Source organism: Chthonobacter rhizosphaerae, from assembly GCF_013839525.1.
Taxonomy (GTDB): domain Bacteria; phylum Pseudomonadota; class Alphaproteobacteria; order Rhizobiales; family Pleomorphomonadaceae; genus Chthonobacter; species Chthonobacter rhizosphaerae.
Window position 1 is genome coordinate 396,698 of record NZ_JACDIS010000002.1, and the last position, 54,803, is coordinate 451,500.

A 54,803-nucleotide genomic window follows, 5' to 3' on the forward strand; every position below is an offset into this window, starting at 1 on the left:
GCTTGTGGAGGAGCCGCTTGGCCTCGTCGTGGGTGACGCCCTCCTTGACCGTGATGAGGCCTTCCCGCGTCATCAGCTCGTAGACCCGCTGGTTCGGGTCCGACGCGAAGCGCACGTCGCGGTTGGTCAGGATGCCGACGAGGCGGCCGGTGACCCGGCCGCCCTCCCCGGCGTTCTGCACCACCGGGATGCCGGAGATGTTGTGGGCCTTCATCAGGTCGAGCGCGTCGCGCAGGGTCGCCTCGGGGCCGATGACCACGGGGTTCACCACCATGCCGCTCTCGAACTTCTTCACCTGGCGGACCTGCTCGGCCTGAACGTCCGGGTCGAGGTTGCGGTGGATGACGCCGATACCGCCGGCCTGGGCCATGGCGATCGCCAGGCGGGCCTCGGTCACCGTGTCCATGGCGGAGGAGAGAATCGGGATGTTGAGCTCGATGCCGCGGGTGAGACGCGTCTTCACGTCCGTCTCGGACGGCATCACCTCGGAATGGCCGGGAGTGAGGAGCACGTCGTCGAAGGTGAGCGCGAGCTGCCCGCCGTGGACGGGATCGAGGAAGACGGTCATGGCCAACTCCGGTGTGCGGGCGGTATCGCGGGAAAACGATGAGCCGATCCGGACCGATCGTGGAGGGTTCCACGGGCGGCCTGACCGGTTCGATACCTTTTCAAGTTGGCGGCGGTCTTTAACACGGGTGTGGCGGAAGGGGAAGCGCGGGGAACGCGGACCTCCCCGGCCTGTTTCGCCGCCCGGCAACCGCCAGCCGCTCAGAAGTGCTCCGCGCGCATCACCATGACGTCGGAGACGGTCACGATGCCGATCTGCCGCGTGACCAGGCTGAACACGGGCTGGAGGATGGCGTCGAGCCGCTCCTCGCCGGTGACGACGACGACCATGACCATGCGGCCGGCGTCGGTGGCGAGGCCCTCGCGCGTCCAGGAGCCGCCGCGCCCGCGACCGCCGAGGACCGGCACCACCGTGTAGCCGGTGGCGTCGAGCCGGTCCAGGAGGTCGGTCAGGCGGTGGAGGACGGGGGCCTCGACGATGATCTCAATGCGCTTCTTCGGGTGCATCTGCATGGGAGGTCAGCCCGCGACGGCCCCGGCGATCCAGACGTAGAGCGGGATGCCGAGAGTGAGGTTGAACGGGAATGTCACGCCGAGGGAGAGCGTGAGGTAAAGTGCCGGATTGGCCTCGGGGAGCGCAAGGCGCATCGCCGCCGGCACGGCGATGTAGGACGCCGATGCCGCAAGCGTGATGAGGAGCGCCGCGCCGCCGACCGACAGGTCGAGCATCAGGCAGAAGAGCGCCGCGAGGCTGGCCGAGATGAGCGGGAAATAGATGCCGAACGCGAGCGCCGGCGGGGTCAGCACCTTGCCGCTCTGGCGAAGCCCCCGCCCCGCGACGAGGCCCATGTCGAGGAGGAAGAGGCAAAGGATGCCGCGGAACGGGTCGATCACGAAGGGCGCGATCATCGCCATGCCGCGCTCGCCGCTGATCCAGCCGATCAGGAAGGACCCCACCAGCATCACCACCGAGCCGTTGAAGGCGACCTCGCGCAGGAGCGCCGGAAGGCTCTCGCCGCTCTCGGCCTTCACGCCGTCGGCCTTCGATCCGCGCCGGGCGAGAAGGAGCGCCGACACGATGGCCGGGGTCTCCATCACGGCCGCGATGGCGATGAGATAGCCCTCGAACGTGAGACCGAGACCGCGCACCACCTCGGTGGCCGCCACGAAGGTGACGATGGAGATCGAGCCGTAGTGCGCCGAGACGGCCGCCGCATCCACGGCGGACAGGCGCGTGGTGGCGCGCAGGAGCGCGTAGCCGATCACCGGGATGGCGAAGGAGAGCACGATGGACGCCGCGATGGTGAGCAGCATGGTGGCGTCGATGCCGGATTTCGCCACCTCCACCCCGCCCTTGAAGCCGATGGAGAGCATCAGGTAGAGCGCCAGCGTCTTGGCGACCGCTTCCGGGATGGTGAGGTCGGATCGCATCAGCGCCGCGAACGCGCCGAGCGCGAAGAACAGCACCATGGGCGAGGTGAGATTCTGAAGCGCGAGTTCTGCCCCCGACATGACCTGTCGTTCCCCCCGTGTCGAATGCCGCACGCGAGCATCGCTTTGGCGCCCGGCACATGCCGGCAAGATGTCGGCTTCGGCAAGGGTGCGGCGCCACAGAAAAAGTGACGCAGTGCAAAACAGGATTTCAGGAGACGGCGTGATCCGGGGTGGCCGGGAGTCGCCCGGATGCGCGGGACACGTGCCGGGCCAGGGGGACCGGTCGGTGACGACGCGGTCCCGGCCGTCCGAGGGGCAGATGAAAGGCGGGGCGGCGGCTTCTCTGCCGCGCGCCCCTCGTGATCGTCGAATGCCCGATCGAGCGGGCCGGGCGGAGGGTCCGTTATTCCGCGGCGATCATCCGCGCGCCGTCGCGGCCGTCCTCGACCTCCACGGCGGTGTCGGCGCCGCCGCCGATGACGACCGTGCGATTCGGGATGGCCTCGAACACCGACTCACCCACGCCGTACATGTTGGCGAGCGTGGCGTTCGGTACGCCGGACAGCATTTCGGAGAGTTCGATGGTCTGCGGCTCCTCGTGGGACAGCACGACCAGGAAGCACAGCTTCTCCGGGCCCGTGTTCTCGATCCAATGGAGAAAGCCCTGCGGGACGAAGGAGATGTCGCCGGGAGAGAGGTCCAGGTAATGCGTCTCGCCATCCGGCCCGACGATGCCGACGCGGCCCTGGCCGCTGATGCAGTAGTCCAGCTGGTGGGCGTTCGGATGGGTGTGCGGCTCGCGCACGGCGCCCGGAGCGAGATCCAGCCCCTGGACCGCAAGGCCCTTCAGAACCGGGAAATTCTTGGCATTGGCCCGAAAGAAATCGCCGGCCGCGAACTTCTTGAACACGTTTTCCCGGAAGTGATGCATGTTAGACACGACAAAACCCTCCACGAACCTTAGTTTTTGGAGCTGGGTACGTTTGCGATCAATCTATCTGGGGAAAAACCGGCGCCGGAAGTTCTTCAGTCTAACCGCATAAAACCAGACGGCGAGAGGTCGGATGCCGTCCTCTACATCGTCTGGCTAGATGTACTAAAAAACACATCCTATTCGCGATCAAATGAATTCAGTTGAACTCAAAGGTAAACGTCGCTTAAGTATTGCCATGAGCCGACCGCCGGATTTCCTCGACACGCAGCTCCTCGCGACCCTGGTCGCCATCGCCGACACCGGCTCGTTCGCCGGAGCGGCGCGACGCATCGGGCGGACGGAATCGGCCGTCAGCATGCAGATGAAGCGGCTGGAGGACCTGGTGGGCGGTCCGCCGCTCTTCCTCAGCGACGGCCGCCGCCGGATCCTGACGGAGCGCGGCGAGGTGCTGCTGGCCCAGGCGCGCAAGCTGATGGACGTGCACGAGGAGACGCTGCTCGTGATGCAGCTCGCCGCGATGACCGGCACGGTCCGTCTCGGCGCCCCGGAGGACTACGTGGGCACGCTGCTGCCGCGGGCCCTCGACCGCTTCGCGCGGCTGCACCCGAACGTGGAGGTTGCCGTCACCTGCGAGCCGAGCGGATCGCTCGCCCGCATGATCCAGGATCGCAAGATCGACCTCGCCCTGGTGACGCGCGGGCCGGGGATGGACGACGCGGAATATCTCTGCAGCGAGCCGACGGTGTGGGCGGCCTCCCCGCTCCACGACGTCCACCGGGAGCCGACGGTGCCGCTCGCGCTGTTCCAGCCCGGCTGCAGCGGCCGCGCGGCCGTCCTGGAGGCGTGGGCCAGCTGCAAGCGGCCGTATCGCATCGCCTATTCCAGCCCGAGCGTCGCCGGACTGGTGACGGTGGTGCGCACGGGGCTGGCGATCGCCGCCCTCGCCCGCTGCTCCGTGCCGCCGGACCTGCGCATCCTCGGCAGCGAATCGGGCCTGCCGGCGCTGCCGGAGCTGCCGATCGCTCTCCTGCGGTCGACCGCGAGCCGCGACTCGCGATCGGTGAACGCGCTCGCCCGGGAGATCCGGGCCTCGCTCTCCACCGGCCTGGAGGTGGTCCGCCGGAAGGCGAAGACCGCGTGACGGCAGCCTGACGGCATGCCGCGAACCGGGGTCGGCCGAGGCCGGGCCCGGACCCTTCCCCTTTGCGCCCCCGGCCGGGATCCTGTATCGAACCGCCGCGTGCAGAAGGGGAGCCCGCGATGAACCGGCTGATCACCCTGGCTTATGGAAGCCTCGTCGTCGGCATCGTGGTGCTCGGCCTCAAGTATGCCGCCTATGCGGTGACCGGCAGCATCGCGCTCTATTCCGACGCCCTGGAGAGCATCATCAACGTGGCGGCGGCCGTGGCGGCGCTCGTCGCCGTTCGTCTCAGCGCGATTCCGCCCGACGCGAACCACCCCTATGGCCACCACAAGGTGGAATACCTGTCGGCGGTGCTGGAGGGCGTGCTGATCGTGGTGGCGGCGCTCGCCATCGTGCGGGAGGCCTATCTCGGCTACCTGTCGCCGCGCACCCTGGAGGATCCGGGCCTCGGTCTGGCGATCAACGGTGTGGCGAGCGTCATCAACGCGGCGTGGAGCACCGTGCTGATCCGCCAGGGCCGGCGTTTCCGGTCACCGGCGCTCGTGGCGGACGGCCGGCATCTTGCGACGGACGTCATGTCCTCCGTGGGCGTGCTGGCGGGCGTCGGCATCGCGACCGTGACCGGGTGGGCGATCCTCGACCCGATCCTGGCTGTTCTGGTGGCCGTGAACATCCTCTGGTCCGGCTGGGTGCTGGTCAGCCACTCCATCGGCGGCCTGATGGACGCCGCCGCGCCGCCCGAGGAGCTGGAGAAGATCCGCGTGGTCATCTCCAAGAACGCGGACGGGGCGATCGAGGCCCACGACGTGCGCACCCGCCATGCCGGGCCGGTGACGTTCGTGGACTTCCACCTGGTGGTGGACGGGTCGAAGACGGTCTCCGAGGCCCACGACATCTGCGACCGGATCGAGAACGCCCTTCGCGACAGCATCAAGGGCGCCGTGGTGACCATTCACGTGGAGCCGGAGGCGAAGGCCAAGCACACGGGCATCGTGGTGCTCTGACCGTCGCCCCGCCCTCGCCTGCCGGCAGCCCGGTCAGCCGGCGTCGGGCTCGAAGTTCATCGCGACGCCGTTGATGCAGTAGCGCAGGCCCGTCGGCGGCGGACCGTCCGGGAAGACGTGGCCGAGGTGGCTGCCGCAGCGGGCGCAGTGCACCTCCGTGCGGACCATGCCGTGGCTGCGGTCCGTGGACGTTTCCACCGAGCCGGGGACCGGCGTGTCGAAGCTCGGCCAGCCGGTGCCGCTTTCGAACTTGCGGCCGGCGACGAACAGCGGCTGGTCGCAGCCCGCGCAGGTGAAGGTGCCGGGACGCTTCTCGTGGAGGAGCGCGCAGCTGCCCGGGCGCTCGGTGCCGTGCTGGCGCATGATCCGGTACTGCTCGGGCGTCAGGAGCGCCCGCCACTGGGCGTCCGTGCGGGTGACCGGGTAGGTCTTGGCGTCCATGGGCGTGCTCCTTGCCTCGTTCGTCGTCGGCCTGTGTCGTCGTCGGCCTGTGTCGTAGGGCGCCGCCCGACCTCAACGGCGACGGGCGGACAGCCTGGCCGTCCGCCCGTCAGATAGCGTCTGGAACCCGGTTGCGGAAGGGTCAGGAGGACCCGACCGCCTTGACGCCCCATTCGTCCTGCGCCTGGGCGCGTGTGCGGTTGAGGATCACCTTGTCGCCCTCCACGCGGTCGACCACGTCGAGGTGGAGGTAGTGGTGCTCGCCGCCGGCGTCCGGGTCGGTGCGGGTCAGCTTTATGCGCTGGCCGTCGAGGGAATCGACCGTGCCCACGTGCCCGCCATCGGAGCCGACCACTTCCAGGTGCTCGCGGATGACCGAAGGATCGCTGATCGCCATGGGTGCCTGTCCTCTCGTGCTGCGGCGGTCCGTGGCCGGACCGCCGGTATCGGTTGGACAAGCAACGCGACGCGCCCGCCGGTGTTCCGGGCGCCGATCAGGGCTCCAGCGTGACCTTGATGGACGACTTGCCGGACGCGACCATGTCGATGCCCTTCTGGAAGTCGGCGAGCGGCAGGCGATGGGTGACGATGTCGTCGATCGGCAGCAGCCCCTGGTCGAGCATCCGAATGGCGACCGGATAGGTGTGCGGGCTGAGGTGGGCGCCGTGGATGTTGAGCTCCTTGGTGTCGCCGATGATGGTCCAATCCACCGTCACCGGCTCGCGCATGACGGAGAACTCCACGAAGGTGCCGAGCTTGCGGATCATGGCGAGCCCGTCGATCACGGCCTGCGGGTGGCCGGTCGCCTCGATGTAGACGTCGCAGCCATATCCGTCGGTCAGGCGGCGGACCTCGTCCACGACGTTCACCTTGGTGGGGTTGAGGCCGATGTCGGCGCCGCAGCGCTTGGCCATCTCCAGGCGATCGTCGTTGAGATCAACCGCGATGAGGAGAGCCGGGCCCTTCATCCTGGCGGCCGCGAACATGCCGAGGCCGAGCGGTCCGGCGCCGGCGATCACCACCACGTCCTGGAACTCGATGTTGCCGCGCTGGACCGCGTGGATCGAGCAGGCGAGCGGCTCGATGAAGACCGCGTGATGGGCCGGCAGGCTCTTCGGGACCTTGTGGTTGAGGGCGCCGGCCGGGAAGCACATGAACTCGGCCATGGCGCCCGGAGTGCGCTGGCGGAAGCCGTAGATGTCGTGCTGCTGGCACATCCAGTACTTGCCGGTGCGGCAGAAGCGGCAGTGCCAGCACGGCACGATCTGCTCGGACGCGGCGAGGTCGCCGATCTCCAGGCCGTACTTCTCCGCCGCGCCCTCGCCGAGGGCCACCACCTCGCCGACGAACTCGTGGCCCGGCGTGATCGGAGGCTCGCAATAGCCCTTGCGGGTGGCGTCGCCCCAGAAGAGCGGCGCGCCGAGGTAGCACTTCAGGTCGCTGGCGCAGATGCCGGCGGACTTCACCTTGACGAGCACCTCGCCGGGGCCGACCGCGGGCACCGGCAGCTCCTCGAGCCGGTAGTCCTCCGGGCCGTGGCAGACGACCGAAGCCATGGTCTTCGGCAGCTCGATGGCATTCTTCAGCATGTGGGCAGTCTCCCTCTCCGGGGTCCTGGAGCGTGGACGCCGGCCGGCCCTCAGCGGGCCGACGCGACGACCACCGTGACCCCTTCGTCTTCCAGCATCCGGGCGTCCTGGTCGGAGAGCCCGTCGTCGGTGATGAGCGTGCCGATCCGGCCGAGGCCGAACACCACGTGGCGCGGCCGGATCGAGAACTTGCGGCTGTCGGCGAGGACGACGACCTTGTCGGTGCGCGGGATCAGCATTTCGACGCTGCGAACCAGCAGCGGGTGCGATTCCATCACGCCGTCCGGGCCGATGCCCTGGGCGCCGACGAAGAACTTGGACGCGTAGACCGTCAGAAGGTCCTCGTCGCGCATCTGCAGGATGCCGGGCTCCCGGTGCAGTTCGCCGCCGGCGACCGTGAGGTGGCAGGTGCCGGTCTCCGCGAGAGCGGCGGCGAGCGGCATGGAGTTGGTGAAGATCTTCACCGCCCGGCGCGCCAGGAGCACGCCGAACAGGTAGCAGGTGGTGCCGCCGTGGACGATGAGGCTGTCTCCGTCGCGGCAGAGGCGCTCCGCCTCGGCGGCGATCGCCTTCTTGGCGTCGACCGCCAGCATGCGGTTCTCGTCGAAGGGGCGAGCGGACAGGCGCTCGCGGGCAGCCGCCGGCTCGACGGACGCGATGCCGCCGAACACCTTCCGCACCTCGCCGGCCTCGTTGAGCTTGTCGATGTCGCGCCGGACCGTGGCCGGGGACGCGTTGGTGAGCGAGACGAGATCCCGCACGGTGACGAAGGGCTGCGCCTTCAGCACCTTGCGGATCAGGTCCTGCCTTTCGGTCTCGCCGACGACGCTCGCCATGGCCACTGCCCCGTTCTCCTCGCCGACGAGGCTAGCAGCGCCATGAGGACGCGCAATCATACATGCGTGCCGATTTCCATACTTTCTCGTCCCTTACGGCCAAGAAAGTACAGGTCTGTACAAGATTGATCGTAGTCACTCACGCCGGAGCCCCCTACCCTTGCGGCATAACAACTCGCCTCGAAGCGGGACCATCCGGGACGGAAAGCTCATGTCGCAGACCGCGAGGGACTACGACTTCGTCATCGCCGGGGGCGGCTCCTCGGCCTGCGTGGCGGCCATGCGCCTGGTGCGCGATTTCGGCGCGCGGGTGCTGATGATCGAGCGCGGCCCGGCGCGGACGGCCCCGGTGATGCGCATGCCAGCCGGCTATCTGCGCTATCTCGCCCGCGAGGACTTCCTGGAGATGCACAGGACCGTGCCGCAGGAGCGGCTCTGCGGCCGGGCGCCGATCGTGCCCCAGGCGAAGGTGCTGGGCGGCGGCAGCGCCGTGAACGCCATGGTCTACATGCGCGGCCAGAAGGAGGATTACGACGGCTGGGACGCCATGCTCGGCGGCGGCTCCGGCTGGTCCTACGCGGACGTGCTCCCGCACTTCCGTGCGGTGGAGCGGAACTCCAAGTTCAACAACGCCTACCACGGGATCGACGGCCAGCTGCTCGTGTCCGACCCCGGCCGGCTCTGCGACACGACCGAGGACTACATCCTGACGGCGCAGGGCCTCGGCCACCCCTACAATCCGGACTTCAACGGCGCGTCCCAGGCTGGCGTCGGCGTGATGCAGCACACCATGGGCCGGGTGAAGAACCGGATGGTGCGCAGCGACGCGGTCACGGCCTTCCTGCGCGAGGTCTGGAAGAACCCGCTCCTCACCGTCGTGACCGACGCGCTGGTCACGAAGGTGCTGATCGAGCGTGGCCGCGCGGTCGGCGTGGAATACCGCAGCGCCGGCCAGCTGATCACGGCGCGCGCCACCCGCGAGGTGCTGGTCGCGACCGGCACCTACAACACGGCGAAGCTGCTGATGCTCTCCGGCCTCGGCCCGGCCGACCACCTGAAGCATCACGGCGTGCCTGTGGTGGCGGACCTGCCGGGCGTCGGCGAGAACCTGATGGACCACCACGAGGTGCCGACCATCGCGACGACGCGCGGCCGGAGCGGCTATTTCGGCGAGGATCGCGGCTGGCCGATGATCCGCAACGGGCTGCAGTACATCCTGTTCGGCACCGGGCCGGTGACGACCACCGGCATCGAGAGCTGCCTGTTCTACGATCCCGATGGCGGCGAGCGGCCGACGATCCAGCTCTACTGCGCGCCGATCGTCTACCTGGACCGGGACGTGTCGTCGGCCGAGCCGACGTGGGGCGTGACGCTGACCTCGTGCCTGTTGCGCCCGAAGGCGCGCGGCAGCGTGCGTCTCCGGTCCGCCGACCCGGCGGACAAGCCGGTGGTGGACAGCAACTTCTTCGGCCATCCGGACGACCTGCGCCTGACGATCGCGTCCATCCGCCACGCGCGGCGCCTGCTGGCGACCCGACCGATGTCGGACAAGATCGCGACCGAACTCCTGCCCGGCCCGGACATGACCGACGACGAGGCCCTGGCGGCCTATTGCGGAAAGACCGTGAAGACCAACTATCACCCGAGCGGAACGGCGCGCATGGGCCGCGACGACGACCCGACGGCGGTGCTGGACGCGCGCCTCAAGGTGCGCGGCGTGGACGGTCTCCGGGTGATCGACTGCGCCGCCATCCCGGCCATTCCGTCCGCCAACACAAACGCGGCGGCGATCATGCTGGGCCACCGGGCGGCGGAGTTCGCAGCGGCCGGGCGGGTGAGCGAACCCGGCCGGGCGGCGCAGCGGCTGAGCGCCTGAGAGAAATGCGAAAAGGGTCCAGACCTGGGATTTCAATCGATTGAGTTCCGGTGGAGGTCGGGCAAGATCCCACCAGGGACCGGACAAGCCGGCAAAGATCGGCTCGAACGGATGGGAGGTCCACATGGGTATCGTCCGCAGGCTCGTGCCGCATCACGAGGTGATCGTCTGCCGGCCATCGGAATCGTTCCGATGGAATGTCCACGACTATCCGCACCACCTGGCGAAATGGCACCACCACCCCGAATATGAGCTGCACCTGATCCAGTCCTCCAGCGGCACCATGATGGTGGGCGACCACGTTGGCCCGTTTTCGGCCGGCTGCCTGGTGCTGACCGGCCCGGACGTGCCGCACAACTGGGTCAGCGACATCCCGCCCGGGACCGTGGTGCCCGAACGGGACATGCTGGTGCAGTTCTCCGCCGACTTCGCCGACCGGATCCTCGGCGACTTCGCCGAACTGGAGGACGTGCGCACCCTCCTGGCCGAGGCCGCCTACGGGCTCGTGTTCACCGGTCAGACGGCCCGGCGCGGCGCGCGCCTGCTGCAGGAGATCGGCCAGGCTCGCGGCCCGAGCCGCATGGTGCTCTTCCTCGACCTCCTGGCGACGCTGGCGGCGGACCCGACCGAGCGCTCCACCCTGTCGCGGCGGACGCCGGCCTTCCCGGCGAGCCAGGTGGAGGAGCGGATCGAGATCGCCCTCGCCTACATCGCCAAGAACTACGCGAGCGAGATCCGTCTCGGCACGGTCGCGGACCTCTGCGGCATGGAGCCGAGCGCCTTCTCGCGCTGGTTCAAGAAGCAGACGGGGCACACGTTCGCCAAGTTCATCAACCGTACGCGGGTCTACTCGGCCTGCACACGGCTGACCCAGACCGATCAGCCGATCACCGACATCTGCTTCGAGGTCGGGTTCAACAACATCGCGAACTTCAACCGCCAGTTCGTGAAATTCTGCGATCAGACCCCCTCGGCCTACCGCCGCAGCGCCCGCCGGATCGCGTCGAGCGCGATCGCTCCGTCGGGCGCGGTCCACGGCCCGGCATGACGGCCGGAGCGCGGCCAAAAAGGTATAGAACGCGCACCGCCCAGGCGTGGTGACGAATTCTCACGGAGAGTAACGTCGCTCACAGATCTCGCGGTGACAGCCGCGGACGCGGAAGCAGCAGCGGACGCGGAACCGGGCGCCCGAAGAGGTGGGCCCGGGACGCCGCGTCGGAGGGGACGCGGACACGACCGCTGACGCGGCGGGATCCACGATCCGGGCCCACGGGCCCGGCAGAACCATCGGACGACAGACCTGCCCGCCCGACCCGATCGGGAACGACCCGGCTCGCCTGAAAGAGCCGGGACGGGGATGGCGTGTGACGTCGCTCCGACAAAGCCGATCCTTGGGAGGAGAGAAGACCATGATGCACTGCAAGAGGCTCGTCGCTTCGGCCTTCGTGGCGACGCTGATGGCCAGCACCGCTCCGGCGTTCGCCGACTTCTGGTCGGACGCCGCGAAGGGGCTGGAAGGAGCCACCATCCGCGGCGTCTCGGAAAGCACGCCGCCGTCCAACTACGTGAAGGACGTGCTGGCGCCCGCCTTCACCGAGGCGACCGGCATCACCGTCGAGTTCGAGGCGACGTCCTGGGACCAGATGTACGACAAGGCGATCAAGGACATGGAGGCCAACACCGGCATCTATGACTTCGTCTACATCGAGCAGGACATCATCTACAGCTATCTGGCCCGCGACTTCCTGGTGAACCTCTCCGACATGATGGAGCAGAACGCCAACCTGAAGTCGCCCGACTTCGACATCTCGAAGTTCACCACCTTCATCGACAACTTCAAGAACGCCGACGGCGACGTGTTCGGCGTGCCGATGGAAGCGTTCGTGAAGGTCTACCTCTACCGCAAGGATCTGTTCGAGGATCCGAAGGTGCAGGAGGCCTACAAGGCCAAGTACAACGCCGACCTGAAGCCGGCCACCAACCACGCCGAATATCGCCAGATCGCGGAATTCTTCACGGAATACGCGAAGGAGAACGGCATGGAGATGTGGGGCACCACGGTGCAGGCGTCGTCCGGCCATCCGGCCTCGGTCTACGAGTTCGTCGAAAGCGTGCTGCCGACCTACGGCATCTACAACTGGGGCATCGACACCCAGACCTTCGCCGCCTCGGTGGAGAACGGCGGCCAGATGAACAGCGACAAGGCCAAGGAAGCGCTGACCTGGTGGATCGGCAACCTCGCCTACGCGCCGCCGGAATCCACGTCGTCCACGTGGGACGAGGTCGCGGCGACCTTCGCCGCCGGCCGCGCCGCCCAGGGTCTCGTCTATGGCGAGAACGCCGCCTGGATCGCCACCAACGCGGACAAGTCCACGGTGGTCGGCAAGGTCGGCGTGGCGCTGCCGCCCGTCGAGGCCGGCGTGATGGAGCAGGCCAAGTCGGGTGAAGGCTACATCGGCTACTACGACGGCGGCGCCTTCGGCATCCCGCACTCTTCGAAGAACAAGGAAGCCGCCCTCCTCTTCCTGCAGTACATCGGCCAGGAGAGCGTGCAGGCCGACTGGGCCCTCGCCGGCAGCCGCATCGTGCACCAGGCCACCTACGACGACCCGAAGATCGTCGAGCAGGACAAGAAGGTGGACGGCTACTACACGCTGATGAAGGAGCAGGGACCGCTGTTCCGCGGCGCCCCGCCGTTCCCCTTCCACAACCAGGCCCGCGAGGCCATGGCGCCCTTCATCTACCAGGCGATCACCGGCGAACTGCAGCCGGCCGAAGCCCTGGACAAGGCCGCCGCCGCCGTGGACGCCGAGCTGAAGAACCTCGGCTACAGGAAGTGATCCGCCCAAGACCCTCCTGACCGACCTTGGCCGCCGGGCTTCCACTCTAGGCCCGGCGGCTCCTTTCTCCCGACGTCCGTCTCCCCGCGCCGCAAGGCCGGAGACGACGCCCCCGAGGTTCCGACCCGCCGCCCGGCCCTTCGCCGCCCGGGCGCCCGATGGAGCTCTTCCATGCGTTCATCCACGGTCGGCTGGTTGTTCCTGGCCCCGACACTCGTCATCCTCTTCATCTTCGGCGTGCTGCCCTTCCTCTATGTGCTCGTGATCGGGTTCACGCAGTGGAACAGCTTCGCGGCCGACCCGACGATGCAGTACAACGGCGTTGAGAACTTCCGCCGGCTCATGTTCGACGACCAGTTCCTCTATTCGCTCTGGCTGACGCTGAAATTCGGCTTCTTCGCCGTCGCGAGCCAGATCCTGCTCGGCTACCTCCTGGCGCAGCTCTTCATGCGCGACTTCCCGGGCAAGGGCTTCTTCCGCACCGTCCACACCCTTCCGCTGGTGATCGCGCCGATCGCGGTGGGCGCCACGTGGCGGCTCCTGCTGGTGCCGGGTCTCGGGCCGGTGCCCTACTACCTGAACCAGTGGTTCGGCTACGAGCTCAACATCAGCCGCTACATCGACCAGGCCTTCGTGGCGACCGTGGTGATGGACATCTGGCACTGGACGCCGCTCGTCACCCTCACGCTGCTCGCCGCCCTCGCGTCCCTGCCCAAGGAGCCGTTCGAGCAGGCGCAGATCGACGGCGCCAACCGGTTCCAGATCTTCTGGCACGTGACGCTGCCACTCCTGAAGCCGGCGATCCTCGCCACCGTCTTCATCCGCCTCATGGACGCCCTGCGCACCGTGGACGAGGTCTGGATGCTGACCGGCGGCGGCCCGGGCGCGGCCACCCGCTACATCGGCCTGCACATCTGGCGCGTGGTGTTTCCAAAGACGGACTATGGATACGGAGCGGCGATGTCGCTGATCACACTCTACCTCACCATCGTGATGTGCTGGCTGCTCTACGCCGGTCTCGTCGCCCGCCGCGATCTGAAGAGGGCCGAGTGATGCGTCGCAACCGCCCCATCGTTTCGATCCTCTTCTGGACCGTCTCCAGCCTGATCACCCTGCTGCCGATCTACTGGATGTTCATCGTCTCGGCGAAGAGCCGCGTGCAGCTCTTCGGCAGCCCGAGCTTCCTGCTCACGAGCTTCTTCACCGAGAACTACATCAACACGCTGCGGGACCCGGCCTTCCAGCGCTACATGATCAACTCGATCGTGATCGCCACGTCGAACGCGGTGCTGGTGACGACACTCGCGCTGTTCGCCACCTACGCCCTGTCGCGCTACAAGCTGGGCGGCAAGGAGAACGTCTTCTTCTGGACGATCACAAACCGCATGGCGCCGCCGGCCGTGTTCCTGCTGCCGCTGTTCCTGCTCTACACCCAGGTGTTCGTCCTCAACGACGCCAAGCTGTTCGACACGCGGATCGGCCTCATCCTGCTCTATTGCGTGTTCAACCTCCCCTTCGCGATCTGGACGCTCCGCAGCGTGATCGACGGCATCCCAAAGGAGTTGGACGAGGCGGCCTATGTGGACGGGGCCACCACCTGGCAGGTGCTGACCAAGGTGGTCCTGCCGCTCGCCAAGCCGGGCCTCGCGGTCACCGGCATCCTGACGTGGGTGTTCGCCTGGAACGAATACCTGTTCGCCGCCACGCTGACCTCCGTCCACGCCCGGACGGTGACGACCGGCCTCGCCGAGTTCGTGACCGTGACCGGCACCAACTGGGGCCAGATGGCAGCCACCGCCATGCTGACCCTGGTGCCGGCCCTCCTGGTGCTCGGCCTCGTGCAGCGGCACATTGTGGCCGGCCTCACCTTCGGCGCCGTGAAGGAGTGACCCGCATGGCCGACCTCTCGGAGCTTCCGCCGGAACCGCGCCGCGGCTTCCTGCCCATCCACACCAACGGGTTCGACCGGGTCTTCATCGCGGTCGTCCTCTTCGTCGCCATCCACCTGTTCTGGATGCGTTTTCTCGAGGCGAGCGTGCCGCTGTCGGTCGGGACCGTGCTGTCCGTGATCGTCGGCGCCGTCGTGATCGCCCGCGGTTAGGAGTGTCGCCCCATGAAGGCGCTGGTTCTTGAAGAAAAAGGCAGGCTCAGCCTGCGGGACTACGAGGTGGAGGAGACGCTCGGCCCCCGGGACGTGCGCATCCAGCTGAAGGTGGTGGGGGTCTGCGGCAGCGACGTGCACTACTACACCCACGGGGCGATCGGCCCCTTCGTGGTGCGCGATCCGATGATTCTCGGCCACGAGGCGGCCGGCGTCGTCACCGAGGTCGGCTCCGAGGTGACAGAGTTCAAGCCCGGCGACCGGGTCTGCATGGAACCCGGCATCCCCGACCCGGCCGGCCGGGCCACCCGGCTCGGCTCCTACAACCTCGATCCGGCGGTGCGCTTCTGGGCGACGCCGCCGATCCACGGCGTGCTCCGGCCGTCGGTTGTCCATCCGGCCGACTTCACCTTCAAGCTGCCGGACACCGTGTCCTTCGAGGCGGCCGCCATGGTGGAACCGCTCGCGGTCGGCGTCTACGCCGCCATGAAGGCGCGCGTGAAGCCCGGCGACCTGGGCGTGGTGATCGGCGCCGGCCCGATCGGCCTCGTCACCGTGCTCGCCGCGCTGGCGGCCGGCTGCGCCAGGGTGATCGTCTCCGACGTGGACGACGTGAAGCTGGAGATCGCCCGCAAGCTCGGCCCGGTCACGCCCGTAAACGTGAAGACTCGGTCGCTCGCCGAGGCGGTGCTCGCCGAGACGGAAGGCTGGGGCGCCGACGTGGTGTTCGAGTGCTCCGGCAACGAGCGCGCCGCTGCCGACGTGTTCGATCCGCTCGCCCCGGGCGGGGTGGTGGTCTACGTGGGCATCCCGCTGTCGCCGATCGCCTACGACGTCGCCAAGGCCCAGATCAAGGAAGCCCGGGTGGAGCATGTGTTCCGCTACGCCCACGTCTTCCCGCGCTGCGTGGCCATGCTGGCCTCCGGCGCGATCGACGTCTCCCCGCTGATCACCCGCACCTTCCCGTTCGAGGAGAGCGTCGAAGCCTTCGACTTCGCCGCCTCCGCGCCGAGCGGACAGGTGAAGGTGCAGATCAAGATGCCCGACTGAGAGGACGAGAATGGCTCCGGTCACCCTGAGGGACGTGAAGAAGCGCTACGGCAGCGTCCAGGTCATCCATGGCGTCTCGGTCGACATCCGGGACGGCGAGTTCGTGGTGCTCGTCGGCCCGTCCGGCTGCGGCAAGTCCACGCTCCTGCGCATGATCGCCGGCCTGGAGGAGATCTCCGGCGGCGAGGTGAGCATCGGCGGACGGGTCGTAAACGACAAGCCGCCGAAGGACCGGGACATCGCGATGGTGTTCCAGAACTACGCGCTCTATCCGCACATGAATGTCGCGGACAACATGAGCTTTTCGCTGCGCCTGAAAGGCGTTCCGAAAGCCGAGATCGACCAGAAGGTGAAGCGCGCGGCGTCCATCCTGGCGCTCGACCACCTGCTCGACCGGCTGCCGAAGCAGCTCTCGGGCGGCCAGCGGCAGCGCGTCGCCATGGGGCGCGCCATCGTCCGCGACCCGCAGGTCTTTCTGTTCGACGAGCCGCTCTCAAACCTGGACGCCAAGCTGCGCGTGCAGATGCGCGTGGAGATCAAGGAACTGCACCAGCGGCTGAAGACCACGACGATCTACGTCACCCACGACCAGATCGAGGCCATGACCATGGCGGACAAGATCGTGGTCATGCACGACGGGATCGTCGAGCAGATCGGCGCGCCGCTGGACCTCTACGACCGGCCGGCCAACCTGTTCGTCGCGGGCTTCATCGGGTCGCCGTCCATGAACTTCGTGGACGGGACGCTCCGGCTGAGCGGCTCCGACGCGGCGGTGGTGACCGCGGACGGGGTGGCGCTGCCCCTCGCCCGAGCGCCGGCCGGCGGCGCGAACGGCCAGTCGGTCGTCTACGGCATCCGGCCGGAGCACATCGCTCTCGGCGACGGCGGACAGCGGGCGACCGTGTCGGTGATCGAGCCGACAGGATCGGAGACGCAGGTGTTCATGCGCCTCGGCTCCAGCCCCGTTGTCGGCGTGTTCCGCGAGCGGATCACGGCCCGGCCGGACGAGGCGCTCGCCATCCGGCCGGACCCGGCGCTCGCCCACGTGTTCGACAAGGTCTCCGGCCGGCGGCTCTGAAGCCCGGGCCGTCAAAGTTCAGAAAACGGGAGGATGCCCATGTATTGGGACAGACTGAAGCTCGACGGCCGGGTGGCGGTCGTGACCGGCGGCGGCCGAGGCATCGGGCTCGCCTGCTGCGAGGCGCTGGCCGAGACGGGCGCCCGGGTGGTGATCGCCGACGTGGACGCCGCCGTCGCCGAGGAAGGCCGCGCCTACCTGACCGAGAAGGGCTACGCGGCCGACGTGATCGGCCTCGACGTGACGGACCCGACGGCCGTGACCGAGGCGGCGGACGCGCTGGTGGGGCGGCTCGGCAGGGTCGACGTCCTGGTCGCCAACGCCGGCATCGCGCGCTCCGGAACGCCCGCCGAGGAGCTGACGGACGAGCATTGGCTGAACGTCAACGACGTGAACTACAACGGCGTCTTCTGGTGCAACCGCGCTTTCGGGCGGCACATGCTGAAGGCCGGCAAGGGCTCGATCGTCAACATCGGGTCGATGTCGGGCTTCATCGTGAACCGGCCGCAGAAGCAGGCCTACTACAATGCCTCGAAGGCGGCGGTGCACCACCTGACCCGCTCGCTGGCGGCCGAGTGGGCGGACCGGGGCGTGCGGGTGAACGCGGTCGCGCCGACCTACATCGAGACGCCGCTCACCACGTTCGCCTACGACAAGCCGGGCATGGTGGAGGCCTGGCTGCGCGACACGCCGATGAACCGCCTTGGCCAACCCCTTGAGATCGCTTCGGTCGTCCAGTTCCTGGCGTCCGACGCGGCGAGCCTGATGACCGGTTCGATCGTGCTCGCGGACGGTGGCTTCACCTGCTGGTGAGGGGAGACATGCAGATGGAATTCCAAGGCAAGACCGTGCTCGTCACCGGCGCCGGCAAGGGCATCGGCCGGGCGACGGCGACCATGCTGGCGGCCCGCGGGGCCGAGGTGGTGGCGCTCACCCGCTCGCCGTCGGACCTCGACAGCCTCAAGGCCGAGATCGGCTGCCGGACGATCGCGGTGGATCTCGCCGACCCGGCCGCGACCCGGGCGGCGGCCCGGGAGGCCGGCCCGGTGGACTATCTGGTCAACAACGCCGGCACGACCGCGCTCGACAGCTTCCTGGACCTCACCGTCGAGACGATGAACCACCTCCTGGCGGTGAACACGGTGGCGCCCATGATCGTCGCCCAGGAATACGCCCGCGATCGCATCGCGCGGGGCCTGAAAGGGTCGATCGTCAACGTGTCGTCGGTGTCGTCGTTCATCGGCTTCGCCGACCACGCCGCCTATTGCGCCTCCAAGGGCGCTCTCGACGCGATGACGCGGGTGATGGCGAACGAGCTCGGACGCCAGGGCATCCGCGTCAACGCGGTGAACCCGACCGTGACGCTGACCCCGATGGCGGTCAAGGCGTGGAGCGATCCGGCGAAGTCGGCCGGCATGATGAACCGCATCCCGGTCGGCCGTTTCGCCGATCCGGACGACGTTGCCGAAGTGATCCTCTACCTGCTGTCGGACCGGGCGGCCATGGTGAATGGTATCGCGATGCCGGTGGACGGCGGGTTCATGATCAACTGAGGCTGGCTGATCTTGGCAGACCTGTCGCGGCCGTCCCGTCATCCGACGAGGCGGTCGCGAAGTTCCAGGGGGTCGCAGTCCACATACTCGATGTAGCGCGGCCAGACCTGGTTGCGCCCGTTCCGCTTGGCCTCGTAGAGCGCGGCGTCGGCCTGGGCGATCAGCGCCTCGGCTGCCGCCGCGCTGACGATCGGACCGGCGGCGACGCCGACGCTGACCGTGACCGGCGCGGTCGGATGGAAGGCCGGATGGGCGATGTCGGCGTTCTCGATCGCCCGCCGGACGCGGTCTCCTACCACGACGGCGGTGTCGCGGTCCGTGTCGTGCAGGAGGATCAGGAATTCCTCGCCGCCATAACGGAATGCCATGTCGGACCGTGTGCGGATGTCGTCGGCGATGACGGATGCGATCCGGCGCAGGCACTCGTCCCCGGCCTGGTGACCGGCGGCGTCGTTGAACGACTTGAAGTGATCGATGTCGAGGAGGAGGATCGCGCCGGTCGGCGGCGGATCCATGGAGGCGTAGTGCGCGATGGCCTGCTCGAGCGCCCGGCGGTTGAAGAGCCCGGTGAGCGCGTCGCGGCGGCTGAGGCCTTCCAACTCGCGGCTGCGCATGCGCTCGCGGACGGTGTGGAGATAGCCGAGGCGCTGCTCGCGCTCCAGGTTGTAGGACCCGACCAGCGAGAAGGCGACGGCGGCGCCGAACACGAGGTTCGCCGAAAGCATCTGCACCATGTCGAGCTCCGGCAGGGACGCGACGCCGATGCTGTAGCAGAGCTGGCTGCCGAGGCAGGCCACGACCGCGTACCAGAAGCGGACACGCTGCACGACCGTGGCGAACAGGATGCAGAGCACGATGCCGTAGTGGAGGTCGAACCGATACGGGCTCTCGCTCATCAGCATGACGGCCAGGATGGTGGCGGACGCCACGACGGTGATGAAGGCCTGCAGGCCCTCCCGGACCAGGGGCGGCGGGTTGGACCGCAGGAGGAGCACGATGGCGAGGCCGATCGGCGTGACGATGCCGATCCGCAGCGCGACCGCCTCGGCGAACACGTCCGGCGCCAGGAAGAAGTCGGAGACGAGGAAGAGATTGTAGAGGACGATGGCGAGGACCCCCCGCCAGATCATCTGGCGGCACCGTTCAGGGCCGAGTTCGCGCTCGAAGGCCGCCTCCAGGGCGCTTGAGAAGCGCAGAAGGCGAGCACCACCTGCGATCGCCGTCTCGGTCATCGCCAACGTGATGGGCTCGGGAGGTGTCTTCTGCAGCATGGGTGATCGTCATTCGCAGCATTCCAGGTGATAATGACGGCGACACATGAAAAATCTGTTATGTGCTGCTCATTTTTGACGACCAGCACTGGTTGGCATCGGACGCTCGCTCGCGCGGAGCGCGCTTTCCCTCCACAGTGTGCATGTAAAGTCACAGGGTCGGACCCAAGACGCTGGGCTTCGGCGATGCCCGCACGAGAACGGGCCTCCGCCGGTGGCGGAAGCCCGTTTCAGGAGTGGACCGCAGACCGGTCAGATGCGGTTGACGTCAAGGATCTCGCCGGTGCGGCGGCTCACGTCCACTTCGATGTCCCGGCCGCGACGGTCGATGCCGACCACGCGGTAGGAGTTGCGGCGGGTCTGGATCTCGTCGACCTCGTCGATGCCGGCGCCGCGAGCGATCCGGGCGGCCTCGCGCGCGGTGACTTCCTCGTCCTCCCGGATCACCCGGTCGATGCGCTCTTCCTGGGGCGGCACGACGCGGACGCCGTTCGGGCCGAGCTCGATCGCCTGCGACAGGACAGCGGAAGACGATCCGACAAGAATGGCGGCCGCGGTCATGATGGAAGCAGTCTTCTTCATCATCCTCAAGTCTCCTTGATCCTGACGTCGCTCATCACGCGGGACGTCATTCGATATGCCCATTCAACTCGTCATGTGCCGTCCCGTTCCACTGCGGATGCAGCTTGCCGCGGGCGATCACATGTATTCGAAGTCTGATTGATCAACCTGAAGGATTGTCCAACGGCGTGGCTATACGTTTGGCTTGGCCTTGGCCGTAAAGCTGTTCGAACCCTAAATGGACCATTCATCCAGGGTTCAGCCGCCACCCGTTAAACCGGCACCATCGAGTTCGACGCGGCCAATGGCCGGCTCCCTCAGGAGCGGCCCCGCATCAAATGGAGACGGCGATGAAGACCTTCGGTGTCCTGATGTCGGTCGCGGCCATCACGGCGGCCACGACCCTGAGCCCCACCCCCGTCGAGGCGCGCGACCGGACGCGCGACGTGGTGGCGGGCGCCGCGCTCGGCGTTCTCGGCGGCGTGCTGATCGGCCAGGCTCTGGCCCCGCAGCCGCTCTACGCGGCCCCTCCCCCGCCGCCGCCGGTCTACTACGAACCGCAGCCCGTCTACGTGGCTCCTCCGCCGGTCTACCGGCAGCCGCAGGTGATCTACGAAGAGCCCCGGCCGTCGCGTCACTATCGGCGGGTGAGCGCCCGGGCCGCGCACCGGGACTGGTGCGAGGACCGCTACCGGTCGTACGACGCCTATGACAACACCTGGGTGGACCGGTACGGCCGCGTGCGCGAGTGCGTGTCGCCCTACGGAAACTGATCGTCCGCACTCAGCGGCGGCCGCCAGACTGACGAAAGGCCGGCGGGGCGACCCGCCGGCCTTTTTTGGTATCCGATGCGTGTTCACAAAAACCGTCGCCCGCCGGGCGTATCCGCGAGTCGTCCGCGCGGATGACGGATCAGTTCAGGCCCCAGCCGTCGTCCGCGTAGGGGTCGGACTCGGGCGGCGGCATCCAGCACGGTTCGGCCGGTCCGGCGATGGCGCAGGGCCGCAGCTCCCGGCCGAACTGGCGCGCGCCCGGCTCCGGCGGCGGCTCCGTATCCACGTAGTCGCGGAGGTCGCGCGGGCCACCCTGGGGCGAATAGGCGTCCATGGGCGGCTCCGGCGGACCGAAGCGCTCGTCCGGGCTGACGAAGCCGTTCTCCAGGTACCGGTAGGGATCTTCGCGCGGCGCTTGGCGGGCGGGTTCCGCCACCTGCCGGCGCGGCCGGTTCACCAGGCGATCCCGGGTCTCCGTCGCGGGGGCGGCGATGGCGGGCGGCGGCGCGGACCGGGCCGGCTCGATCCTCGGCCGAGCGACGGGAAGCGGGCCGCCCATGATGATCGGATCGGGACCGGCCGCGGCCTCGGGCGCGGCGGCCGGATCCGTGGACGCGGTCTCGGCCGGCTGCGCGGGCTCGGGCTCGGGCTCGCCCGGACGACGGCCGGCGAGACCGATGCGCTCGGTCCATGGGCGCGGGCCCGTGCGGGTGTCCGGCGTCGTGGCGGGTTCGGCGGTTTCCGCCGCCGACTCGCCGGGCGCCTCTGTGGCGCCGGGCTGCGCGGCGGGGTCCCCGGTGCCGGTGGGCGGCGTGAGGGCGGCCACGTCGCCGTCCGACGAGGGCTCCGGGCGCGCCGGAGCTCCGGCCGGGGACTCAGGGGCGAGCGCGGGCTTCAGGCCGCCGATGCGATCGCCGCCAACGGGCAGATCGGCCGAGTCGTCCGGCACGCCGGCGTTCTGGTCGAGCGCGCCGGTCGCGCCTTCGGCGGCTTCATCCGGGTCCTGGAGGGCCGCAGTCTCGGCCTCCGGCGAGGCGACGGGCGGACGGTCGGTGGTGACGACGCGGACCGGCGGGGCATCGCCCGCGGACGCCGGCTCGTCGGTGGCGGGCTGCCGGTCGGCGTCGCCCGACTGGTCGGCATTGTCGGCCACCGCGACCGGTTCGGACGGCGGCATGCCGAGGAAGGAGCCGACCCGGTCGAGGTCGAGGCCCGCGTAGCCGGCCGCGACGGCGCCGCCGACCAGAAGCACGACGGCGGCGACGCCGGTGAGGAGCGCCGACGCGCGGCCACGGCCGGCGGGCGGCGCGGCGATCTCCGGCGGCATGGCCGGGCGCGGGACCGCGCCGTAGCCATCGGCCCCGAGAGCGCCGCCGAGCACGGGCTCGACCCGCCGATCACGGTCGATACGACCCGGCTGGGGAGTGCGGGCGGCGCGGGCCGTCGCGGCCGTCGCGACCGGACGGGCGGAAGGCTTCGCAGGCGAGGCCGCCGGGCGCGTGCGGGGCGGCGTGTTCGCCCATTCGGCGACCGACAGGGGCCAATCGGCCCCAAGGGCCGGATCGGGCTCGCTGACCGGCACGCGCGGCGTGGGCGCCACGAAGGCCGCGCGGCCGGGTTCCTCGGTCGGCGGCGGACGCGGCGGCTGGGCCGGACGGGCGGAGGCGACCGCCGGTTCCCGAGCGGGCGGCACGACCGGAGTTTCGACGACGGGATTGTGGGGCGCGGGCTCGGCGGGCCGTACCGACACCGCTTCGCGGTCCATCGGGGCGGCACGGTCCATCGGTGCGGCGCGATCGGCCGAGGCGGCGCGGTCCGCCGGGGCAGCGCCGGCGCGGACGCGCTCGAGACGCTCGAGGGCGGCCTGCAGGGTTTCCACCGAAACGCCCTGGCGCCCGCTCGGCGAAACGGCCGCAGCCGCAGCCGCAGCGGCGGCCGGAGCGATGTCCGGCGCCGCCGGCGGCGCGGCCAATGGCTCGACGAAGAGGTCGTGATCGGCCGGAATGGGCGCCGGAACGACCGGTGCGACGGCTGGCGTTTCCGCGACGGCTGGCGCTTCCACCGGGGGAGCGAGAGGCATCTCGGCGGTGTCCTTGCCGGTGGTCGCGACCGGGCGCACGGGAGCGGCGACGATCCGCCAGCGCCGGTAGCGGGTCGGCACCGGGCGAACGAGCGCGCCGTCGGAATCGGGTTCGGCGGACGGCGCATCCGACCGGGCGGTCGGAACCGGAGCGGCGTCCGCGACGGCGGCCGCGTCCGGCCCCAGCAGAGGCGAGGTCGACGCCGGTTCGGCGGCGCGCGGGGCTTCGGTCGGCGGACTGGCGGTCGACGAGGCTTCAGCGACGGGCGGCATGGGCTCGGCGACCTGATCCTCCGCGACGAGGCCGGCCGGGCGGACCGGCTGGGGCGGTTCGACCGGCGCGGGTTCGGGCACGCGCTGGGGCGGCGGGGCGGCGGGGCGCGCGTTGGCGAACGGGATGACCTCGGCCACGCCGGCCGGGCGCGGGTCCGCCGCCGCGCGGGTGCGCGAGGAACGCGTCCTGGCGCCGGGAAGCTCGGCCGCCGGCACGTCCGGGCGACGGATCGGGCCGTTGCGATCGACGCTGAGGAAGGCCGTGTCGCCCTTGAAGAGGCGGACGGCCGACAGCTTGCCGGTGCCGTAGGCGCCGGTGTCCACCGCGATGCGGTTCCGCGTCTTCATGGGAGAGGCCACGGGCGTGTGGCCGTGCACGACGGTGATCCCGAGGTCGCCATCGAAATTGAGGAACTCCGACCCGATCAGCATCAGGTCCATCGGCGCCTGGGCTTCGAGCGGCACGCCCGGCCGGATGCCGGCGTGGACGAACACGTGGTTGCCGAGCATGGCCATGTGCGGCAGCTCGGACATGAAATCCACGTGCGCCTTCGGCAGCATGACGGAGAAGTTGGACGCGAGCGCCTGCCGGGCCGCCGGCGTGGTGAGGCGCGGCGGGACCATCACGCCATAGGAGGTGAGCGTCTCCAGGCCGCCCACGCCGAGCCAGAGGTCGGCATCACGCGGGTTGCGCAGGAAGGCGAGGAGATGGGCCTCGTGGTTGCCGCTGAGGCAGACGCGCTTGAAGCCGGCGGGCGGCGGCGACAGCAGGTGGTCGATCACGCTCGCCGAATGGGGGCCGCGGTCCACGTAGTCGCCGAGATAGACCAGGATGCGCTGGCCGGCGTGGCCCTCCGCGTCCTCGACGATCAGGGCCTCCAGTTGCTGCAGTTCGGACAGGCAGCCGTGCACGTCCCCGATCGCGTAGACCAGCGCGTCAAAGGGAAGAACCCGATGGCGGGGCGGCTGAGCCACGGCGGGCCGCCCGCTGGCAAAGAAGCGATCGAAGAGTCCAGCCATAAAGAGTCACCGTTGCGAGGGCGGCAACACCGCCACGGGCAGGCCCAAAATGAGACAGGCCACACCCTATAAAACCGCATGCATAAGGCAAGGGAAATGGGGTCGTTTTATGAATTCGTTAACGATCTCGCGCGCGGGGCGGCGCGCCGCTTCGACGCCCTCCCAAACGGAAGCGTCGGCCGTGCCGTTTCGGAACAGATCCCCGGCGACTGATCCGAACTGAGAAACAAGGGGCTGGGCGAAGGTCTTCAGATGTCGCGCGAGGTGGAAGCCCAGCCGTCAGGTTTGCCGGAGCGAAGTGGACGTTCCCCATGTGTCGGACACCACATAGCCTTCCGGATAGGGGTCGGTCGGGTCCAGGAGATAGGTGTGGCTGCCCGTAATCCAGGCGCGACCGGTGATTTCCGGCACGATGGCGGGCCGTCCGCCGCACGTGGTCTCGGCGAGGATTCGGCCGTCGAACCGCGACCCGATGATGGACGTGTGCGAAAACCGGTCGCCGACCGCGAGGAGGCCGCGGGCGTGGAGCACCGCCAGCCGGGCCGACAGACCGGTTCCGGTGGGGCTGCGGTCGGAGCGGCCGGGCGACACGATGCAGGTGTTGCGGGCGGCTTCGTCGGGGCCGGTGAACGGGGTGTTGAACTGGACGATGGAGACGCCGCCGATCTCCGGATTCTCCGGATGGACCGCCTCGATCTGGGCGCGGGCGGCGGCACGGACCTTCTCGCCGAGGACGGCGAGGTCGCGGGCCTCGTGCGGGGCGATCTCGACGCCGAGCCGGGTGGCGTCGACGAGGGCGTAGATCATGCCGCCGTAGGCGACGTCGACCGGAATGGTGCCGACGCCCTCCACCTCCAGCGGCGCGTCGAGGTGAAGGGCGAAGGACGGCACGTTGGCGAGCGTGACGGACAGGACCTTGCCGCGCTCGCACCGCGCGGTGACGTCCACCGGGCCGGCCGGCATGTCGAGCCGGAGGCGGGTGACCGGCTCGGTCATGGGGACGAGCCCGGTCTCCAGGAGCACGGTGGTGACGCAGATGGTGTTGGAGCCCGACATGGGCGGGTATTCCGTCGGCTCCATGATGATGGCGCCGGCGACGCAGTCGGGCCGCCTGGGCGGGACGATCAGGTTCACGTGCCGGGCGACGCTGCCGCGCGGCTCGCAGATGAGGAAGCGGCGGATGTGGTCGAAGTCGCGCTCGAACGCCTTCATCTGGGCGAAGACCGTGTCGCCGGGCGGCGGCAGGACGCCGCCGACGATCACGTCGCCGATCTCGCCCTCGGCGTGACAGCCGATCACCTGGATCGCGCGGGAACTCTGCATGGCGTCGGGCCTTTCATGATCGTGATCCGGCGGCCGGTGTGCGGGCGGGGCCGGACCCGGCGGCGGGCCTCGCGGGACGGGGCGAGTCGCAGGCTTGAATGGACAGGATACGAAATCTGCCACAAACAGGAGAGACGCTTCGGAGACGGGGCGCGCCAGAGACCGAGGTCGACGTACGTGGCCGACAAGAAGACGCCTTCCGGACCAATCGACAGGGTCAAGACGGGACCCGGCGCGGGACCGGCCAAGAGCGCCGGCACGACGGATCTCGCCAGGAGCGCCGGCCCGGCGGACCCGGCCGCCGCGGAGCGCGAAGCCGCCGAGCGCAAGCGCGGACGGGCGGGCTTCATCACCTCCATCGCGGTCACGGCGCTCGCCATCGGGGCGCTCATCTGGCGGCTGGGCAGCTGACGGACACCCGTATTCGCCGGCGCGCGAACATCGCGGGGGATCGCGGGTTCGGTCGGGGACGCCGCGAGCCGTGACCTCGGCCGCGGCCATGCCGGAGGCCGCCATGTCGACCATACCCGAAGATCGCACGCTCGACGCCACGCTGGCCCTGATGCGGGAGGGATATCGGTTCATTCCGGAGCGGTGCCGGCGGCTGAAGTCCGACATCTTCCGCACCCGCCTGATGCTGCGCCCGGTGATCTGCATGCAGGGGGCCGAGGCGGCCGAGATGTTCTATGGCGGCGGCCACTTCACCAGGAAGGGCGCCATGCCGCAGACGACCCTCCGCCTTCTCCAGGACAAGGGCAGCGTCCAGACCCTGGACGGCGCGGCGCACCGGGTGCGCAAGGCCATGTTCCTGTCGATGCTGTCGCCGGACCGGGTCGAGGATCTCGCCGAGCTCATGGAGTCGGAGTGGCGCGCCCGCCTGCCGGACTGGGAGCTGGCCGACCGGGTGGTGCTGCTCGACGCGGTGCGGCCGGTGCTGACGGCGGCCGTCTGCCGGTGGGCGGGCGTGCCGCTCGGGCTCGGCGAGATCGAGCGGCGGACGCGCGACATCGTGGACATGATCTCCAAGGCCGGGTCGGTGGGGCCTCAGGTGGTGCCGGCGCTCCTGCGCCGACGGCGGACGGAGCGCTGGGCGCGCGAGCGGGTCCAGGAGCTGCGCGACGGCACTGCGGCGGCGCCGGAGCACGCGGCGGCGCGGATCATCGCGGACCACCGGGAGGATGGGCGGCCGCTGGACTTGGAGGTGGCGGCGGTGGAGCTGATCAACATCCTCCGCCCGACCGTGGCGGTGGACAGGTACATCGTCTTCGCCGCCCTCGCGCTGCACCACCATCCGGAGATCCGCACGGCGCTCGGCGACGGGGACGACGCGGCGCTCACCGCCTTCGTCCAGGAGGTGCGGCGGACGGCGCCCTTCTTCCCCTTCATCGGCGGACGGGCGCTCGAGGCCTTCACCTGGCGGGGACACGCCTTCAAGCCGGGCGACTGGGTGCTTCTCGACCTCTACGGCACCGACCACGACCCGCGCCTCTGGCCCGACCCGGAGCGGTTCCGGGCCGACCGTTTCCTCGCCCGCAGGCCCAGCCCCTACGACCTGATCCCGCAGGGCGCCGGCGCCCACGGGACGGATCACCGCTGCCCCGGCGAGTGGATCACCATCGCGCTGATGAAGCGGGCGGTGCGGCTTCTCCTGGGGGCGATGACCTACGACGTGCCGGCCCAGGACCTTTCCGTGGACCTGAAGACCATTCCCGCCCAGCCGGCGAGCGGCTTCGTGCTCTCCACCGTGCGGGCGCGGCGTTGACGCGAGGGTTTCGGACCCGGCCGGGGAACAGCGCCGAGTCGCGGCCGTTGGGTTGACTGTCGGCGTTCCGGACGCCGGCGCGTCCCACCTTTTCGGACCCAGCAGGATGACCGCCATGACACAGTCCCCCCGCCCGCTCGCTCTCGTCACGGGCGCCTCAACGGGCATCGGCCTGGAGCTCGCCCGACACTCGGCGAGCCAAGGCTTCGACCTGGTGATCGTCGCCGACGAACCGGCCATCCGGACCGCCGCGAACAGCCTTCGCGCGGACGGCGGCATGGTGGAGGCCGTTGAGGCCGACCTCTCGACCACCGAGGGCGTCGACCGGTTGCTCGACAAGGTCCGTGAGATCGGCCGGCCCGTGGACGTGCTGATGGCGAACGCCGGCCGGGGTCTCGGCGGCGACTTCCTCGACCAGTCGTTCGAGGACATCATGAAGGTGGTCAACACCAACATCACCGGCACGCTCTACCTCATCCAGGAGGTGGCCCGGACCATGCGGGTGCGCGGCGAGGGCCGCATCCTGATCACCGGGTCGGTCGCGGGCTTCCTGCCGGGGACCTATCAGGCGGTCTACAACGGCACCAAGGCCTTCCTGGACAATTTCGCCTTCGCGCTCCGGCACGAACTGGACGACGAGGGCGTGACCGTCACCTGCCTGATGCCGGGGCCGACGGAGACGGAGTTCTTCGCCCGCGCCGACATGCTGGACACCCGGGTCGGCCAGTCTAAGAAGGACGATCCGGCCATGGTGGCGCGGGTCGGCTTCGACGCCATGATGCGCGGCGACGGCGACGTGGTGAGCGGCTGGTCGAACAAGATCCAGACGACGCTCGCCAACGTGGTGCCGGCCGGCATGATGGCGAAGGTGCACGAGCGCATGGCCGAGCCGGGCTCCGGCAAGGCCTGACCGGCAATCGCGGACGGGGGCGGCGAACCCGCCCCCTCCCCTTCGTCAGCGCTCGCGCCGGTAGAGCATCATGGTCACCGGGCCGAAGACGGCGGTGACGACCACGGGCGCGATCAGCGCCGCCATGACGGGGCCGGCGGCGGGCGCGCCGTCCAGGATGGCGCGCGCGGCGGTGACGAGCAGCGCCACCGGGTTGTAGGCCACGATGGTCTGGAGCCAGGGCGGCATCGTCGCCGGATCCACGAACACGTTCGACGCGAAGGTGAGCGGCATCAGGACCATCCAGCCGAGGGTCATCACGGTGGACGGCGTCCGCACCAGAAGCGCAAGGGTGGTGAACACCCAGCTGAGGCCGGCGGCGAAGAGGTCGAGCAGCAGGATGACCGCCACGATGCCGACGATGCCGGCCTCGGCCCGGTAGCCCATCGCGAAGCCGATCAGGAACACGATGACCGAGGACACCGTGTAGCGGATGACGTCGCCCGCCATGGTGCCGAGCACAGGCGACAACGACCAGACAGGCAGGGAGCGGAAGCGGTCGTAGATGCCCTTGCTGATGTCGGTGTTGAGGGTGAGGCCGCTGTAGACCGAAGTGAACACCACGGACTGGACCAGGATGCCCGGCAGCAGGAACTGCAGGTAGGCGTCCGTCGATCCGGCGAGCGCGCCGCCGAAGAGGTAGGTGAACAGCACCGTGAACATGATGGGCGTCACCACCACGTCGAACAGCTGCTCCGGCATGTGCTTGATCTTGAGGAGCGCGCGCCACGCGAAGGTGAGCACGGCCGTGACGACGCCGGCCGGCTTCGGTTGCGGCCGGGGGGACAGCGCCTCCCGGATGGCGGCGTCCACGTCGCGAACGGGCGGGGTGTCTGCGCTCATCCACGACCCTCCCCATTGTCGGCTGCGGTCTCGGCCGGGTGCCCGGTGAGGGCGAAGAAGACCTCGTCGAGGCTCGGCTGCCCGAGCGAGAAATCCGACAGCCGGAAACCCGACGACGCGAGCGCCGCCACGGCCGAGGCGGCCCGGGCCGGATCGGACAGCTGGGCGGTGAGCCCGGCCGGATCGTCGGCCGCGTGCACCGGCTCGCCGAGGTGGCCGGCGAGGAAGCGGAGCGCCGCCGGCCGGACCAGCGGGTCGGCGAGGCGGACATGGAGGACACCCCGGCCCACGGAGGCCTTCAGCTCGGCGCTGGTGCCCTCGGCGATGACGCGGCCGTGGTCGATCACCGCGATCCGCTCGCACAGCTGGTCCGCCTCCTCCAGGTATTGGGTGGTGAGGAGGACGGTGGCGCCGCCGTCGACGAGGAGGCGGACGATGTCCCACACCCGGCCCCGGCTCCTCGGATCGAGGCCGGTGGTCGGCTCGTCGAGGAACAGAAGGTCGGGCGTGGAGATGAGGCTGGCGGCGATGTCGAGCCGCCGGCGCATGCCGCCCGAATAAGTGCGCACCTGCCGGCCCGCCGCGTCGGCGAGGTCGAAGGCGGCGAGGAGTTCGTCGGCCCGGGCGCGGGCGGCGCGACCGGCGAAGCCGAGAAGCCGGGCGAGAAGGACGAGGTTCTCCCGGCCGGTCAGGTCCTCGTCCACCGAGGCGAACTGCCCGGTCAGGCTGACGCGCCGCCGCACCAGATGGGGCTCGGCCGTCACGTCGTGGCCGAGCACGCGCGCGGTGCCGGCCGACGGCCTCAGGAGGGTGGCGAGCAGGCGCACGGTCGTGGTCTTGCCCGCCCCGTTCGGGCCGAGCAGGCCGAAGATGCTGCCGCGGCGGATGTGCAGGTCGACGCCGTCGACCGCGCGCTTGTCGCCGAACGTCTTGGTGAGGCCGTGCGTCTCCACGGCCGGACTGGATGGTGTCGTCATGACGGGCGCCTCCGGTCGGGGGCGCACGATGGCCGATGGGCGGCGCCGGGGCAAGGGGGCGCGGGCTCGCCGGCGGGGACCTCGCCGGCTCCCTATGGAGTGCCGGCGAGGTCGTCCTCGGGACCGGGCCGAAGCGCCCGGCATGGCAGGAACGAATGATCGAAAGGGCTTGAGCGAAAAGGGCTACGTGCTGCGGGCGGGCTTGGCCGCCGGACGGGACCGGCGGCGTGTCCGTCTCAGGCGTTATTGTACCGTGACATGCACCATCTGGCTGAGAAGCGCCGGATGGTGGTCGAACCGCTGGTCACCCACGATGACGAGCGGGTTGGGCCGCTCGTTGTGGATGAGGCTCTGCACGATGGGCAGGCCGGAGCGGCGTTGCTCGGGGCTGTAGAGGTCGTCATAGGTGAAGACGTCCACCACGGGCGCGATGCGCTTCACCTCGGCGAGCGACGCGGCGCTCGCCCCGAAGACGATGACGGCGGCCGCGAGCGGGCGGCGCTTGGTGGCGGTGTCGAGAGCACCCAGGATGGCGTGCTGCGTTGACGAAGACAGACGGGACGTCGGCATATGCGCTTCCCTGCATTCCAGGCCCGCGTTCTGACGCAAGACGACGACGGGTTTGTGACGACTCGAACACGAATGCGTGCCGAGGAGAGGACGATTTCGTGATCCGGTTAACGGCTGTGGCGTCAGCGGTTCGGGACGCCGACGGGCCAGACGGGTGTCGGGGTCGGATCGGGATCGTCCTTCGGCCAGCGCCAGCAGATGGGGCGTCCGGCCAGGTCGCCCTGGACGAGGGTGAGGGCCGCGGCGCCGGGGCGGCGACGGGCTATGGCTCGGTAGGCGAGTGCGTCGCGGACCTCCACGTCGGCTCCGGCCGGCATGGTGGCCATGTCCATCCACAAATGGGGTGCAGCGGTCATTCCATTCCTCCCAGCGCGGCACCGGTTCGTCCGGTGCTCGTCCAGACGGCGAACCGCCCGCGGGCGATCCGCCAAGAGCAAAGGCGAGCCGCCGTCCGGGATCAGCCGGGCGCGGCCGCGAGGCCGTCCGGGCCCGTCGGGGCCGGATCGGCGTCCATTTCGATGTCGGTGGGATCGGTGTCCGTTCCGAGCGCGACGTGCACGGCGGCCAGAAGCAGAACGACTGTTACGGACGCCGCAGTGGCGACGCCAAGCGACGTCGTCAGTTGCAGGCCCGCTCCGACCGCGGTGGCCACGCAACTGCCGAGGAGAATTTTCAGTTCGAACTGCATGTGGCCCCCGCCGTTAAGGTTTCCTTAACTGCTGTTTAGATTACGCGAATCAGCGGGAAGCTTCACTAACCTGCATTTATTTCGGCCGGCGTTTTTATCGGACAAAAACCAAGGCCGCGTAGGGGTTTAGGCCTAGCTTCGGGTCCGGCCATGTCGGTGCTGCATCAGTCCGCGATCGGCGCCGGACGGCAGGCGACGACGGTGAGAAGGGCCGGATTGGGCGGCAACGGGCGAGCCGGAATGGTGGCGACCGACTTGCCGTCGGCATAGCCGGCGTCGATGCAGAATTGCCGCGCGCACTCGTTCGGCGTGTTGCCGCTGCAGTTGACGTTGAGGCCGGACACGATGACCGGCCGGTTGGCCATCTCGGTCAGGATCCGCTCCAGGCGGTCCATGCGGCCGGACTCGGCCGGTTCGCCGGCAGGCGCGGGCGGAGGCGGCGCGTCGGCCGGCTGCTGCTGGGCCAGGGCGGGCGAGAGAGCCAGCACGGCGGTGACGGCGAGAGGGGCGAAAAGGCGCAACAGCATGGACATCGATCTCCTGCGAGCCGGTCCGGCCGCAGCGTCAGACCCGGTGCCGGCGCGAACCCGTCGGCATTCTGCGTGTGCGGCGCGGGAAGATGCAACGGTTCCTATCGGTCCTTGCCGCCTTCCGACGGCGTGCCCTTGAGCAACTGCTCGGCGATCCGGCGTTCCTCCTCCGGGTCGATCTCCAGCGGCGGACCGCTGTCGTCGGGAATCCCCTCCCCGCTCTGGGCGATGGTCTCGTCGCGCGGACGATCGTTGGGGCCGGTGGTGATCTTCTCCGGCCGGCCGTCCTGGCGGTCGGAGCCGGTATCGGGTGAGCGGGCCATGGTCGCCTCCTCGCGGGTCACGGTCGGGGACAAACCGCGCGACACGAGTGCCTGTTCCAGGCGCGAGGACATGACCGGACGTCGCCAAACCGGGCATAGTGTCGGTCAAGGCCGCGCCGAAGCGGCGAAACGGCGGCGACGCGGACCGCGCGCCGCTCACCCGGGAGAACCGCATGAGGCTCATCGACACGCATCTCCACCTGGTGGACCGACGGCGGCTCGCCTATCCGTGGCTCGCCTCCACGCCGGCGCTCGACCGGGACTATGCCTACGCGACCTATGCGGCCGAGGCGCTGGCGGGCGGCATCACCGACGCGCTCCACATGGAGGTGGACGTGGCGCCGGAGGACATGGAGCGCGAGACGGCCGTGGTGGCGGAGATCGCCGAGCGGCCCGGCAACCTTGTGCGCGGCGCGATCGCGGCCTGCCGGCCGGAGGACCCGGGCTTCCCGGCCTATCTGGAGCGCCAGCGCGTCCAGCCGCTGGTGAAGGGTTTCCGCCGGGTGCTGCACGTGGTGCCGGACGACGTATCGGAAGGCGCGCTGTTCCGGGAGAACATCGCGCGCCTCTCCGGTACCGGCTACAACTTCGACATCTGCGTGGACGCGCGGCAGATCCCGAAGGCGATCGCGCTCGTGGACAGCGCGCCGGGCGACATTCCGTTCGTGCTCGACCATTGCGGCGTGCCGGCGGTGAAGGACAGGGCGGAGCATCCCTGGGCCGCGCGCATGAGCGAGATGGCGAAGCGGCCGAACGTGGCGGTGAAGATCTCCGGCGTGGTCGCCTACGCGGGATCCGACTGGACGGTGGAGGATCTCCGCCCGTTCGTGGAGCACGCCATCGAGGCGTTCGGCTGGGACCGGGTCGTGTGGGGCAGCGACTGGCCGGTGTGCACCCTGACGGCGGACCTCACCCGCTGGATCGAGGCCACGATGGCGCTGACCGCCGGCTGCTCCGAGGAGCAGCGGGCGGCTCTCTTCCACCTGAACGCCGAGCGCATCTACCGGGTGGCCTGACCGGGCGGTCAGCCGCCGCTGATGGCGGTGAGGATGTAGACGTCGGCGCCGGGGGCGAGCGGGGCGTCGAGCCCCACCCGCTCGCCGTCGACGAAGACGTTCATGTGCCGCCGGATCGCCGGGGTCGAATCGCAGATGCGGTCGCGCATGCCCGGCCAGCGGGCGTCGAGCGCGTCGACGAGTTCGTCCACCGTGGCGGCGTGCACCTCCAGCCGCCGCGGCGCGTCCGGGAAGAGCGGCGCGAGAGCGGCCGGGAGACGGACGAGGACGGGCGCCGCGAGCGGCGCGGGTTCGGCTCGGGACATGGCACGCCTCCTCGGGCTCGGGCGTCAGGGGCGGATGACGACGGTCTCGACCGACGTGATCACCGGCAGATGGTGCGCCACGGCCGACCAGCTGTCACCCTCGTCGGGGCTGGCGTAGAGGGAGCCGGACGAGGTGCCGAAGTAGACGCCCGCCGGCTCCAGCGCGTCGGTCGCCATCGCCTGCCGGAGCACGTTCAGGAAGGCGTTCTCCTGGGGCAGGCCTTGGCGCCGATCCTCCCAGGACGAGCCGCGCGTGCGGGTGCGCCAGACGGCGGCCTTGGCATCCGGCATGAAGCGCCCCTGGATGTCGCCGTTGAGCGGCACCAGGAAGAGCTGGTCCGGATCGCGCGGGTGGGCGGCGGCCGGGAAGCCGAAGGACGACGGCAGGCCCTCCTCGATGCTCTCCCAGGTGAGGCCGCCGTCGTCGCTGCGATACATGCCGCAGTGGTTCTGCTGGTAGAGGCGGTCCGGATTGCCGGGCGCCATGACGATGCAATGGACGCACTGGCCGACCTCCGGATAGCGCTGGTCCTCGGGCATGTAGTCGGCGCGGGTGCCGCGGTTGCGCGGGCTCCAGGTCTCGCCGCCGTCGAAGGTGTGGAAGACGCCGGCCGACGAGATGCCGACCCAGATCTGGTTCGGGTCGCGCGGGTGGAGCACGATCGAATGGAGGATCAGGCCGCCGCCGCCGGGCTGCCACTGCGGCCGGGACGGATGATCGCGGAGGCCCTTCACGTGGCTCCATGTCTCGCCGCCGTCGGTGCTGCGGAAGAGGCCGGCGGGCTCCACGCCCGCGTAGAGCACGCCGTCGCGGATCGCGAGGCTCCAGACCGACTTGATGGGCGTCTCGCCCGGCGGATAGGCGAGGCCGGCGCTCGAATGGGTCCAGGTCTCGCCCCGGTCGGTGGACTTCCACACCGCCGGGCCGAACCACTCGTTGCCGCCGGCGGCGTAGACGGCGCCGGTGGCCGGGTCGGCGATCACATGGTTGATGGGCCAGGTCTCGCAGAACGGCCCCTTCAGCGACCATTCGCTCCGCCCCGTGTCGGTGGCGGCGATGAAGGCGCCCTTGCGGGTGCCGACGAGCACGAGCAGCGTCTCGGTCATGTGCGGGTCTCCCTCCCCTGTCTTCAGGCCCCGCCTCCCGCAGGGCCGGCGAAATGGTCAACGCGGCGCGATCAGGATCCAGGCGACGCCGAACCTGTCGGTGAGCATGCCGAAGCGGCGGGCGAAGAAGGTCTCGCCGAGGGGCATGGTGATCTGGCCGCCATCGGCGAGTCGATCGGCGACGCGGTCGACCGCCGCCGGATCCGGCAGCGTGATCGTGAGCGAGAAGCCCTGGAACGCCGCGTTGCCGCCGCAGTGGCCGTCCGAAACCATGACGAGGCTGTCGCCGATCTTCAGCGTCATGTGCATGACCTTGCCTTCCGAGCCGGGCGGCAGCATGCCGGGCGGCGGGGGCTCCGGCGCGTCGCCGAAGGTCAGGCGCTCGACGATCTCGGCGCCGAGGGCGGTCTGGTAGAAGCGGGCGGCCTCGTCGGTCCGGCCGTCGAAGAAGAGATAGGGCTGCACCATCATGGGATCGGTCCTCCCGGACAGGCGATGCGAGGGGCGGGCATCGGGCCCGCTGCGTGCCGGCGTTCGCCTGGAGGCCGGCGGCTGACCCGAGGACGGCGGCGGTGCTGGCGATCCGACAGGACCCGCCAACTTTTTTCAGGACGACGCGGCGGCGCTCGCGACGGCGGCGTCGGCCTGCAGCCGGTCCAGATGCTGGCGGATGTGCGCCGCCTCCGCCGCGCTGCCGGCGAGCGCGATCGCCCGGCCGAACGCCTCGCGGGCCTCCGCGCGCCGGCCGAGCTGCATCAGGAAGGCGCCGCGGACACCGTGGAAATGGAAGTAGCCGTCGAGCCGCTCCCCGAGCGGCTCGACGAGCGCCAGGGCGTCCGCCGGCCCGCGATGCTTGGCGACGGCGACGGCGCGGTTGAGGGTGACGACCGGCGAGGGCTGCAGCCGCTCCAGGGTGGCGTAGAGAAGGTCGATCTGCCGCCAGTCGGTGTCCTCCGGCCGATCGGCCCGGGCCTGGAGCGCCGCGATCGCCGCCTGGACCTGATAGGGGCCCGGCCGGGCGTGCCGGAGCGCCTTGTCGAGAAGCGCGAGCCCCTCGGCGATCAGCTTGCCGTCCCAACGAGTCCGGTCCTGATCCTCCAGCAGGATGATGGCGCCGTCGGCGTCGAAGCGGGCCGGCGTGCGGGCGTGCTGGAGGAGAAGGAGAGCGGCAAGGCCCATCACTTCCGGCTCCGCCGGGAACAGGCGCAGCAGCAGGCGGGCGAGCCGGATCGCCTCGTCGGCGAGGCCCGCGCGCTCGTCGACGGCCTCGCCCGTGGCCGAGTAGCCCTCGTTGAAGACGAGGTAGATCATGGCGGCGACGGCCGCGAGCCGTTCGGCCCGCTCCGCCGGCCCGGGCGCCTCGAACGGCACGTCGGCCCTGGCGATGCGCGCCTTGGCGCGGGTGATGCGCTGCTCCATGGCCGCCTCCCCCACCAGGAAGGCGGACGCGATCCGCCGGACGGGGATGCCGGAGACGATGCGGAGCGCGAGCGCGATCTGCTGCGTCGGAGGCAGGTCCGGATGACAGCAGATGAAGAGAAGGCGCAGGACGTCGTCGCGATAGTGGCTGCCGTCCAGCCGGTCGGCGAGCGAGGTCTCCGCGTCGTCGAGGTCGGACAGCGCCTCCTCCGGCGGCAGCGGGTCCTGGCGCGCGCGGCGACGCACCTGGTCCAGGGCGGCGTTGCGGCCGACCATGATGAGCCACGCGGTCGGGTCGCGCGGCGGGCCGTTCACCGGCCAGGCCTTGAGCGCCCGAAGGCAGGCGTCCTGGAAGGCCTCCTCGGCAGTGTCGAGGTCGCGGAAGTAGCGCAGGAGCGCGGCGACCGCCTGCGGCCGGGCGGCGGCGAGCGCGCCGTCGATCCAGGCGAGGTCCGTCATGGCGCCCTCCCCTCCGGCGCGGCGTAGAAGCCGATCGGGCGGAGTTCGTAGGAGCCGTTGGAGCTCGATGCCTTGGCGAGGTCCTTGGCGACGGTGACGGCGTCGTCGAGGGTTTCGCATTCCACGATGTAGAAGCCGAGGAGCTGTTCCTTGGTCTCCGCGAACGGGCCGTCCAGGATGAGCGGTTCGGCGCCTTTGCGCACCGTCGTGGCAGCCGTGGTGGGCAGGAGCCGCGCGACCGGGCCGAGGCGGCCCTCCTTGCGCAGCTTATCCTGCACCACCGCGAGCTTCGCCATCACGGCGGCGTCCTCGTCCTTGGTCCAGGAGCAGACCACGTCCTCGTTGTCGTAGCAGAGAATGGCGTAGAGCATGGGGCGCGTCCTTCGCATGAGCCGAGGACGACGGAGTATGCCCGGATCCGACACGGGTGGGAGAGATTTTGTGGGAGGAATGGGCGGGGGCGGCCGGGGCGCCGGTTCGGCGCGGCGCTTCGTGTGGTGGTGGGCGGATGCGCGGCACCCGCCCCCTTCCCTGCCCTACACCGCCCCTCAGTGCGCGCCGGCCGATGCCTTCGTGCCGCGCACGGCGTGCCAGAGCGGGGCGATGACGTGTTCCGTCAGGGGGATGATGATCGCGCCGATCAGGAGGCCGACGATGCCGGAGAGGGCGGCGGAGACGAGCCATTCGACGAAGCCGTGGGCCACGTGAACCATGTCGGCGACCGCGACGGCGGCGTCGTGGATGCCGTGGCCGATGGTGTCGAAGCCGTATTCCTCCAGGCCGTGGACGATGATGCCGCCGCCGACCCAGATCATGGCGGCGGTACCGACGATCGCGAGGATCTTGAGGAAGACCGGCATGCCGATCACCAGGGCGCGGCCGAGGCCGCGGCCGACGCCGGTGGAGCTCTTGGCGAGGGCGACGCCCGCGTCGTCGGCCTTCACGATCAGCGCCACGGCGCCGTAGACCGCGACCGTGATGCCGAGCGCCACCGCGGCGAGCACCACGGCCTTCATGACGAGGCTGTCCTCGGCCGGGATGGCCGCGAGGGTGATGGCCATGATCTCGGCGGAGAGGATGAAGTCGGTCTTGATGGCGCCGGCCACCTTGGCGTTCTCGAACGCCTGCGGGTCCTGCGGTGCCGAGCCGATGTGCGCCTCGTGCTCGTGGGCGGCGTGGGGGAAGAAGGCCTCGTAGACCTTCTCGGTGCCCTCATAGCAGAGATAGGCCCCGCCGAGCATGAGCAGCGGCGTGATCGCCCACGGGGCGAAGTAGCTGAGGATGAGCGCCGCCGGCAGCAGGAAAATGAGCTTGTTCTTCAGCGAACCGGCCGCGATCCTGCCGACGATCGGGATCTCCCGCTCCGCCGCGAAGCCGACCACGTAGCGGGGCGTCACCGCCGCGTCGTCGATCACGACGCCGGCGGCCTTGGTGCCCGCCTTGGCGGCATGGGCGGCGACGTCGTCCAGAGAGGCGGCGGCGACCTTGGCGAGCCCCGCCACGTCGTCCAGGAGTGCGATCAGGCCAATGCTCACGGGGTTTCTCTCCTGGTCGGTGGCGCCTGCCTGGGCAAACGCGCGAACAGCCGTTCTGCTCCATCCATCGCATAGGCGAGAAGCGGGACGATGAACAAGGGGCTGGATGAGGGGCCACTCGTCGCGGACGTCCCCATTCTCCCGTGATGCCGTCATCCCGCCGAAAGCCGGGATCCAACCGAATGCGCCGCAACCCGCACCGGCGCAATTGACGGTGCCGGCGGTTGGGCCCCGGCTTCCGCCGGGGTGACGCTTGGGATGAAGGGACGGAGGACATCGACCACGTCTCCCATCCTCCACTTTGTCACAGTCCGCGAAGGCGGACGACTCACGCATTCTCCTCGAAACGCGTAGCTTGTCCGGCGGAGCCGGCCGACAACGAGGTTGAAATCCCCCCTCAGTCCCGGCTCTTCATCAGCCGCGCCTTCTCCCGGTTCCAGTCGCGTTCCTTGCTGGCCTGGCGCTTGTCGTGGGTCTTCTTGCCCTGGGCGAGCGCGATCTCCAGCTTGGCCCGGCCGCGATCGTTGAAGTAGAGACGGAGCGGCACGATGGTCATGCCCTCGCGTTGGACGGCGGCGAGGAGACGGGAGATCTGGCGGCGGTGCAGGAGGAGTTTGCGCGGCCGGCGAGTCTCGTGGTTGAAGCGATTCGCCTGCAGGTATTCGGGGATGTAGGCGTTGTAGAGATAGATCTCGTCGCCCCGCGCGCCCGCATAGGCATCGCCGAGGTTCGTCCGCCCCTGGCGGAGCGACTTCACCTCGGTGCCGGTCAGCATGATGCCGGCCTCGATCTTGTCGCCGATGGCGAAATTGTAGCGCGCCTGGCGGTTGTCGGCGACGATCTTCTTCGGCGGCTCGGTGGCCTTCTTGGCATTCATCTGCGGTCTGCCGGCCTCAATGGAGGAGGCCGGCGTGCTCCAGAGCGGACTTGAGCGCCGCCTCCGTGGACGAGGTCACGGAAACGAGCGGCAGGCGAAGCTCGTTCCCCATCTTGCCCATGAGCGAGAGCGCGTACTTGGCGCCCTGCGGGTTGGGCTCGATGAAGAGCGCCTGGTGCAGCGGAAACAGCCGGTCCTGGATCTTCAGGGCGGCGGCGTAGTCGCCCTTCAGGCAGGCTTCCTGGAAGGCCGCGCAGAGGCGCGGCGCCACGTTGGCCGTGACCGAGATGCAACCGTGGCCGCCGTGGGCCATGAAGGCGAGCGCGGTGCCGTCCTCGCCGGAGAGCTGGAGGAAGTCCGGCCCCATGGCGTGGCGCTGGGCGCTGACGCGCTCCAGCTTGGCGGTGGCGTCCTTCACGCCGACGATGTTCTTCAGCTCGAACAGCCGCGCCATCGTCTCCACCGACATGTCGATCACCGACCGCGGGGGGATGTTGTAGATGATGATCGGGATGCCGACGGCGTCGTTGATCGCCTTGAAGTGCCGGTAGAGGCCTTCCTGGTTCGGCTTGTTGTAGTAGGGCGTGACCACGAGCAGGCCGTTCGCCCCCGCCTTCTCGGCGTGGCGGGCGAGGTCGATCGCCTCCAGGGTGTTGTTGGAGCCGGCGCCGGCGATCACCGGCACCCGGCCGTTCGCCACGCGGATGGCGGTCTCGACCACCTTTTTGTGCTCGTCGTGGCTGAGAGTCGGGCTTTCGCCCGTGGTGCCAACCGGCACCAGGCCATGGCTGCCCTCCGTGATCTGCCAATCGACGAACGCCTCGAAGGCGGCCCAGTCGACGGCTTCGTCGCGGAACGGCGTGACGAGCGCGGTGATCGACCCCTTGAACATGACGGCTTTCTTTTTCATCTCCCGCCGGACGGATGCCACTCCGGCGTCGTGGTCGGCGGACAATAGTGTGCGGGCGGGGCAAGAACAACAGCCAAGGTGGCCGTTCGCGCGCGTCGCGGTCGCAGCCCCCGGTCCGCCGGGATCGGGGCGGGCCGGCGGCATTTTTACGGCCGGCCCGGGCCAGATGGCGCCACCCGTCAAGGGTTCATAAACCAAGGCGGATCATATTAAGGTATCGTCAAGTTCTGGCGGCGGGCGGAGGACCAGGCCCGTCGCCGCCGAAGGTCCGGAGTCTGACGCATGGCCCTCCCCCCGCGCCTCACCCGCTTCGCCGCGCTCTTCATGGCCGGCACGATGGCGGCGTCGACCGTCGCCGAGACGGCCGCCATCGCCGCCCCGCCGGTCGCGCCGCTGACGCCGCCCGTACTGGCGGCTCCGGCGGTCGGCACGGCGGCCGATCTCGCCGCGCCGGTGATCGAGGTGGCGGCGGACGGTCTGAGGCAGGCGCTGAAGGCGGTCGGCTTGAACAAGTACCAGGAGGCCAAGCGGATCGCCGCCGGGCTGTCGCCGCTCGACCGGGACATCGTGACCTGGATGGCGATCCGGCGCGACGTGTCCGGCCTGACGCCCAGCATGATCACCGAGTTCGCGGCCCGCAATCCGCACTGGCCGTCGGTCGCGATGATGCGCCGCCGGGCCGAGGTGGCGCTGGCGCGCCAGAAGATGCCGCCGCGCGACGTGGTGGCGGCGTTCGGGGCCTCCGAGCCGATCACCGAGCAAGGCATCCGGGCGCTCGCCCGCGCGCACCTGGCGCTCGGCGACACCAAGCGGGCGGCCGCGGCCATCCACACGCTGTGGACCACCGAGACCCTGTCGCCGGAGGAGGACGCGGCCATCCTGAAGGAGTTCGGGTCCGCGCTGTCCAAGAGCCAGATCAAGGGCCGTTTCGACTACCTGATGTACAACGACCGGGTGGTGCAGGCGTCGAACATCGGCAAGCGCCTCGGCGCCGGCTACGTGGCGCTCGCGGACGCCCGCGCGGCGGTGCTGCGCGATCAGAAGGACGCGGCGCGCAAGCTCGATTCGGTGCCGGCGGACCTGCGCAAGCAGCCGTCCTACCTGTTCACCCTGGCGGAATTCCGCCGCCGGGCCGACCGTCCGGAAGCGGCGGCCGAAGCCCTGCTGGCCGCCGGCTCCGACCCGGCGGTGCTGATCGACCCGGACCACTGGTGGATCGAGCGGCGCATCGTCTCGCGCGATCTCGCCGAGAAGGGCAACGCCAAGCTCGCCTACAAGGTGGCGGCGGCCCATCGGGGCGGCAACGCCGAGACGCTGGCGGAGGCGCATTTCCACGCCGGCTGGTACGCCCTGCGGTTCCTGAACGACCACGCCACGGCGGCCAAGCACTTCCAGGCGCTCGCGGGCGTCGGCCAGAAGCCGATCACCCGGTCGCGCGCCCACTACTGGCTCGGCCGCAGCGCCGAGGCGGCCGGGCGCATCGACGAGGCGCGCGGCTGGTACACCAAGGCGGCCGGCGACCCGGTGGCCTTTTACGGCCAGCTCGCCAGGGTGAAGCTCGGCGCCGAGAAACTCGGCCTGCCGCAGATCCCCAAGCCCAGCGACGCCGACCGGACCGCCTTCGGGCGCAACGACCTCGTCCGCGTCATGGCGCGGCTGATCGAGGCCGGCTTCGAGGGCGACGCGGCCTTCCTCTATCCCGAGCTGGCGCGCCAGCTGCCGACCGCCGGCCAGCTGGCGCTGCTGACCTCCTACCTGGAGGCTCGCGGCGACCACCGCGGGGCCCTGCAGGTGGGCAAGGTGGCGGTGGAGCGCGGCATGGGCGTGGAACGCCTCGCCTATCCGCTGAACGCCATTCCGGAATCGGCGCGGAACCAGAAGGCGGTGGAGACCGCCATGGTCTACGCCATAGCCCGCCAGGAGAGCGCCTTCGACCCGGCCGCCGTGAGCAGCGCCGGCGCGCTCGGCCTGCTGCAGCTGATGCCGGGCACCGCCCAGGCGACCGCGCGGGCGCTCGGCGTCTCCTATTCCAAGGGCAAGCTGACGACAGACCCGGGCTACAACGCCACCCTCGGGGCGGCGCACCTGCGCGAGCTCGTGGACGCCTACGGCGGGTCGTACATCCTCACCTTCGCGGCCTACAACGCGGGCTCGCGCCGGGTGAACGAGTGGATCCAGCGCTTCGGCGACCCGCGCGACGGCCGTATCGACCCGGTGGACTGGATCGAGATGATCCCCTACGGCGAGACCCGCAACTACGTGCAGCGGGTGACCGAGAACCTGCAGGTCTACCGGGAGCGGCTGGACGGCGGCCGGCTGAGGATCATCGACGACCTCCGTCGCGGCAGCGGCACCTGACATGATCGCCCGGCCGTTCGACTTCATGGCGGCGGACGGGACCCGGCTCGGCGGCACCGTCCGCGAGCCGGCGGGGGCGACCGGCCTGCCGGTGCTCTGTCTGCCGGGCCTGACCCGCAACGGCCGGGACTTCGACGTGCTGGCCGACGCGCTCGCGTCCGGGACGTGGCCGCGGACGGTGGTGACCATGGACTTCCGGGGTCGCGGCCGGTCCGCCTTCGCGGATCCGGCCACCTACCGGCCCGACGTTGAGGCGGCGGACGTGATCGCCGGGCTCGACCACCTGGGGATCGGGACCACGGCCCTCGTCGGCACGTCGCGCGGCGGCATCGTGGGCATGATCCTCGCCGCGACGGCGCCCGCGCGGCTCGGGCCGGTGGTGCTCAACGACATCGGGCCGGTGATCGAACTCTCAGGGCTGCGGGCCATCGCCGACCGGATGACGCTGACGCTCGGCCACGTGATCGACAGCTGGGACGCGGCGGTCGCCGACCTGAAGGCCACCATGGGGCGGACCTTCACGGCGCTCGGCGACGACGACTGGCTGGCGGTGGCGCGGGCCATGTACCGGGAGGACGAGGCGGGCCGGCCAGTGCTGGACTACGACCCCAAGCTCCTCCAGGCCTTCGCGAGCTTCGATCCGGCGGTCGGCCTGCCGCCGTTCTGGCCGCTCTACGAGGCGCTGAAGGACCGGCCGGTGCTGGTGATCCGGGGCGAACGCTCCGACCTCCTCTCCGAGGCGACCGTGGCGGAGATGGCCGCGCGCCTGCCCCGCGTCACCGTGCACCGGGTTCCGGACCAGGGACACGCGCCGCTTCTGACCGACGCGGCGACCATCGGGGTGATCCGGAGCTTCCTGGACGGGGCGGACGCAGGCGCCGGACGCTGATCGCTTTCCCGGCTGGGCGAAATCGGATAACCCGGAAAAGCATTCCCTCCTTTCCGAGCCCCGCGAGGCAGCCGTCGCTCATGGCCCACACGCCCGAAGACCCGACCACCGATACCCGCCCGATGACCCAGGAAACCCTGCTCGCCCATGGCGGCCGGCACCCGCGGGAGCACCATGGCTTCGTGAACCCGCCGGTCTACCATGGCTCGACGGTGACCTTTCCGGACACGGCGACGCTCCTGTCGGGCCAGCAGCGCTACACCTACGGCCGGCACGGCAGCCCGACCATGGACGGGCTGAAGGAACTCCTGGCCGCGCTGGAGGGCGCCGAGACGGTGGTGCTCTGCCCTTCGGGCCTTTCGGCCGTGACGACCGCCATCCTGGCGGTGGTGGGCGCGGGCGGGCACATCCTCGTGACGGACAGCGCCTATGCGCCGGCCCGCCAGTTCTGCAACACGCTGGCGAAATCCTTCGGGATCGAGACCACCTACTACGACCCGACGATCGGCGCCGGTGTGGAGGCGCTGATCCAGCCGAACACCAAGGCGATCTACACCGAAACGCCGGGCTCGCTGACGTTCGAGATGCAGGATCTCGACGCGATCGCGGCGGTCGCCCGCCGGCGCGACCTGATGGTGGTGACCGACAACACCTGGGCGACGCCGCTCTACTACAAGCCGCTCGCCCACGGGGCCGACCTGTCGCTGATGGCCGGGACGAAGTACGTGGTCGGGCACTCGGACGCGCTGCTCGGCACCGTGGCGGCGGGCCCGCGCGCGGCGGCCGCGCTGAAGCGGGTGTACACCAACCTCGGACTCTGCGTCGGACCGGACGACGCCAACCTGGGCCTGCGCGGCCTGCGCACCCTGGGCGTGCGGCTCGCGCGGCACCACGAAAGCGGGCTGACGGTGGCGCGCTGGCTTCAGGGGCGGCCGGAGGTGGCGAAGGTGCTGCACCCCGCGCTGCCGGATTTCCCCGGCCACGACCTCTTCGCCCGCGACTTTAAGGGCGCGACCGGACTCTTCAGCTTCGTGACACGGGAAGCGCCGCTCGACGCCGTGAAGGCCATGCTGGACGGTCTCGGCCTGTTCGGGCTCGGCTATTCGTGGGGCGGCTTCGAGAGCCTCGCCATCGTGAGCGATCCGCGCAAGATCCGCACGGCCACCACCTGGGACGAGCCCGGCCACCTGATCCGGCTGCACATCGGCCTGGAGGATCCGGCGGACCTGATCGCCGACCTGGAAGCCGGGTTCGACCGGTTCAACGCCGCGCTCCGCTGAGGCGCGGGCGAAAGCCGGGTCAGCCTTGCGACCGGTCTCCGTCCGGCAGGACGGAGGCCTTCTTCTCCTTGTAGATCAGGCGGAGATTGCGCAGGTAGATGATGAGCCCGAGGCCCTGGCCGGCGATGAAGACGGGATCCTGCCGCTGGATGGCGTAGATCAGGAGGGCCGTGCCGCCGCCGAGGGAGAAGAACCAGAAGGCCACCGGCACCACGGACCGGCGCGCCTTCTCGCTCGCCATCCACTGCACCACGAAGCGCATGGTGAAGAAGGCCTGACCGACGAAGCCGAACAGGATCCAGAAATCCCACTGGGCGACGAACACGTCGTGCAGCCAGTCGGCCACATGGGCGAACACGTCAGGCATGGGGGTGACCGATTTCCGAAACGATGGGGATCTTGCGGCGTCGCTTGCGCAGCCACCACACCCCGAAAAGATCCAGCGCGCCACGCAGGCCGCGATCGAAGATGCCGTAGTTGGAGCGGCCGAACCGGCGCGGCCGATCGACCACGTCCACGTGCACGACGCCGTAGCCCTCGCGGATAACGAGCGCCGGCAGGAAGCGGTGCCAGCCGTCGAAGAAGGGCAGGAGCAGGAAAACGGGCCGCCGGACGGCCTTCAGGCCGCAGCCGCTGTCGCGGGTGCCGTCGGCCAGGATGGCGCCGCGGAGCGCGTTGGCGAAGCGGGAGGCGTATTTCTTGTAGACGCCGTCGGTCCGCTTCAGCCGCTGGCCGGCCGCGAGCGCCACGGACGGCCCGGCCGCCTGGAGCGCGGCCAGGAGTGCCGGAATGTAGGCCGGATCGTTCTGGCCGTCGCCATCGATGGTGACGACCACCTGACCGCGCGCCGCCAGTACGCCGGAGCGGACGGCCGAACTCTGCCCGCAGGGTACCTCGTGGCGGATGTGCCGCACCGGCTTGCCCTCCTGGCGCAGGCGCGCGAGGAGCGCGCCGGTGCTGTCGGTCGAGCCGTCGTCCACCACCACCACCTCCAGCGGGCGGGCGGCGAGCGCGGTGAGGATTTCCTCGATGAGAATGGCCAGATTGTCCGCCTCGTCCTTGGCCGGGATCACCACCGAGACGAGATCGCCGGACGCGGCGGCGGAAGAGAGCGTTGACGACATCGACGGTTCCGGTGTGCGCGCCGCTGAGACTGAGGCGCCGCTCATCGGGCGCCGGTATCGTCCGTCCGCCGGAAGGATGCAAGGAAAAAGCCGAGGTGGGCGCCGATTTCGCGGCGAACCCACCGGGTCGGGAACCGCCGGCGGGCCGGAAGACCCTTGCCGCCGCGCCGCAGCGCGAGCCGTCGGTCGGCGAACCAGCCGGCGATGACGAGCGCCGACGCCGCGCCGAGAAGGAGCCCGGCTGCGATATCGGAAAGGAAGTGCGCGCCGACGACGGACCGCGACAGGGCCACGGTCAGGGCGAACGGGGCGACGAGGAGCGCCAGCCGCGGCCAAAGGAAGGCGAGGCCGACGGCCAACGCCGCCATGGTGGTCGCGTGGCCGGACGGGAAGCTCGCCCGGTCCGGGTCGAGGGTCGGGCCGGTGAGAGCGGCGAGCCCCTCCACCGCCGGCTGGAGGTGCGGGCGCGGGTGGCCGAGCCCGAACTTCAGCACGATGGCCGCCACGCCGCTGATCGCGATGACCGCGAAGCCGTAGAGCGCGATCCGCTGGACGTGGCGCGCGAACGCCGCGCAGCGGGGCGCGAGAAGCCGTCGACGAAGGGCGACCTCGGCGGCGAGGAGCCCGACGAGGAGCGGGACGAGGATCCAGTCCGACTTGCCCCACCGCGTGACGGCGCGCATGTCGGAGCGGACCTCCGGCGGCAGCCCCTCCACGAAGGCCCGCGCCTCGTCGTTGAGGGCGAAGCCGGCCACGGTCAGCCCGGCGCCGACGGCAAGGATCACGAGGAGAAGCCGGGTCTGCGGGTCGGCCGCGAACCTCTCCGCGCGCCCTGCCCTCACCCGCCGGCGGTCGAGTGCGGCGGACAGGCGCGCGAGCAGGCCGGACGCGCGACCGAACGGTCCGGCTAGAGTAGCGCGGGCGAGACCGAGAGCCGCGCCGGCGAGGAGTCGGAAGGCCTGAAGGAGGGCGATCACCGCCGCCAGGGCGAACCGCGTCGATCCCGCGCCGAGGATGAGCGCGAGCGCCGCGTCGCGGCCGGCGCTGGAAAGGGCTTCCCGCGCCGCCGTCGTGCGGGCATCGGCCGCCCGGCGGGCGGCCTCCAAGGCGTGACGGGTGACAAGGTCGGCGTCGAGCGGCCCGTCAGGGCGCGGGGGCGGCGTCCGGAGCGGGTCCGACGCCGGGCGCGGGCTGGTCGGCAGCGACTCCAGTGGAAGATCCGTCACCCGCCGCCTCTTCGCTTCGGGTGTAGATCCGGATCGTCCGGAGTTCCATCCCGTCGATGTTGCGCCCCGTCACCTCGGCCGCCGGCACCGCCGTCACGCCCCGTGCCGCGAGACCGGACCGGAAGGCGTCGTCCTGGGTGCTGTCGATGGCCGCGATGGCGCACGACCCTTCCGTGAAGGCCGCCGCCGCCTGCTCGACAGGGACGAGCCGCGTTTCCGTTCCGAGACGGACGACGAGACTGGGCTCCCTGTAGCCGGACGAGATCTTGTTTGCGCACTCTGGCAGTTTTATGACAGTTTCTGCAATACGATCCGACAGCCAGAGGTTCTTTGCCGCAGGCAGCAGATGCACCCACGCGAGCGCCACGACGCAGCCCGACGCGAGCACCGCGGCCATCACGCCGAGCCGGAGGAAGCCACGGCGCGCGAGCTGCCACGCTAGGATGGCCGCAGCTCCCGCCACGACGGCGCCGGCGAGGCCGATCGGATCCGCCCGGCCCTCCAGCCAGAGGAACGCGCCGTTGAGGCCGACCGCCAGCACGATGCCGCCAAGGGCGATCCACGCGAGGGACGCGCGGCGCCAGCGGCTGCCGGCGCCGAGCGCGTCGGCGACGAGCGCTCCGCCCACCATCAGCGCCAGGGCCGGCAGCATCGGCAGCACGTAGTGGGGCAGCTTGGTGGGCACCAGTTCCAGCACCGCCCAGGCCGGTAGCGCCCAGGCGATCAGGAAGCGGGTCGCCGGTTCGCGCCTCGTGGCGATCGCCCAGGCGATGCCGAGCGGAATGAAGCCCGACGCGGGCCAGAAGGTGCCGAAGGAGGCGAGCAGATAGGTGCCGGGCGGCGCGCCGTGGCTCTCCTGCGCGGCGGCGATCTTGGCGGCGAAGTCGTCGCCGAGGGCGTCGGCGAAGAACTGGCCGCCGGAGATGTAGGCGATCGTGGCGAACCACGGCAGCACCAGGAGCGCCAGCCAGAGGAGGCCGAAGAGCGGCTTCAGCCCGCGCACCACGGACAACGACCAGCGGTCGAAGGCGACCAGCGTGAAGAGCGTCAACCCGATCACGAACAGCGGGACCGGCCCCTTGATGAGGATGCCGGCGCCGAGCGCGGTCCAGAACAGGGCGTTGCGGCCGAATCGGGCGCGGCGGGCAGGATCCATCCAGAGCGACGCCAGCGCCCACTGGGCCGCCACGATGGTGGCGAGCAGCATGCCGTCGGTCTTGGCGAGGCGCGCCTCCACGCCGGCGAGCACGGTGGCGGCGACGAGGAGCGCGCCGAAGAAGCCGGCGGTCGCGCCGAAGAGCGCCACGCCCGCCCCGTAGGCGAACAGGACCGCGAGCGTGACGCCGACGATGGACGGCAGGCGGAAGGCCCAGATCGGCGCGTCGGCGCCCTGCCCCGTCGCCTCGGCGGACAGCGCCTGCAGCCAGTAGATGCCGATGGGCTTCTTGTAGCGGGCGTCGTCCTGGAAGCGGATGTCCAGCCAGTTTCCGCTCTCCAGCATCTGCCGGCTGGCCTGGATGAAGCGCGCCTCGTCGCGGTCGGTGACCGGCAGCGTGTCGATGCCGGGGGCGAACAGGCCGACCGAGACGACGAGCAGCACCAGCACGTGGACGAGCACGACGAGCGCCGACGCGGCGCGCCGGACGGGCGAGGCGGCGGCCGACTTCGCCGCGGCGGCGGGAGCCGCCTCCGGCTGCGCAGGCGCGGCCGGCGCCGGTTCGCCCGCGCGTGCCGTGTCCGCCGCCGGCGCGGACTTCTGATCCTCGACCACGTCCTGCATGAAGCGCCCCACTTGCCTCGATCGGGTCGGCCGGAGCCCCGGCCGTCACGGCACGACGTGTAACGCGAAATCTGGCGAGGGTAAGCCCCGCCGGCGGACAAAATCGACGTTGAAGCGGATTGCCGCGGGACGAATCCATTCCGCGCCGTCATGCTTCGGTCCAGAATCACAGGCAGAGGTGATGGTCCGCAGCGGGATTTCTCCCGCCGGTCCGTTTCAATCCCAGTCCATGGCGCGATGGCGGGACGAGCCTCGGCGGGTTGCCGCCGGACCGGCCGTGCCCGTTCCGCGCCGAAACGCCGACCAGACCCGGAGGAGGATACCGGACGCATGGCCGAAATCGCGAGCGCGAACCTGTTCCTGGCCCTCGGAGCGTTGCTGGTGCTTGCCGGCATTCTGTCGAGCCTGCTCGCCTCGCGGTTCGGAACGCCCCTCCTCCTCGTCTTCCTCGTCATCGGCATGCTGGCCGGGGAGGACGGCCCGGGCGGGATCGAGTTCGACAACTATCAGGCCACCTACCTGATCGGCTCGTGCGCGCTCGCCATCATCCTGTTCGACGGCGGCCTCAGGACGCGGCTCTCCACGGTGCGCGACGCGCTGGCGCCGTCCGTCGTCCTCGCCACGATCGGCGTCGCGATCACGGCCAGCATCGTCGGCGTGTTCGCCACCTACCTGTTCCAGATGACCTGGATCCAGGGCCTTCTCCTCGGGGCGATCGTGGCGTCCACCGACGCGGCGGCGGTGTTCTTCCTGCTGAAGATCGGCGGGCTGCAGCTGAAGCCGCGCATCGGCGCGATGCTGGAGATCGAGTCGGGCTCCAACGACCCAGTCGCGGTGTTCCTCACGCTCGTGCTGACCGAGCTCGCGCTCGCGGCGGGCGCGACGCCGGGATGGGAGGTGGCGGAGAGCCTGCTGAGGCAGGCGGTGCTGGGCGGCGGCCTCGGGCTCGCGACCGGCCTCCTCACGGTCTTCATGCTCAACCGGCTCAACCTTCTCAGCGGGCTCCACCCGCTCTTCGTGATCGCGATGGCGATCTCGCTGTTCGGGTTCACGGCGCTTCTCGACGGGTCCGGCTTCCTGGCGGTCTACGTGGCGGGGCTCGTGGTGGGGAACCGGCAGGTGCGGGCCTTCCCGTCGATCGTCAACTTCCACGACACGGCCACCTGGCTCTGCCAGATCGTTATGTTCCTGGTCCTCGGCCTCCTGGTGACGCCGTCGACGCTGATCGACTACATGGTGCCGGGTCTCATCCTGGCGGTCTTCCTGATCCTGGTCGGCCGTCCGGTGGCGGTCTACCTCTGCCTGCGGCTGTTCGGCTTCACCGGCAAGGAGATGCTGTTCGTCTCCTGGGTCGGCCTGCGCGGCGCCGTCTCGATCTTCCTCGCCGCCATCCCGACGCTCGCGGGCGTCGATGGCGCCGCGATCTACTTCAACCTCGCCTTCTTCGTGGTCATGGTTTCGCTCATCGTCCAGGGCTGGACGATCGCGCCGGCGGCGCGCCTGCTCGGCATGGCGCTGAAGCGTCCGGCTCCGGCCGCAAGCCGGGTGGAGATCGACCTGCCTGGACAGAGCGCGAAGGAGCTGGTCGGCTACCCGATCGCCAACGACAGCTTCGTGGCGCTCCGGCCGAGCGCGCTTCCGACCTGGCTGAAGCCGGTGCTGGTGGTCCGCGAGGGCGACGTGAAGAACGCCGCCGAGATGACCGGCGGCCTGAAGGTGGGCGACTACGCCTACTTCCTGGTGCCGACCGAGCGGGTCCACCGGCTCGACCGGGTGTTCGCGCCGCTTCCTCCGGACGCCGCCAACGCGGCCAAGCGTCTGGTGTTCGGCGAGTTTCCGATCGCGGCGGACGCGCTTCTCGACGACATCGCGGCCTTCTACGACCTCGACCTGCCGGGAGCCTACACGGGCATGACCGTCGCCGACGCCTTCACGGCGCGGTTCGGCGACAAGGCCCGCCCGGGCAGCCGGATCGACCTCGGCAGCTACACGTCGATCACCGCGCGCGACGTGGCGGACGGCGTGGTCACGCGCGCGCGCCTGCGGTTCGACGAGGTGGTGGACGTGGCCCAGATGCGCGCGACCGCGCCGTCGAAGAGCGCGCGCGGCGGCCGACTCGGCCGACGGGTGCAGCGGCTGCTCGGACGAGAAACCGCCTGACGGCGGAGCGTCAACGCCGCTCGACCAGGCTTCGGCTTGTGCTTGGCCATAATGCTGCAACGCACGAGTCGGCGACGTTCTGTTAACCGCAGGACTGAGACCAAGGGCGGTTGTGGCCTCGCTGGAACAATAACAGACCTCACCGGTTTTCACTCAAGCCGCGACTGATCTGGCTTTGCGACCCGCAAGACGGACGCAATACGTGGATGCGGCCAACTTGTCTTACGGAGTGAACACTGATGACTTCCCAGACGCTCAAGATTTCGGCGCTCCTCGCGTCGATCGCGATCGGCTTCGCGAATCCCGTCTTTGCTCAGTCCGACGGCGGCAGCGGCGGCAGCGACGGCGGCTCCTCATCGGGCGACTCGTCCGGCCAGGGCAGCTCGGGCGGCACGGGCGGCTCCACCGATCCGGGTACCGGCACCACCAATCCGGGCGCGGGCGTGACGGGCGACACCACGACCCCGGGCACCAATGAATCCGGCACCGGCAGCGGCACCGGCACCGGCGCGGCGTCCGGCACCGCCGATCCGAGCGCGACCGTGTCGCCGAACCCGAGCGAGGAGTCGGGCGAACTGAAGCCCTGCCCGTCGGGCCAGGTGCGCGCCACGCCGACCGGCGACTGCATGTAATCAGCGACGGTCGGCCCCACGGCCGACCAGCGACGACCGGCCGGCGTTCCTTGAGGGAGCGCCGGCCGTTTCCGTTCGGGCAGTCGGGTTCGGGAGCAGCGGATGCGTCCGGGCCGGTGGAGGAGAGGTCTCGGCGGCGGGCTTTGCCGGGTTCGGGTCGTCACGCACGGAGCCCGAACGACAACGGGCGACCCGAAGGCCGCCCGTGGCACGTCGCCCGATCGGGAAACGGTCAGTCCGGCTTGAAGCGGGCGAGGACCTGCTGAACGGCCGCCACCGTGCCGAGATAGAGCGTGGAGGCAAGAAGGCCGACCTTGACGAGGTCCGGCGGCGCGAGCGACATGGCGAGCGCGATGGCCGCGCAGATGAACCACACGAAGGACACGGCCAGCGTCAGCGGACGCCACTTCTCCACCCGCACCGGATGGATGAACGCGACCGGCATGAAGGTGAGCACCGCGAGGGCGAGGGTGATCCCGATCACCACGGTGTCTTCCGGCCGGAACACGAAGAACACGAAGGCGACACCGTTCCACACCACGGGGAAGCCCCGGAAGGCGTTGTTCTTCATCTTCATGCGGGTGTCAGCATAGTACATGGCCGACGTGAAGACGATGATGCCCGCGATGGTGATCGCCACCCAGGTGCTGGCGACGAAGCCGCCGAAGGCGATCGCGAACGCGGGCAGGAAGACGTAGGTGACGTAGTCGACCACCGTGTCGAGCGCAGCGCCGGAGAAGGTCGGCAGGCGCCGCTCCACCTCGAACCGGCGGGCGATCGGGCCGTCCACCCCGTCGACGATCAGCGCCAGGCCGAGCCAGGCGAAGAATTCGCTCCACTGGAGTCGGTAGGCCGCGAAGGCGGCCAGCATGGCGAGGACGATGCCACTGGCCGTAAAGGCGTGAACCGCCAGGGCGATGAGGGCGTTCTGATGCTTGGACACGATGGTCAAATTGGCCACGGCCGCTCTCCGAAGACGAGGTCTGCGCAGGTCGCACCGAGACCGGCCGCCCCTCGCGGATCACTGGCGACCCCTGGTGTTGTGGCGGATTGGATCGCCAAACCGCGCGTCCTCCTACCCGGTATATGCTCTCAAGGAAAGAACGATCCACCTTAGCCGAGGAAGGATCCAGCCGCCAGCGTCAGTCCAGCCACGAGAAGAAGGCTTCCAATGGCATACGTTAGCCACAAGCCTTTTGCCAGCTTTTCAGTTCCCATGAGCGCCCCGAGAAACGCCATGGCGACGAGATTCATCAGGCCGGCGGCGAACATCACCGCCATCAAGGCCCAGCAGCAGCCGAGACAGGCGACGCCTTCGTCGATGCCGAGCCGGAACGCCCGGGCAGCCGGGAGCGGCCGTTCGTCGAGAAGGGCGGGGCGGCGGCAGCGGGCGAGGCAGGCGAGCTTCAACGGGGTGAACTGGTAGAGGCCCGCGGCGATCAGGATGCTGACCGAAAGGGCGAATCCGGCCGGAGCCATGTGCGGCGCGAGAGCCCCGGCGGTGGTGAGGGCCGTCTGGGCGAGCGTCGCGACGACCGCGACGGCGAGCCAGACGGCCGTGTACCCGGCCATCACCCAACCGGCCGTGGCGCCGCCCGCGCGGGCATAGGCCCGGAAGGTGGGCGCGGCGGTCGGCACCATCATGGCGAACACCATGGCGGCCCACATGACGAACACGAGCGCGACGTCGCCGGCACCCCAGGCCGCCATGGCGGGCATGAGCGGGCCGTGCCCGCCGCCCGCGCGGGCGAGCGCCGGGACCGTGCCGGCCAGCCGGTCGAGGAGCGGCTGGAGGGCCGCTATGCCGAACCCCATGTCGGCGACGCGTCCGCCGAACGCCACGGCGGCGGCGAGATAGGCCCAGCCGACAAGCGCGAGCAGCGCGATCGCCGAAACCGTGAGGCCGCGCCAGTGGCGGGCGAGACGGTCGGCGACGGGCCGGGAAACGTCCGTCGGGCACGCGGTGTCGGGAGTGATGTCGGCCATGGCACGGTCCGGAGGCGCCCGCGCGAAGACCCGCGCCGGTGCGACGCCCCTTGACTGCAGATGCGCATGGACCGCCCCCGCCGGCAATGCGGGCAAACCCGCAGCCGGCCCCGCATGAACCTCTCCGTGACCGCTTCGGCCTGCGCCATCGGGCCCGTGGCGACTTGCCGAACCGCCGTCGCCGCGCCAGAACGTGCCTATGGCCGCCGAGGCGGCCGGACGAACCGAGGACCGCGCGGGCGGTCCGGATGGGAGACGTCATGAGCGAGCGGACGCTGGAAACGGACGTGGTGATCGTGGGCGCGGGGCCGGCCGGGCTGATCGGTGCCCTGGCGCTCGCCGACGCGGGTCTGACCGTGGCCCTGGTGGCGCCCCCTGCCCCGCCCGCCGACCATCGCACCACGGCGCTGCTGTCCGGCTCCGTGGAGGCGATCGACAGGCTCGGCGCGTGGACGGGCATCGAGAAGGACGCCGCACCGCTCCGGACCATGCGCCTCGTGGACGGAACGCGCCGGCTGGTGCGGGCTCCGGAGATCGCCTTCCACGCGTCCGAGCTCGGCCTGGAGGCGTTCGGCTACAACGTGGCCAACGGCGTGCTGACGGAACGGCTCGGGGCGGCGGTGGCGACCCGGGCCGACCGGATCGCCCGGATCGAGACCGCCGCGACCGACGTGGCGCTGACGGAGAGCCGCGCCACGGTCACCGCGGAGGACGGCACGGTCGTGACGGCGCGGCTCGCGGTCGGGGCCGACGGTCGGCAGTCGATGGTGCGCGAGGCCGCCGGCATCTCCGTGAAGACCTGGCGCTATCCGCAGACGGCGCTCGTCACCAACCTCCAGCACAGCCAACCGCATTTCGACACGTCCACGGAATTCCACACGGAGACCGGCCCGTTCACCCTGGTGCCGCTCGGCCGCGGCCGGTCGAGCCTCGTCTGCGTGGAGCGCCCGGCCGAGGCGGAGCGGCTGTCGGCCCTTGACGACGGGGCGCTCGGGGCCGAGCTGGAGCGGCGCTCGCGGTCCATCCTCGGCGCCCTGACGCCGACCGGGCCGCGCCAGACCTGGCCGATGACGGGGCTGCGGGCCGACACGCTGGCGCGCCGCCGGGCCGCGCTCGTCGGCGAGGCGGGGCACGCGTTCCCGCCGATCGGCGCGCAGGGTCTCAACCTCGGCATCCGGGACGTGGTGGCGCTCGCCGAGCTGGTTCGGCGCGCCCGCCTGCGGGGCGACGACGTCGGCGGCGAGGCCCTGACGGCGCGCTACCAGTCGGCCCGGCGCGCGGACGTGGCGACCCGCACCTTCGGGGTGGATCTCCTCAACCGCTCGCTCCTGACCGACTTCCTGCCGGTGC

At 70.1% G+C, this 54,803-nt stretch carries 56 protein-coding genes (2 of these 56 running past the window's edge); 23 read left to right on the forward strand and 33 right to left on the reverse strand.

The features are described 5' to 3' along the window. The 4 genes from guaB to HND91_RS05620 all read right to left on the reverse strand — a co-directional run. Positions 1-568 carry the 5' end (the start) of an IMP dehydrogenase gene (guaB, locus tag HND91_RS05605; RefSeq protein WP_181705540.1) on the reverse strand. 938 nt of this gene lie to the left of the window's left edge, so 568 of the gene's 1,506 nt are visible here — the first part of the coding sequence; it begins with the start codon at positions 566-568; its stop codon lies beyond the left edge, outside the window. Between the two features lie 200 nt (positions 569-768). Next, on the reverse strand, positions 769-1,080 hold the full coding sequence (locus tag HND91_RS05610) for a P-II family nitrogen regulator (protein WP_181705541.1): 312 nt from the start codon (positions 1,078-1,080) through the stop codon (positions 769-771). 6 nt (positions 1,081-1,086) lie between these two features. Further along, positions 1,087-2,079: a sodium-dependent bicarbonate transport family permease gene (locus tag HND91_RS05615; protein ID WP_181705542.1), complete on the reverse strand. Its 993-nt coding sequence runs from the start codon at positions 2,077-2,079 to the stop codon at positions 1,087-1,089. A 325-nt stretch (positions 2,080-2,404) separates the two neighbouring features. Continuing rightward, positions 2,405-2,932, reverse strand: coding sequence for a cupin domain-containing protein (locus HND91_RS05620; protein WP_246329332.1), 528 nt, complete (start codon positions 2,930-2,932; stop codon positions 2,405-2,407). Between the two features lie 238 nt (positions 2,933-3,170). Here HND91_RS05620 and HND91_RS05625 point away from each other — a divergent pair, with 238 nt between their 5' ends. Then, positions 3,171-4,076, forward strand: a complete 906-nt coding sequence (locus HND91_RS05625) for a LysR substrate-binding domain-containing protein (protein ID WP_181705544.1) — start codon at positions 3,171-3,173, stop codon at positions 4,074-4,076. Between the two features lie 119 nt (positions 4,077-4,195). After that, on the forward strand, positions 4,196-5,083 hold the full coding sequence (locus HND91_RS05630) for a cation diffusion facilitator family transporter (RefSeq protein ID WP_181705545.1): 888 nt from the start codon (positions 4,196-4,198) through the stop codon (positions 5,081-5,083). 33 nt (positions 5,084-5,116) lie between these two features. On the opposite strand, the gene msrB is transcribed toward HND91_RS05630, so the two are convergent. From msrB to HND91_RS05650, 4 genes are all read right to left on the reverse strand, one after another. Further along, entirely contained in the window at positions 5,117-5,524 is a 408-nt protein-coding gene (msrB, locus tag HND91_RS05635) for a peptide-methionine (R)-S-oxide reductase MsrB (RefSeq protein ID WP_181705546.1), read from the reverse strand. A 142-nt stretch (positions 5,525-5,666) separates the two neighbouring features. Further along, the gene (locus tag HND91_RS05640; protein ID WP_181705690.1) at positions 5,667-5,915 is read right to left on the reverse strand and encodes a DUF2171 domain-containing protein; all 249 of its coding nucleotides are present in this window, start codon (positions 5,913-5,915) and stop codon (positions 5,667-5,669) included. A gap of 103 nt (positions 5,916-6,018) precedes the next feature. After that, a complete protein-coding gene (locus tag HND91_RS05645) occupies positions 6,019-7,113 on the reverse strand; it encodes an alcohol dehydrogenase catalytic domain-containing protein (RefSeq protein WP_210272597.1) in 1,095 nt (364 codons plus the stop codon). A gap of 50 nt (positions 7,114-7,163) precedes the next feature. Beyond that, positions 7,164-7,949, reverse strand: a complete 786-nt coding sequence (locus HND91_RS05650; protein WP_181705547.1) for a DeoR/GlpR family DNA-binding transcription regulator — start codon at positions 7,947-7,949, stop codon at positions 7,164-7,166. 211 nt (positions 7,950-8,160) lie between these two features. On the opposite strand from HND91_RS05650, the gene HND91_RS05655 reads away from it, so the two are divergent. The 10 genes from HND91_RS05655 to HND91_RS05700 all read left to right on the forward strand — a co-directional run bounded on the left by HND91_RS05655 (position 8,161) and on the right by HND91_RS05700 (position 18,447). Beyond that, positions 8,161-9,825, forward strand: a complete 1,665-nt coding sequence (locus HND91_RS05655) for a GMC family oxidoreductase (RefSeq protein ID WP_181705548.1) — start codon at positions 8,161-8,163, stop codon at positions 9,823-9,825. Between the two features lie 124 nt (positions 9,826-9,949). Next, positions 9,950-10,873 (forward strand): AraC family transcriptional regulator, encoded by a 924-nt coding sequence (locus tag HND91_RS05660; RefSeq protein WP_181705549.1) that lies wholly within the window; start codon positions 9,950-9,952, stop codon positions 10,871-10,873. 361 nt (positions 10,874-11,234) lie between these two features. Further along, entirely contained in the window at positions 11,235-12,665 is a 1,431-nt protein-coding gene (locus tag HND91_RS05665; RefSeq protein ID WP_425485422.1) for an ABC transporter substrate-binding protein, read from the forward strand. Positions 12,666-12,836: 171 nt separating this feature from the next. Then, a complete protein-coding gene (locus HND91_RS05670; RefSeq protein WP_181705550.1) occupies positions 12,837-13,718 on the forward strand; it encodes a carbohydrate ABC transporter permease in 882 nt (293 codons plus the stop codon). After that, a complete protein-coding gene (locus HND91_RS05675) occupies positions 13,718-14,554 on the forward strand; it encodes a carbohydrate ABC transporter permease (protein ID WP_181705551.1) in 837 nt (278 codons plus the stop codon). Before HND91_RS05670 ends, HND91_RS05675 begins: the two co-directional genes overlap by 1 nt. 5 nt (positions 14,555-14,559) lie before the next feature. Then, positions 14,560-14,766: a DUF2160 family membrane protein gene (locus HND91_RS05680; protein ID WP_181705552.1), complete on the forward strand. Its 207-nt coding sequence runs from the start codon at positions 14,560-14,562 to the stop codon at positions 14,764-14,766. Between the two features lie 12 nt (positions 14,767-14,778). Beyond that, a complete protein-coding gene (locus HND91_RS05685) occupies positions 14,779-15,816 on the forward strand; it encodes an NAD(P)-dependent alcohol dehydrogenase (RefSeq protein ID WP_181705553.1) in 1,038 nt (345 codons plus the stop codon). A gap of 10 nt (positions 15,817-15,826) precedes the next feature. After that, positions 15,827-16,894 (forward strand): ABC transporter ATP-binding protein, encoded by a 1,068-nt coding sequence (locus HND91_RS05690; RefSeq protein ID WP_181705554.1) that lies wholly within the window; start codon positions 15,827-15,829, stop codon positions 16,892-16,894. A gap of 39 nt (positions 16,895-16,933) precedes the next feature. Beyond that, positions 16,934-17,707 carry an SDR family NAD(P)-dependent oxidoreductase gene (locus HND91_RS05695; RefSeq protein WP_181705555.1) on the forward strand — a complete coding sequence of 258 codons (774 nt, stop codon included), beginning with the start codon at positions 16,934-16,936 and terminating at the stop codon, positions 17,705-17,707. A gap of 14 nt (positions 17,708-17,721) precedes the next feature. After that, positions 17,722-18,447, forward strand: a complete 726-nt coding sequence (locus HND91_RS05700; protein WP_181705556.1) for an SDR family oxidoreductase — start codon at positions 17,722-17,724, stop codon at positions 18,445-18,447. A gap of 38 nt (positions 18,448-18,485) precedes the next feature. On the opposite strand, the gene HND91_RS05705 is transcribed toward HND91_RS05700, so the two are convergent. Together HND91_RS05705 and HND91_RS05710 are read right to left on the reverse strand one after the other, a co-directional pair. Beyond that, positions 18,486-19,718, reverse strand: a complete 1,233-nt coding sequence (locus HND91_RS05705; protein WP_181705557.1) for a GGDEF domain-containing protein — start codon at positions 19,716-19,718, stop codon at positions 18,486-18,488. Positions 19,719-19,970: 252 nt separating this feature from the next. Beyond that, entirely contained in the window at positions 19,971-20,303 is a 333-nt protein-coding gene (locus HND91_RS05710) for a PepSY domain-containing protein (protein WP_181705558.1), read from the reverse strand. 326 nt (positions 20,304-20,629) lie between these two features. Here HND91_RS05710 and HND91_RS05715 point away from each other — a divergent pair, with 326 nt between their 5' ends. Next, positions 20,630-21,052 (forward strand): BA14K family protein, encoded by a 423-nt coding sequence (locus tag HND91_RS05715; RefSeq protein ID WP_181705559.1) that lies wholly within the window; start codon positions 20,630-20,632, stop codon positions 21,050-21,052. Positions 21,053-21,191: 139 nt separating this feature from the next. Here the strand turns inward: HND91_RS05715 and HND91_RS05720 are convergent, their stop codons facing one another. Both HND91_RS05720 and HND91_RS05725 read right to left on the reverse strand, forming a co-directional pair. After that, positions 21,192-24,380 carry a metallophosphoesterase gene (locus tag HND91_RS05720; RefSeq protein ID WP_181705560.1) on the reverse strand — a complete coding sequence of 1,063 codons (3,189 nt, stop codon included), beginning with the start codon at positions 24,378-24,380 and terminating at the stop codon, positions 21,192-21,194. A 324-nt stretch (positions 24,381-24,704) separates the two neighbouring features. Next, the gene (locus HND91_RS05725) at positions 24,705-25,748 is read right to left on the reverse strand and encodes a proline racemase family protein (RefSeq protein ID WP_181705561.1); all 1,044 of its coding nucleotides are present in this window, start codon (positions 25,746-25,748) and stop codon (positions 24,705-24,707) included. 177 nt (positions 25,749-25,925) lie between these two features. Between HND91_RS05725 and HND91_RS05730 the strand changes: the two genes are divergently transcribed. The 3 genes from HND91_RS05730 (at position 25,926) to HND91_RS05740 (ending at position 28,420) form a co-directional block, all read left to right on the forward strand. After that, positions 25,926-26,159, forward strand: a complete 234-nt coding sequence (locus tag HND91_RS05730) for a hypothetical protein (RefSeq protein WP_181705562.1) — start codon at positions 25,926-25,928, stop codon at positions 26,157-26,159. A gap of 103 nt (positions 26,160-26,262) precedes the next feature. Further along, positions 26,263-27,510: a cytochrome P450 gene (locus HND91_RS05735; RefSeq protein WP_181705563.1), complete on the forward strand. Its 1,248-nt coding sequence runs from the start codon at positions 26,263-26,265 to the stop codon at positions 27,508-27,510. A gap of 115 nt (positions 27,511-27,625) precedes the next feature. Then, positions 27,626-28,420, forward strand: coding sequence for an SDR family NAD(P)-dependent oxidoreductase (locus tag HND91_RS05740; RefSeq protein ID WP_181705564.1), 795 nt, complete (start codon positions 27,626-27,628; stop codon positions 28,418-28,420). A gap of 45 nt (positions 28,421-28,465) precedes the next feature. Here the strand turns inward: HND91_RS05740 and HND91_RS05745 are convergent, their stop codons facing one another. The 7 genes from HND91_RS05745 to HND91_RS05775 form a co-directional block, all read right to left on the reverse strand. After that, positions 28,466-29,302 (reverse strand): ABC transporter permease, encoded by an 837-nt coding sequence (locus HND91_RS05745; protein WP_181705565.1) that lies wholly within the window; start codon positions 29,300-29,302, stop codon positions 28,466-28,468. Then, entirely contained in the window at positions 29,299-30,279 is a 981-nt protein-coding gene (locus HND91_RS05750) for an ATP-binding cassette domain-containing protein (protein WP_181705566.1), read from the reverse strand. The genes HND91_RS05745 and HND91_RS05750 overlap by 4 nt, the downstream gene beginning before the upstream one ends. Positions 30,280-30,522: 243 nt before the next feature. After that, positions 30,523-30,849 (reverse strand): hypothetical protein, encoded by a 327-nt coding sequence (locus HND91_RS05755; RefSeq protein WP_181705567.1) that lies wholly within the window; start codon positions 30,847-30,849, stop codon positions 30,523-30,525. Between the two features lie 122 nt (positions 30,850-30,971). Next, positions 30,972-31,205 carry a hypothetical protein gene (locus HND91_RS05760; RefSeq protein ID WP_181705568.1) on the reverse strand — a complete coding sequence of 78 codons (234 nt, stop codon included), beginning with the start codon at positions 31,203-31,205 and terminating at the stop codon, positions 30,972-30,974. Between the two features lie 101 nt (positions 31,206-31,306). Further along, complete coding sequence (locus HND91_RS05765; RefSeq protein ID WP_181705569.1) at positions 31,307-31,537, reverse strand: hypothetical protein; 231 nt, start codon at positions 31,535-31,537, stop codon at positions 31,307-31,309. Between the two features lie 164 nt (positions 31,538-31,701). Then, positions 31,702-32,064, reverse strand: a complete 363-nt coding sequence (locus HND91_RS05770; RefSeq protein ID WP_181705570.1) for a hypothetical protein — start codon at positions 32,062-32,064, stop codon at positions 31,702-31,704. A gap of 104 nt (positions 32,065-32,168) precedes the next feature. After that, a complete protein-coding gene (locus HND91_RS05775; RefSeq protein ID WP_246329308.1) occupies positions 32,169-32,462 on the reverse strand; it encodes a hypothetical protein in 294 nt (97 codons plus the stop codon). A 101-nt stretch (positions 32,463-32,563) separates the two neighbouring features. On the opposite strand from HND91_RS05775, the gene HND91_RS05780 reads away from it, so the two are divergent. Further along, a complete protein-coding gene (locus HND91_RS05780) occupies positions 32,564-33,406 on the forward strand; it encodes an amidohydrolase family protein (RefSeq protein ID WP_181705571.1) in 843 nt (280 codons plus the stop codon). An 8-nt stretch (positions 33,407-33,414) separates the two neighbouring features. Here the strand turns inward: HND91_RS05780 and HND91_RS05785 are convergent, their stop codons facing one another. The 8 genes from HND91_RS05785 to dapA all read right to left on the reverse strand — a co-directional run bounded on the left by HND91_RS05785 (position 33,415) and on the right by dapA (position 40,000). Continuing rightward, the gene (locus HND91_RS05785; RefSeq protein ID WP_181705572.1) at positions 33,415-33,711 is read right to left on the reverse strand and encodes a MoaD/ThiS family protein; all 297 of its coding nucleotides are present in this window, start codon (positions 33,709-33,711) and stop codon (positions 33,415-33,417) included. 24 nt (positions 33,712-33,735) lie between these two features. Beyond that, on the reverse strand, positions 33,736-34,818 hold the full coding sequence (locus HND91_RS05790; protein WP_181705573.1) for a WD40/YVTN/BNR-like repeat-containing protein: 1,083 nt from the start codon (positions 34,816-34,818) through the stop codon (positions 33,736-33,738). Positions 34,819-34,875: 57 nt separating this feature from the next. Continuing rightward, positions 34,876-35,289 carry a VOC family protein gene (locus HND91_RS05795; protein WP_181705574.1) on the reverse strand — a complete coding sequence of 138 codons (414 nt, stop codon included), beginning with the start codon at positions 35,287-35,289 and terminating at the stop codon, positions 34,876-34,878. Between the two features lie 135 nt (positions 35,290-35,424). Continuing rightward, positions 35,425-36,696 (reverse strand): RNA polymerase sigma factor, encoded by a 1,272-nt coding sequence (locus HND91_RS05800; protein ID WP_181705575.1) that lies wholly within the window; start codon positions 36,694-36,696, stop codon positions 35,425-35,427. Then, positions 36,693-37,067, reverse strand: coding sequence for a YciI family protein (locus tag HND91_RS05805; protein ID WP_181705576.1), 375 nt, complete (start codon positions 37,065-37,067; stop codon positions 36,693-36,695). The genes HND91_RS05800 and HND91_RS05805 overlap by 4 nt, the downstream gene beginning before the upstream one ends. Positions 37,068-37,244: 177 nt before the next feature. Next, positions 37,245-38,231 (reverse strand): DUF808 family protein, encoded by a 987-nt coding sequence (locus tag HND91_RS05810; RefSeq protein WP_181705577.1) that lies wholly within the window; start codon positions 38,229-38,231, stop codon positions 37,245-37,247. A 397-nt stretch (positions 38,232-38,628) separates the two neighbouring features. Next, on the reverse strand, positions 38,629-39,108 hold the full coding sequence (smpB, locus tag HND91_RS05815; protein WP_181705578.1) for an SsrA-binding protein SmpB: 480 nt from the start codon (positions 39,106-39,108) through the stop codon (positions 38,629-38,631). Between the two features lie 16 nt (positions 39,109-39,124). Continuing rightward, on the reverse strand, positions 39,125-40,000 hold the full coding sequence (dapA, locus tag HND91_RS05820; RefSeq protein ID WP_181705579.1) for a 4-hydroxy-tetrahydrodipicolinate synthase: 876 nt from the start codon (positions 39,998-40,000) through the stop codon (positions 39,125-39,127). A gap of 300 nt (positions 40,001-40,300) precedes the next feature. Here dapA and HND91_RS05825 point away from each other — a divergent pair, with 300 nt between their 5' ends. The 3 genes from HND91_RS05825 (at position 40,301) to metC (ending at position 44,545) form a co-directional block, all read left to right on the forward strand. Continuing rightward, a complete protein-coding gene (locus HND91_RS05825) occupies positions 40,301-42,376 on the forward strand; it encodes a lytic transglycosylase domain-containing protein (protein ID WP_181705580.1) in 2,076 nt (691 codons plus the stop codon). Position 42,377: 1 nt separating this feature from the next. Then, on the forward strand, positions 42,378-43,265 hold the full coding sequence (locus tag HND91_RS05830) for an alpha/beta fold hydrolase (RefSeq protein ID WP_181705581.1): 888 nt from the start codon (positions 42,378-42,380) through the stop codon (positions 43,263-43,265). A gap of 122 nt (positions 43,266-43,387) precedes the next feature. Further along, positions 43,388-44,545 (forward strand): cystathionine beta-lyase, encoded by a 1,158-nt coding sequence (gene metC / locus HND91_RS05835; protein ID WP_246329309.1) that lies wholly within the window; start codon positions 43,388-43,390, stop codon positions 44,543-44,545. Between the two features lie 19 nt (positions 44,546-44,564). On the opposite strand, the gene HND91_RS05840 is transcribed toward metC, so the two are convergent. Genes HND91_RS05840 through HND91_RS05855 form a run of 4 tightly spaced genes read right to left on the reverse strand, consistent with a single transcriptional unit; the run spans position 44,565 to position 48,675 of the window. After that, a complete protein-coding gene (locus tag HND91_RS05840) occupies positions 44,565-44,912 on the reverse strand; it encodes a lipid-A-disaccharide synthase N-terminal domain-containing protein (RefSeq protein WP_181705583.1) in 348 nt (115 codons plus the stop codon). Continuing rightward, positions 44,905-45,669 (reverse strand): glycosyltransferase family 2 protein, encoded by a 765-nt coding sequence (locus HND91_RS05845; RefSeq protein WP_181705584.1) that lies wholly within the window; start codon positions 45,667-45,669, stop codon positions 44,905-44,907. Before HND91_RS05845 ends, HND91_RS05840 begins: the two co-directional genes overlap by 8 nt. Before the next feature lie 41 nt (positions 45,670-45,710). Then, the gene (locus HND91_RS23190) at positions 45,711-46,895 is read right to left on the reverse strand and encodes a phosphatase PAP2 family protein (RefSeq protein WP_181705585.1); all 1,185 of its coding nucleotides are present in this window, start codon (positions 46,893-46,895) and stop codon (positions 45,711-45,713) included. After that, positions 46,813-48,675: an ArnT family glycosyltransferase gene (locus tag HND91_RS05855; RefSeq protein WP_181705586.1), complete on the reverse strand. Its 1,863-nt coding sequence runs from the start codon at positions 48,673-48,675 to the stop codon at positions 46,813-46,815. Before HND91_RS05855 ends, HND91_RS23190 begins: the two co-directional genes overlap by 83 nt. Positions 48,676-49,005: 330 nt before the next feature. Here HND91_RS05855 and HND91_RS05860 point away from each other — a divergent pair, with 330 nt between their 5' ends. Next, complete coding sequence (locus HND91_RS05860; protein WP_181705587.1) at positions 49,006-50,835, forward strand: potassium/proton antiporter; 1,830 nt, start codon at positions 49,006-49,008, stop codon at positions 50,833-50,835. A 239-nt stretch (positions 50,836-51,074) separates the two neighbouring features. After that, complete coding sequence (locus tag HND91_RS05865; protein ID WP_181705588.1) at positions 51,075-51,467, forward strand: hypothetical protein; 393 nt, start codon at positions 51,075-51,077, stop codon at positions 51,465-51,467. A gap of 232 nt (positions 51,468-51,699) precedes the next feature. Here HND91_RS05865 and HND91_RS05870 read toward each other — a convergent pair whose 3' ends face one another. Both HND91_RS05870 and HND91_RS05875 read right to left on the reverse strand, forming a co-directional pair. Then, positions 51,700-52,428, reverse strand: coding sequence for a CDP-alcohol phosphatidyltransferase family protein (locus HND91_RS05870; RefSeq protein ID WP_181705589.1), 729 nt, complete (start codon positions 52,426-52,428; stop codon positions 51,700-51,702). 152 nt (positions 52,429-52,580) lie between these two features. Next, positions 52,581-53,453, reverse strand: coding sequence for a DUF2182 domain-containing protein (locus tag HND91_RS05875; RefSeq protein WP_181705590.1), 873 nt, complete (start codon positions 53,451-53,453; stop codon positions 52,581-52,583). Between the two features lie 260 nt (positions 53,454-53,713). Here HND91_RS05875 and HND91_RS05880 point away from each other — a divergent pair, with 260 nt between their 5' ends. After that, a protein-coding gene (locus tag HND91_RS05880; protein WP_181705591.1) for a UbiH/UbiF family hydroxylase crosses the window boundary here: on the forward strand, positions 53,714-54,803 show its 5' portion. 104 nt of this gene lie beyond the right edge of the window; the window shows 1,090 of its 1,194 coding nt (coding positions 1-1,090); the start codon lies at positions 53,714-53,716; the stop codon falls past the right edge of the window.

Bases quoted from the DNA above. Each gene is read 5' to 3' on its own strand.
- HND91_RS05760 (WP_181705568.1), bottom strand. From the start codon at position 31,205: ATGACCGCTGCACCCCATTTGTGGATGGACATGGCCACCATGCCGGCC.
- smpB (WP_181705578.1), bottom strand. From the start codon at position 39,108: ATGAATGCCAAGAAGGCCACCGAGCCGCCGAAGAAGATCGTCGCCGAC.
- HND91_RS05805 (WP_181705576.1), bottom strand. From the start codon at position 37,067: ATGCTCTACGCCATTCTCTGCTACGACAACGAGGACGTGGTCTGCTCC.
- HND91_RS05770 (WP_181705570.1), bottom strand. From the start codon at position 32,064: ATGCTGTTGCGCCTTTTCGCCCCTCTCGCCGTCACCGCCGTGCTGGCT.
- HND91_RS05645 (WP_210272597.1), bottom strand. From the start codon at position 7,113: ATGCTGAAGAATGCCATCGAGCTGCCGAAGACCATGGCTTCGGTCGTC.
- HND91_RS05725 (WP_181705561.1), bottom strand. From the start codon at position 25,748: ATGCAGAGTTCCCGCGCGATCCAGGTGATCGGCTGTCACGCCGAGGGC.
- HND91_RS05655 (WP_181705548.1), top strand. From the start codon at position 8,161: ATGTCGCAGACCGCGAGGGACTACGACTTCGTCATCGCCGGGGGCGGC.
- HND91_RS05710 (WP_181705558.1), bottom strand. From the start codon at position 20,303: ATGATGAAGAAGACTGCTTCCATCATGACCGCGGCCGCCATTCTTGTC.
- HND91_RS05825 (WP_181705580.1), top strand. From the start codon at position 40,301: ATGGCCCTCCCCCCGCGCCTCACCCGCTTCGCCGCGCTCTTCATGGCC.
- HND91_RS05855 (WP_181705586.1), bottom strand. From the start codon at position 48,675: ATGCAGGACGTGGTCGAGGATCAGAAGTCCGCGCCGGCGGCGGACACG.
- HND91_RS05845 (WP_181705584.1), bottom strand. From the start codon at position 45,669: ATGTCGTCAACGCTCTCTTCCGCCGCCGCGTCCGGCGATCTCGTCTCG.
- HND91_RS05840 (WP_181705583.1), bottom strand. From the start codon at position 44,912: ATGCCTGACGTGTTCGCCCATGTGGCCGACTGGCTGCACGACGTGTTC.
- HND91_RS05615 (WP_181705542.1), bottom strand. From the start codon at position 2,079: ATGTCGGGGGCAGAACTCGCGCTTCAGAATCTCACCTCGCCCATGGTG.
- HND91_RS05735 (WP_181705563.1), top strand. From the start codon at position 26,263: ATGTCGACCATACCCGAAGATCGCACGCTCGACGCCACGCTGGCCCTG.
- HND91_RS05695 (WP_181705555.1), top strand. From the start codon at position 16,934: ATGTATTGGGACAGACTGAAGCTCGACGGCCGGGTGGCGGTCGTGACC.
- HND91_RS05830 (WP_181705581.1), top strand. From the start codon at position 42,378: ATGATCGCCCGGCCGTTCGACTTCATGGCGGCGGACGGGACCCGGCTC.
- HND91_RS05780 (WP_181705571.1), top strand. From the start codon at position 32,564: ATGAGGCTCATCGACACGCATCTCCACCTGGTGGACCGACGGCGGCTC.
- HND91_RS05670 (WP_181705550.1), top strand. From the start codon at position 12,837: ATGCGTTCATCCACGGTCGGCTGGTTGTTCCTGGCCCCGACACTCGTC.
- HND91_RS05860 (WP_181705587.1), top strand. From the start codon at position 49,006: ATGGCCGAAATCGCGAGCGCGAACCTGTTCCTGGCCCTCGGAGCGTTG.
- HND91_RS05800 (WP_181705575.1), bottom strand. From the start codon at position 36,696: ATGACGGACCTCGCCTGGATCGACGGCGCGCTCGCCGCCGCCCGGCCG.
- HND91_RS05740 (WP_181705564.1), top strand. From the start codon at position 27,626: ATGACACAGTCCCCCCGCCCGCTCGCTCTCGTCACGGGCGCCTCAACG.
- HND91_RS05705 (WP_181705557.1), bottom strand. From the start codon at position 19,718: ATGCTGCAGAAGACACCTCCCGAGCCCATCACGTTGGCGATGACCGAG.
- HND91_RS05875 (WP_181705590.1), bottom strand. From the start codon at position 53,453: ATGGCCGACATCACTCCCGACACCGCGTGCCCGACGGACGTTTCCCGG.
- HND91_RS05690 (WP_181705554.1), top strand. From the start codon at position 15,827: ATGGCTCCGGTCACCCTGAGGGACGTGAAGAAGCGCTACGGCAGCGTC.
- HND91_RS05745 (WP_181705565.1), bottom strand. From the start codon at position 29,302: ATGAGCGCAGACACCCCGCCCGTTCGCGACGTGGACGCCGCCATCCGG.
- HND91_RS05715 (WP_181705559.1), top strand. From the start codon at position 20,630: ATGAAGACCTTCGGTGTCCTGATGTCGGTCGCGGCCATCACGGCGGCC.
- HND91_RS05625 (WP_181705544.1), top strand. From the start codon at position 3,171: ATGAGCCGACCGCCGGATTTCCTCGACACGCAGCTCCTCGCGACCCTG.
- HND91_RS05660 (WP_181705549.1), top strand. From the start codon at position 9,950: ATGGGTATCGTCCGCAGGCTCGTGCCGCATCACGAGGTGATCGTCTGC.
- HND91_RS05700 (WP_181705556.1), top strand. From the start codon at position 17,722: ATGGAATTCCAAGGCAAGACCGTGCTCGTCACCGGCGCCGGCAAGGGC.
- HND91_RS05650 (WP_181705547.1), bottom strand. From the start codon at position 7,949: ATGGCGAGCGTCGTCGGCGAGACCGAAAGGCAGGACCTGATCCGCAAG.
- HND91_RS05775 (WP_246329308.1), bottom strand. From the start codon at position 32,462: ATGTCCTCGCGCCTGGAACAGGCACTCGTGTCGCGCGGTTTGTCCCCG.
- HND91_RS05765 (WP_181705569.1), bottom strand. From the start codon at position 31,537: ATGCAGTTCGAACTGAAAATTCTCCTCGGCAGTTGCGTGGCCACCGCG.
- msrB (WP_181705546.1), bottom strand. From the start codon at position 5,524: ATGGACGCCAAGACCTACCCGGTCACCCGCACGGACGCCCAGTGGCGG.
- HND91_RS05750 (WP_181705566.1), bottom strand. From the start codon at position 30,279: ATGACGACACCATCCAGTCCGGCCGTGGAGACGCACGGCCTCACCAAG.
- HND91_RS05630 (WP_181705545.1), top strand. From the start codon at position 4,196: ATGAACCGGCTGATCACCCTGGCTTATGGAAGCCTCGTCGTCGGCATC.
- HND91_RS05755 (WP_181705567.1), bottom strand. From the start codon at position 30,849: ATGCCGACGTCCCGTCTGTCTTCGTCAACGCAGCACGCCATCCTGGGT.
- metC (WP_246329309.1), top strand. From the start codon at position 43,388: ATGACCCAGGAAACCCTGCTCGCCCATGGCGGCCGGCACCCGCGGGAG.
- HND91_RS05665 (WP_425485422.1), top strand. From the start codon at position 11,235: ATGATGCACTGCAAGAGGCTCGTCGCTTCGGCCTTCGTGGCGACGCTG.
- HND91_RS05620 (WP_246329332.1), bottom strand. From the start codon at position 2,932: ATGCATCACTTCCGGGAAAACGTGTTCAAGAAGTTCGCGGCCGGCGAT.
- dapA (WP_181705579.1), bottom strand. From the start codon at position 40,000: ATGTTCAAGGGGTCGATCACCGCGCTCGTCACGCCGTTCCGCGACGAA.
- HND91_RS05785 (WP_181705572.1), bottom strand. From the start codon at position 33,711: ATGTCCCGAGCCGAACCCGCGCCGCTCGCGGCGCCCGTCCTCGTCCGT.
- HND91_RS05680 (WP_181705552.1), top strand. From the start codon at position 14,560: ATGGCCGACCTCTCGGAGCTTCCGCCGGAACCGCGCCGCGGCTTCCTG.
- HND91_RS05685 (WP_181705553.1), top strand. From the start codon at position 14,779: ATGAAGGCGCTGGTTCTTGAAGAAAAAGGCAGGCTCAGCCTGCGGGAC.
- HND91_RS05795 (WP_181705574.1), bottom strand. From the start codon at position 35,289: ATGATGGTGCAGCCCTATCTCTTCTTCGACGGCCGGACCGACGAGGCC.
- HND91_RS05675 (WP_181705551.1), top strand. From the start codon at position 13,718: ATGCGTCGCAACCGCCCCATCGTTTCGATCCTCTTCTGGACCGTCTCC.
- HND91_RS05790 (WP_181705573.1), bottom strand. From the start codon at position 34,818: ATGACCGAGACGCTGCTCGTGCTCGTCGGCACCCGCAAGGGCGCCTTC.
- HND91_RS05610 (WP_181705541.1), bottom strand. From the start codon at position 1,080: ATGCAGATGCACCCGAAGAAGCGCATTGAGATCATCGTCGAGGCCCCC.
- HND91_RS05865 (WP_181705588.1), top strand. From the start codon at position 51,075: ATGACTTCCCAGACGCTCAAGATTTCGGCGCTCCTCGCGTCGATCGCG.